The 57,465-nt window shown below is 56.1% G+C and carries 50 protein-coding genes and 3 pseudogenes (2 of these 53 only partly in view); 24 read left to right on the forward strand and 29 right to left on the reverse strand.

Annotated elements, in window-relative coordinates:
• Positions 1-2,265, reverse strand: the 5' portion of a protein-coding gene (fdnG, locus tag SK50_RS13855) for a formate dehydrogenase-N subunit alpha (protein WP_100244796.1). The gene continues 783 nt to the left of window position 1, outside the view; only the first 2,265 of its 3,048 coding nucleotides appear in the window; it begins with the start codon at positions 2,263-2,265; its stop codon lies beyond the left edge, outside the window.
• A gap of 220 nt (positions 2,266-2,485) precedes the next feature.
• On the opposite strand from fdnG, the gene yddG reads away from it, so the two are divergent.
• Together yddG and ompC are read left to right on the forward strand one after the other, a co-directional pair.
• A complete protein-coding gene (gene yddG, locus SK50_RS13865; protein ID WP_032102980.1) occupies positions 2,486-3,364 on the forward strand; it encodes an aromatic amino acid DMT transporter YddG in 879 nt (292 codons plus the stop codon).
• Between the two features lie 626 nt (positions 3,365-3,990).
• Positions 3,991-5,064, forward strand: a complete 1,074-nt coding sequence (gene ompC, locus SK50_RS13870; RefSeq protein ID WP_017382300.1) for a porin OmpC — start codon at positions 3,991-3,993, stop codon at positions 5,062-5,064.
• A gap of 45 nt (positions 5,065-5,109) precedes the next feature.
• Here ompC and SK50_RS13875 read toward each other — a convergent pair.
• Positions 5,110-6,601 (reverse strand): annotated as a pseudogene (locus tag SK50_RS13875) (MFS transporter).
• 116 nt (positions 6,602-6,717) lie between these two features.
• On the opposite strand from SK50_RS13875, the gene SK50_RS13880 reads away from it, so the two are divergent.
• Positions 6,718-7,293 carry a TetR family transcriptional regulator gene (locus SK50_RS13880; RefSeq protein WP_015570471.1) on the forward strand — a complete coding sequence of 192 codons (576 nt, stop codon included), beginning with the start codon at positions 6,718-6,720 and terminating at the stop codon, positions 7,291-7,293.
• A gap of 79 nt (positions 7,294-7,372) precedes the next feature.
• On the opposite strand, the gene SK50_RS24025 is transcribed toward SK50_RS13880, so the two are convergent.
• Positions 7,373-7,600 carry a hypothetical protein gene (locus SK50_RS24025; protein ID WP_162184634.1) on the reverse strand — a complete coding sequence of 76 codons (228 nt, stop codon included), beginning with the start codon at positions 7,598-7,600 and terminating at the stop codon, positions 7,373-7,375.
• Between SK50_RS24025 and SK50_RS13885 the strand changes: the two genes are divergently transcribed.
• From SK50_RS13885 to narI, 5 genes are all read left to right on the forward strand, one after another.
• On the forward strand, positions 7,504-8,889 hold the full coding sequence (locus SK50_RS13885) for a NarK family nitrate/nitrite MFS transporter (protein WP_048229983.1): 1,386 nt from the start codon (positions 7,504-7,506) through the stop codon (positions 8,887-8,889). The genes SK50_RS24025 and SK50_RS13885 overlap by 97 nt on opposite strands.
• A 67-nt stretch (positions 8,890-8,956) precedes the next feature.
• Positions 8,957-12,697 carry a nitrate reductase subunit alpha gene (locus tag SK50_RS13890; protein WP_032634382.1) on the forward strand — a complete coding sequence of 1,247 codons (3,741 nt, stop codon included), beginning with the start codon at positions 8,957-8,959 and terminating at the stop codon, positions 12,695-12,697.
• On the forward strand, positions 12,694-14,238 hold the full coding sequence (narH, locus tag SK50_RS13895; RefSeq protein ID WP_015570469.1) for a nitrate reductase subunit beta: 1,545 nt from the start codon (positions 12,694-12,696) through the stop codon (positions 14,236-14,238). Before SK50_RS13890 ends, narH begins: the two co-directional genes overlap by 4 nt.
• The gene (gene narW, locus SK50_RS13900; protein WP_032102973.1) at positions 14,238-14,933 is read left to right on the forward strand and encodes a nitrate reductase molybdenum cofactor assembly chaperone; all 696 of its coding nucleotides are present in this window, start codon (positions 14,238-14,240) and stop codon (positions 14,931-14,933) included. The genes narH and narW overlap by 1 nt, the downstream gene beginning before the upstream one ends.
• On the forward strand, positions 14,930-15,610 hold the full coding sequence (gene narI, locus SK50_RS13905; RefSeq protein ID WP_015570467.1) for a respiratory nitrate reductase subunit gamma: 681 nt from the start codon (positions 14,930-14,932) through the stop codon (positions 15,608-15,610). Before narW ends, narI begins: the two co-directional genes overlap by 4 nt.
• 80 nt (positions 15,611-15,690) lie before the next feature.
• On the opposite strand, the gene nhoA is transcribed toward narI, so the two are convergent.
• Positions 15,691-16,536, reverse strand: coding sequence for an N-hydroxyarylamine O-acetyltransferase (nhoA, locus tag SK50_RS13910; RefSeq protein ID WP_015570465.1), 846 nt, complete (start codon positions 16,534-16,536; stop codon positions 15,691-15,693).
• Between the two features lie 105 nt (positions 16,537-16,641).
• Between nhoA and SK50_RS13915 the strand changes: the two genes are divergently transcribed.
• The 3 genes and pseudogenes from SK50_RS13915 to SK50_RS13925 all read left to right on the forward strand — a co-directional run bounded on the left by SK50_RS13915 (position 16,642) and on the right by SK50_RS13925 (position 18,127).
• Complete coding sequence (locus SK50_RS13915; protein WP_039270701.1) at positions 16,642-17,214, forward strand: flavin reductase family protein; 573 nt, start codon at positions 16,642-16,644, stop codon at positions 17,212-17,214.
• 125 nt (positions 17,215-17,339) lie between these two features.
• Positions 17,340-17,702: a hypothetical protein gene (locus SK50_RS13920; protein WP_039273782.1), complete on the forward strand. Its 363-nt coding sequence runs from the start codon at positions 17,340-17,342 to the stop codon at positions 17,700-17,702.
• A pseudogene (locus tag SK50_RS13925) lies at positions 17,702-18,127 on the forward strand (DUF3828 domain-containing protein). The gene SK50_RS13920 and the pseudogene SK50_RS13925 overlap by 1 nt, the downstream one beginning before the upstream one ends.
• A gap of 67 nt (positions 18,128-18,194) precedes the next feature.
• Here the strand turns inward: SK50_RS13925 and fusA are convergent.
• A complete protein-coding gene (fusA, locus tag SK50_RS13930) occupies positions 18,195-20,261 on the reverse strand; it encodes an elongation factor G (RefSeq protein WP_255353975.1) in 2,067 nt (688 codons plus the stop codon).
• Positions 20,262-20,458: 197 nt separating this feature from the next.
• Between fusA and SK50_RS13935 the strand changes: the two genes are divergently transcribed.
• Positions 20,459-20,758: an ArsR/SmtB family transcription factor gene (locus SK50_RS13935; protein ID WP_000612740.1), complete on the forward strand. Its 300-nt coding sequence runs from the start codon at positions 20,459-20,461 to the stop codon at positions 20,756-20,758.
• On the opposite strand, the gene SK50_RS13940 is transcribed toward SK50_RS13935, so the two are convergent.
• The 13 genes and pseudogenes from SK50_RS13940 to SK50_RS14005 all read right to left on the reverse strand — a co-directional run bounded on the left by SK50_RS13940 (position 20,751) and on the right by SK50_RS14005 (position 32,226).
• Positions 20,751-21,392, reverse strand: a complete 642-nt coding sequence (locus SK50_RS13940) for an ECs1377 family protein (RefSeq protein ID WP_048229559.1) — start codon at positions 21,390-21,392, stop codon at positions 20,751-20,753. The two genes, SK50_RS13935 and SK50_RS13940, sit on opposite strands and share 8 nt — an antisense overlap.
• Positions 21,393-21,483: 91 nt before the next feature.
• Positions 21,484-22,485, reverse strand: coding sequence for a Kdo(2)-lipid IV(A) acyltransferase (locus SK50_RS13945; RefSeq protein ID WP_045345127.1), 1,002 nt, complete (start codon positions 22,483-22,485; stop codon positions 21,484-21,486).
• Positions 22,486-22,671: 186 nt separating this feature from the next.
• The gene (pptA, locus tag SK50_RS13950) at positions 22,672-22,902 is read right to left on the reverse strand and encodes a tautomerase PptA (RefSeq protein ID WP_003857012.1); all 231 of its coding nucleotides are present in this window, start codon (positions 22,900-22,902) and stop codon (positions 22,672-22,674) included.
• A 37-nt stretch (positions 22,903-22,939) separates the two neighbouring features.
• Positions 22,940-23,557, reverse strand: a complete 618-nt coding sequence (locus SK50_RS13955) for a glutathione S-transferase family protein (RefSeq protein WP_045345126.1) — start codon at positions 23,555-23,557, stop codon at positions 22,940-22,942.
• A 41-nt stretch (positions 23,558-23,598) separates the two neighbouring features.
• Entirely contained in the window at positions 23,599-24,486 is an 888-nt protein-coding gene (locus SK50_RS13960; protein WP_017693376.1) for a transporter substrate-binding domain-containing protein, read from the reverse strand.
• Between the two features lie 9 nt (positions 24,487-24,495).
• Entirely contained in the window at positions 24,496-25,269 is a 774-nt protein-coding gene (locus tag SK50_RS13965) for an amino acid ABC transporter ATP-binding protein (RefSeq protein WP_017693375.1), read from the reverse strand.
• Positions 25,253-26,179, reverse strand: coding sequence for an amino acid ABC transporter permease (locus SK50_RS13970; RefSeq protein WP_045345125.1), 927 nt, complete (start codon positions 26,177-26,179; stop codon positions 25,253-25,255). Before SK50_RS13970 ends, SK50_RS13965 begins: the two co-directional genes overlap by 17 nt.
• Positions 26,180-26,188: 9 nt before the next feature.
• Positions 26,189-26,698: a GNAT family N-acetyltransferase gene (locus SK50_RS13975; RefSeq protein WP_003857004.1), complete on the reverse strand. Its 510-nt coding sequence runs from the start codon at positions 26,696-26,698 to the stop codon at positions 26,189-26,191.
• Between the two features lie 9 nt (positions 26,699-26,707).
• Positions 26,708-28,971 (reverse strand): annotated as a pseudogene (locus SK50_RS24165) (NtaA/DmoA family FMN-dependent monooxygenase).
• A gap of 16 nt (positions 28,972-28,987) precedes the next feature.
• Positions 28,988-30,109 (reverse strand): amidohydrolase, encoded by a 1,122-nt coding sequence (locus tag SK50_RS13990; protein WP_017382285.1) that lies wholly within the window; start codon positions 30,107-30,109, stop codon positions 28,988-28,990.
• Positions 30,106-31,107, reverse strand: coding sequence for an LLM class flavin-dependent oxidoreductase (locus tag SK50_RS13995; protein WP_032653686.1), 1,002 nt, complete (start codon positions 31,105-31,107; stop codon positions 30,106-30,108). The genes SK50_RS13990 and SK50_RS13995 overlap by 4 nt, the downstream gene beginning before the upstream one ends.
• 109 nt (positions 31,108-31,216) lie before the next feature.
• Positions 31,217-31,756, reverse strand: coding sequence for a shikimate kinase (locus SK50_RS14000; protein WP_047642483.1), 540 nt, complete (start codon positions 31,754-31,756; stop codon positions 31,217-31,219).
• A gap of 71 nt (positions 31,757-31,827) precedes the next feature.
• Positions 31,828-32,226, reverse strand: coding sequence for a (R)-mandelonitrile lyase (locus SK50_RS14005; protein WP_015570456.1), 399 nt, complete (start codon positions 32,224-32,226; stop codon positions 31,828-31,830).
• Between the two features lie 112 nt (positions 32,227-32,338).
• Here SK50_RS14005 and SK50_RS14010 point away from each other — a divergent pair, with 112 nt between their 5' ends.
• Positions 32,339-33,229, forward strand: a complete 891-nt coding sequence (locus SK50_RS14010; protein ID WP_048229563.1) for a LysR family transcriptional regulator — start codon at positions 32,339-32,341, stop codon at positions 33,227-33,229.
• Between the two features lie 327 nt (positions 33,230-33,556).
• The gene (ansP, locus tag SK50_RS14015) at positions 33,557-35,053 is read left to right on the forward strand and encodes an L-asparagine permease (RefSeq protein WP_015570454.1); all 1,497 of its coding nucleotides are present in this window, start codon (positions 33,557-33,559) and stop codon (positions 35,051-35,053) included.
• A gap of 92 nt (positions 35,054-35,145) precedes the next feature.
• On the opposite strand, the gene SK50_RS14020 is transcribed toward ansP, so the two are convergent.
• A complete protein-coding gene (locus SK50_RS14020) occupies positions 35,146-36,207 on the reverse strand; it encodes a 7-bladed beta-propeller protein YncE (RefSeq protein ID WP_045345120.1) in 1,062 nt (353 codons plus the stop codon).
• A gap of 246 nt (positions 36,208-36,453) precedes the next feature.
• Between SK50_RS14020 and pqqU the strand changes: the two genes are divergently transcribed.
• Positions 36,454-38,571, forward strand: a complete 2,118-nt coding sequence (gene pqqU / locus SK50_RS14025) for a TonB-dependent receptor PqqU (RefSeq protein WP_017382279.1) — start codon at positions 36,454-36,456, stop codon at positions 38,569-38,571.
• Between the two features lie 121 nt (positions 38,572-38,692).
• Here the strand turns inward: pqqU and SK50_RS14030 are convergent, their stop codons facing one another.
• From SK50_RS14030 to SK50_RS14040, 3 genes are all read right to left on the reverse strand, one after another.
• Entirely contained in the window at positions 38,693-39,361 is a 669-nt protein-coding gene (locus SK50_RS14030; protein ID WP_003856981.1) for a GntR family transcriptional regulator, read from the reverse strand.
• Between the two features lie 259 nt (positions 39,362-39,620).
• Positions 39,621-40,655, reverse strand: coding sequence for an NADP-dependent oxidoreductase (locus tag SK50_RS14035; protein WP_032103593.1), 1,035 nt, complete (start codon positions 40,653-40,655; stop codon positions 39,621-39,623).
• A 66-nt stretch (positions 40,656-40,721) separates the two neighbouring features.
• Positions 40,722-41,297 (reverse strand): helix-turn-helix domain-containing protein, encoded by a 576-nt coding sequence (locus SK50_RS14040; RefSeq protein ID WP_017382277.1) that lies wholly within the window; start codon positions 41,295-41,297, stop codon positions 40,722-40,724.
• A gap of 148 nt (positions 41,298-41,445) precedes the next feature.
• On the opposite strand from SK50_RS14040, the gene SK50_RS14045 reads away from it, so the two are divergent.
• Together SK50_RS14045 and SK50_RS14050 are read left to right on the forward strand one after the other, a co-directional pair.
• Complete coding sequence (locus tag SK50_RS14045) at positions 41,446-41,964, forward strand: GNAT family N-acetyltransferase (RefSeq protein WP_015570449.1); 519 nt, start codon at positions 41,446-41,448, stop codon at positions 41,962-41,964.
• A complete protein-coding gene (locus SK50_RS14050) occupies positions 41,961-42,410 on the forward strand; it encodes a DMT family transporter (RefSeq protein WP_045345119.1) in 450 nt (149 codons plus the stop codon). Before SK50_RS14045 ends, SK50_RS14050 begins: the two co-directional genes overlap by 4 nt.
• A gap of 3 nt (positions 42,411-42,413) precedes the next feature.
• On the opposite strand, the gene SK50_RS14055 is transcribed toward SK50_RS14050, so the two are convergent.
• Positions 42,414-42,647, reverse strand: a complete 234-nt coding sequence (locus SK50_RS14055) for a YdcY family protein (RefSeq protein WP_017382275.1) — start codon at positions 42,645-42,647, stop codon at positions 42,414-42,416.
• A gap of 101 nt (positions 42,648-42,748) precedes the next feature.
• The gene (locus SK50_RS14060; protein WP_017382274.1) at positions 42,749-44,347 is read right to left on the reverse strand and encodes an ABC transporter substrate-binding protein; all 1,599 of its coding nucleotides are present in this window, start codon (positions 44,345-44,347) and stop codon (positions 42,749-42,751) included.
• A 282-nt stretch (positions 44,348-44,629) separates the two neighbouring features.
• Here SK50_RS14060 and SK50_RS14065 point away from each other — a divergent pair, with 282 nt between their 5' ends.
• Genes SK50_RS14065 through SK50_RS14075 form a run of 3 tightly spaced genes read left to right on the forward strand, consistent with a single transcriptional unit; the run spans position 44,630 to position 51,124 of the window.
• Positions 44,630-45,967 (forward strand): SrfA family protein, encoded by a 1,338-nt coding sequence (locus SK50_RS14065; protein ID WP_045345117.1) that lies wholly within the window; start codon positions 44,630-44,632, stop codon positions 45,965-45,967.
• A gap of 4 nt (positions 45,968-45,971) precedes the next feature.
• Positions 45,972-48,953: a virulence factor SrfB gene (locus SK50_RS14070; protein WP_032619621.1), complete on the forward strand. Its 2,982-nt coding sequence runs from the start codon at positions 45,972-45,974 to the stop codon at positions 48,951-48,953.
• A complete protein-coding gene (locus SK50_RS14075) occupies positions 48,950-51,124 on the forward strand; it encodes a virulence factor SrfC family protein (RefSeq protein WP_032648418.1) in 2,175 nt (724 codons plus the stop codon). The genes SK50_RS14070 and SK50_RS14075 overlap by 4 nt, the downstream gene beginning before the upstream one ends.
• A 33-nt stretch (positions 51,125-51,157) precedes the next feature.
• On the opposite strand, the gene SK50_RS14080 is transcribed toward SK50_RS14075, so the two are convergent.
• Positions 51,158-51,916, reverse strand: coding sequence for an alpha/beta fold hydrolase (locus tag SK50_RS14080; protein WP_048229564.1), 759 nt, complete (start codon positions 51,914-51,916; stop codon positions 51,158-51,160).
• Between the two features lie 86 nt (positions 51,917-52,002).
• Positions 52,003-52,176, reverse strand: coding sequence for a GhoT/OrtT family toxin (locus SK50_RS14085; protein WP_003856960.1), 174 nt, complete (start codon positions 52,174-52,176; stop codon positions 52,003-52,005).
• Between the two features lie 243 nt (positions 52,177-52,419).
• Between SK50_RS14085 and SK50_RS14090 the strand changes: the two genes are divergently transcribed.
• The 3 genes from SK50_RS14090 to SK50_RS14100 are packed head-to-tail and all read left to right on the forward strand — an operon-like array spanning position 52,420 to position 53,313.
• A complete protein-coding gene (locus SK50_RS14090; protein ID WP_048229566.1) occupies positions 52,420-52,746 on the forward strand; it encodes a TehB family protein in 327 nt (108 codons plus the stop codon).
• A 27-nt stretch (positions 52,747-52,773) separates the two neighbouring features.
• Positions 52,774-53,127, forward strand: a complete 354-nt coding sequence (locus SK50_RS14095; protein WP_003856958.1) for a TehB family protein — start codon at positions 52,774-52,776, stop codon at positions 53,125-53,127.
• Between the two features lie 3 nt (positions 53,128-53,130).
• Positions 53,131-53,313, forward strand: a complete 183-nt coding sequence (locus SK50_RS14100; RefSeq protein ID WP_003856955.1) for a DUF1869 domain-containing protein — start codon at positions 53,131-53,133, stop codon at positions 53,311-53,313.
• A 35-nt stretch (positions 53,314-53,348) separates the two neighbouring features.
• On the opposite strand, the gene patD is transcribed toward SK50_RS14100, so the two are convergent.
• The 3 genes from patD to SK50_RS14115 form a co-directional block, all read right to left on the reverse strand.
• Positions 53,349-54,773, reverse strand: a complete 1,425-nt coding sequence (gene patD, locus SK50_RS14105) for an aminobutyraldehyde dehydrogenase (protein ID WP_045345114.1) — start codon at positions 54,771-54,773, stop codon at positions 53,349-53,351.
• Between the two features lie 139 nt (positions 54,774-54,912).
• Positions 54,913-56,337, reverse strand: coding sequence for an aminotransferase-like domain-containing protein (locus SK50_RS14110; RefSeq protein WP_048229567.1), 1,425 nt, complete (start codon positions 56,335-56,337; stop codon positions 54,913-54,915).
• A gap of 82 nt (positions 56,338-56,419) precedes the next feature.
• A complete protein-coding gene (locus SK50_RS14115) occupies positions 56,420-56,608 on the reverse strand; it encodes a cold shock small protein YmcF (protein WP_017693360.1) in 189 nt (62 codons plus the stop codon).
• 393 nt (positions 56,609-57,001) lie between these two features.
• Between SK50_RS14115 and SK50_RS14120 the strand changes: the two genes are divergently transcribed.
• Positions 57,002-57,465 carry the 5' portion of a cytochrome ubiquinol oxidase subunit I gene (locus tag SK50_RS14120; protein WP_032671196.1) on the forward strand. Its footprint extends 931 nt past the window's final position, so 464 of the gene's 1,395 nt are visible here — the first part of the coding sequence; the start codon lies at positions 57,002-57,004; its stop codon lies off the right edge, out of view.

The raw sequence follows: 57,465 nt of genomic DNA on the forward strand, positions 1-57,465 counted from the left end.
GTTATCGCGATTGGCCATCTGGTTACCCTGCTCCGTCCAGCTGCCGGTGTAGATCCAGCAGGAAGAGGCCGTGGTACCGTCGTCACGCAACAGCGCGAAGCTATTGAGCAGCTGTCCTTTCTTCGCCACCAGATTACCGTTGGCATCGTACAGGTCGGCCAGCGCCACGCCGTTGTTCTCTTTTGCCACCTCTTCGGACTCAGGATGATCCGGCTGCTTGTAGTTCCAGCTCATCTTCAGCAGCGGCTCAGCGCCTTTGCCGCCTTCGGCGCGGTACATCTCGCGCAGACGATGGTAAATCCCGGCCAGAATTTCGCCGTCATTACGCGCTTCGCCGGGCGCATCCTGACCTTTCCAGTGCCACTGTAGCCAGCGGCCAGAGTTGGCAATTGAACCGTCCTCTTCCGCAAAGCAGGTCGACGGCAGGCGGAACACCTCGGTCTGAATCGCTGCCGGATCGACATCGTTTGATTCACCGTGGTTCTGCCAGAACGTAGACGTTTCGGTGACCAGCGGATCGATAACCACCATGTACTTCAGCTTGCTCAGGCTGCGAACGACTTTGTTTTTATCCGGGAATGACGCTACCGGGTTAAAGCCCTGGCAGATATACCCCGTGACGTCGCCCTTATCCATCATGTTGAAATACTTGATGACATCGTAAGCCTGGTCCCATTTCGGCAACCACTCAAAGCCCCAGTCATTCTCTTTCTGCGCCGCGTCGCCATAGAACGATTTCATCAGACTGACGGCAAACTTCGGATAGTTACTCCAGTAGTTCACCTGGTCCGGACGCGTCGCTTTTGGCGTGTTGGCGTCAAGCCAGCTTTGCCAGTCGGTCTGCTTCTCGGACGGCAGGGTCAGGTAACCCGGCAGGCTGGTCGACAGCAGGCCTAGGTCGGTTAAGCCCTGAATGTTAGAGTGCCCGCGCAGGGCGTTCACGCCGCCACCGGCCATCCCCATGTTGCCGAGCAGCAGCTGGATCATCGCCATGGTACGGATGTTCTGCGCGCCCACGGTATGCTGCGTCCAGCCCAGCGCGTACAGGAATGTAGTGGTTCTGTCGGCGGCACTGGTGGAGGCCAGCACTTCACATACTTTCAGGAAGTCCGCTTTCGGCGTACCGCAGATGTTTTCCACCACGTCCGGCGTATAGCGGGAAACGTGCTGTTTCAGCAAGTTCCACACGCAGCGCGGATCGCTCAGGGTCTCATCGCGTTTCGCGTAGCCGTTTTCGTCGAACTGATAGTTCCAGGACGATTTATCGTACTGACGTTTCCCGGCGTCATAGCCGCTGAAGAGGCCATCTTCGAAGGCGAAATCTTCCCGTACCAGCAGGCCGGCATTGGTGTAATGCTTAACGTATTCCACGTTAATTTTGTTATTTTCGATCAGGTACAACAGCACGCCGGACAGGAACGTGATGTCCGTACCGGAGCGGATCGGCGCATAGATATCAGCCACCGATGCCGTACGCGTAAAGCGTGGATCGACGACAATCAGCGTCGCATCGTTGTTGTTTTTCGCTTCCATCGCCCAGCGGAATCCCACCGGATGGGCTTCAGCGGCGTTACCGCCCATTACCACCACGACGTTAGCGTTTTTGATATCAACCCAGTGGTTGGTCATCGCACCGCGACCAAATGTTGGAGCAAGACTTGCTACCGTTGGTCCGTGTCAGACGCGCGCCTGGTTATCAACCGCCAGCATGCCGAGGGAGCGCACAAATTTTTGCGTCAGCATGCCGGTCTCATTACTTGCCGCAGAGGCACACAGCATCCCGGTGGAGGTCCAGCGGTTTACCGTGATGCCCTGCTCGTTCTTCTCAATAAAGTTGGCGTCGCGATCCGCTTTCATCAGTTTTGCAATTCGGGAGAAGGCTTCGTCCCAGGAGATACGCTGCCATTTGTCAGAGCCCGGCGCACGATATTCCGGGTAGCGCAGACGGTTTTCACTGTGGACGTAGTCCAGCAGCCCCGCCCCTTTCGGGCAAAGCGCCCCGCGGCTCACCGGATGGTCCGGGTCCCCTTCAATATGATAAATCGCTTCTTTGGCGTTCTTTGCGCCATCACCCAGGCTATACATTAATAGCCCACAACCCACGGAGCAGTATGTGCAGGTGTTACGGATCTCTTTCGCGCGCAGCAGTTTATAGTTGCGTGCCTGAGCCAGCGCCATTTTGGGAGCGAATCCCAGCATTGCGGCTGTTGTTCCGGCCATACCGCCCGCGCAGATTTTAAAAAATTGTCTGCGGCTGACGTCCATTGCTGTCCTCGTTATCTGATAAGACTTCGCGCCGCAAGCTAACAGCAAAGCCCCTGTTTTTTTTGCGTCAAATCAAGGTCGCCAGACTTCGCCCCCTTAATAGTCACTGCCGGTACGATTTGCTAATCCTTTCGGGTTAACAGGCTCTTTGAAAATTCGCCAGGTGTAGCAAATAGATGCTATAAGTTTTCCCTTTGATTTTTAGAAGACTGGCAGGGTAATGGACAGAAAAAGAGCAACGCTGACAGGCCTGGCGGCCATATTGCTGTGGAGCACCATGGTGGGTCTCATCCGCAGCGTCAGTGAAGGACTGGGTCCGGTGGGCGGCGCGGCGATGATTTACACCGTCAGCGGGCTGTTGTGTCTGGTGACGGTGGGTTTTCCCGATCTTCGGCGTTTTTCCACGCGCTATCTCATTGCGGGCAGCATCCTGTTTGTCAGCTATGAGATGTGCCTGGCCCTGTCGCTGGGATATGCCGCGACGCGCTCACAGGCGATTGAAGTCGGTATGGTCAATTATCTGTGGCCAAGCCTGACGATTGCGTTCGCGATTTTGTTCAACGGGCAAAAAACCACCCTGTGGGTGATCCCTGGGCTTCTCATCTCGCTGTTGGGTGTGTGCTGGGTTTTAGGTGGCGAAAACGGTCTGCAACTGAATGACATCATGCAGAACGTCGTTTCCAGTCCGCTAAGTTATGGGCTGGCGTTTGCTGGCGCTTTTATCTGGGCCGCCTACTGCACCGTCACCAGCAAGTATGCCAAAGGGCAAAATGGCATTACCCTTTTCGTCCTGCTGACCGCCTTGAGCCTGTGGGTCAAATATGCCGTCAGCGATCAGCCCGAAATGGTGTTCAGCGTCCCGGTTGTGGTGAAGCTATTGATGTGTGGGGTTGCGCTTGGCTTTGGCTACGCCGCCTGGAATATCGGTATTCTTCACGGTAACGTCACGGTGCTTGCGGCTGTCTCTTATTTCACGCCAGTTCTTTCCGCCGCACTGGCGGCTATTCTGCTGAGTTCTCCGCTTTCACTCTCATTCTGGCAAGGGGCATTGATGGTGTGCGCCGGATCGTTACTGTGCTGGTATGCCACCCGCAAATAGCATTTTTATTTTTGCCGGGTACCGAATATGCCCGGCAAAATATTAACAATATTTTAATATGTGATCACACCCTCGAATATAATTCGTAACATTAGAGAGTAATTAAATTTCTGTATAGAGTTCTGTCAGAAAGCCAGAGTTGTTGTGGAAATTGACATAAACTGACAACGCAGGTAATTAATTCAGCGCCAATATTCCCGCGCTATATAGCACAAAATGCAATAGTTTATTTCTGAATATTTCTCTTAAAAAACAGGTTCTGGTTTCCCGAGAAATTTATAATCAACTGTTTTAAAAAAGATTATCCTGCCACATGCTTTGACATTCCCTGCCAAACCCTTTTAATCCCACCAAAAAACTAAAACGTCCGACAACTATTCACAGCCATATTATCTTGATTGGTTAATAATCACTTTATGTCTATATATTAACCTGACTGGCCGATTTAAGGGCAATTTATCCGATCAGGATCACACTAATTGAAATTATCTTTAATATTTTGAAACTTATTATTGAAAGCAGTCTACGGAATTTTAAAAATAGTCTGCCATTGACGATAAGCCTCGTTTAAAAATCGCTCAGGTGGCTTAGGAAATACCTAAATAAAATTATAAGGATTATTTAAGATGAAACTTAAATTAGTTGCAGTGGCAGTGACTTCCATGTTGGCAGCTGGCGTTGTTAACGCGGCTGAAGTTTTTAACAAAGACGGTAACAAACTGGATCTGTACGGCAAAGTTACTGGTCTGCACTATTTTTCTGATGATGCTGGTAGCGACGGCGACAAAACGTATGTTCGTCTGGGCTTCAAAGGTGAAACTCAGATCAACGATCAGCTGACCGGATACGGTCAGTGGGAATATGAGTTCAAGGGCAATCGCTCTGAAGCTCAAGGTTCCGACGGCAACAAAACCCGTCTGGCGTACGCTGGTCTGAAATTCGATGAATTCGGTTCCTTCGACTACGGTCGTAACTACGGTGTGGCTTATGACATCGGCGCGTGGACTGACGTTCTGCCAGAGTTCGGTGGCGATACCTGGACGCAGACTGACGGCTTCATGACCGGCCGTACCACTGGCGTTGCAACCTACCGTAACACCGACTTCTTTGGTCTGGTTGACGGCCTGAACGTGGCTGCTCAGTACCAGGGTAAAAACGACCGTGACGATATCACCGAATCCAACGGTGACGGCTGGGGTCTGTCTTCTACCTATGAATTCGACGGCTTCGGTGTGGGTGCGACCTACGCGAAATCTGACCGTACCGACCGTCAGGTTCGTGCTGCAAGCAACCTGAACGCCGGTGGCGAAAACGCAGAAGTCTGGGCTGCTGGCCTGAAGTACGATGCGAACAACATCTACCTGGCAACCACCTACTCTGAAACCCGCAACATGACGGCGTTCGGTAACGGTCACGTTGCCAACAAAGCGCAGAACTTCGAAGTTGTGGCTCAGTACCAGTTCGACTTCGGTCTGCGTCCGTCCATCGCTTACCTGAAATCCAAAGGTAAAGACATCGGTTCTTATGGCGACCAGGACCTGGTTGAATACGTTGACGTTGGCGCGAGCTACTACTTCAACAAAAACATGTCCACCTATGTTGATTACAAAATCAACCTCGTGGATGACAGCCAGTTCACCAAAGATGCCAAAGTGGCTACCGACAACATCGTAGCTGTAGGTCTGACCTACCAGTTCTAAGATCTGTTAGTTCAAAAGGCCAGCCCTCGCGGCTGGCCTTTTTTATTACTGCTGCCCTCCGACCTTCGCCAGACTAAACCAGATCCCGACCGCCAGAATCAGCAGCATGCCTCCCGCACTGCCCAGGGCCACGCTGTGCGAGGTGATGAACGCGGTTTTCGCCGCCGTCATCACCGGCTCGGCCAGCGACGGCGTCAGCTCCTGCGCCACCTTCATCGCTTCACCGATGGACGACGAGGCTTTATCGGTCAGCGACGCGCTCAGCCCCTGCGGCAGTACAATAGACGCCGAAAAGCTGCGGGTTAACAGCAGACCAAAAATGGCGATCCCCAGACCAGCACCCAGCTCGTAGGACATGGTTTCGATCGCGCCTGCGGCGGCCGCTTTCTCTTTCGGCGCGGCAGCCATGATCGCTGACGTCGATGCCAGCAGTGCGCTGGCGGCACTGAAGCCCAGCAGCACCATCAGGCTCCACGCCTGCCACTGTTGGGTGCTGAAATCGAGCGTCGACAGGCCGATAAAACTGACCGCGCTAAGCCCCATGCCTCCGGCCGCGACAATGCGCAGCCCCAGACGCCCGACCAGCACACCCGCGATCGGCCCGCTAAATCCGCTCGCCACCATCACCGGCAGCATAAATATCCCTGCTTCAAACGGCGTAAAACCATGCACGAACTGCAACTCCTGCGCCATCAACAGTTCAAAGCCCACCAGCGCAATCATGGCGGTCATCGCCATGACCACGCCGCTTAAAATAATGCGATGGCAAAACAGGCGCATGTCGATCATCGGCACGCGCGCGCGCGTAGCTGGATACGGACGAAGATAAACAGCATTACCGCTCCGGTAAGCAGCGTACAGGCCACCATCCACGGCGACAGCCCCCCTTCAGGGCGGTTTTGGCGCTATAGACCAGCAGTAAAATCGCCACAATCAGCATAATGGCATGGCTGATATTGAGCGGCTGCTCGGGCCGCCCCTGCTGAGCAGGCACCAGGCGCGCAGCAAGCGAAACCACGATCAGCACGATCGGCACGTTAATCAGGAACACCGACCCCCAGTAAAAGTGCTCCAGCAGCATGCCGCCAATCAGCGGGCCAAACGCCGCGCCGCCCGACCCAACGGCAGCCCAGACGCCGAGGGCGATATTACGGTGCCGCACGTCAATAAACAGGGTGCGGATCCCTGCAAGCGTAGCCGGAATGATCATCGCCGCGCCAATCGCCAGCGACGCGCGGGCGGCAATCAGCCAGCCCGCGGACGGCGCAAAAGCCGCCGCTAACGATGACAGGCCAAACAGCACGCTGCCGATCATCAGCAGGCGCTTAAAACCTATGCGATCGCCCAGCGCGCCCATCGGCAGCACCATTCCCGCCATCACCAGCGAGTAAATATCAATAATCCACAGCAATTCGTTGCCGCTGGCACCCAGCGTCATGCTCAATGTTGGCGCCGCCACGTGCAGCACCGTCGCGTCAATCGCCACCGGGATATACACCAGCACGATAATCACTAACGCTAACCACTGACGAAACATAAATTTCCTTTTCAGTTAAAAACTGGACACATGTCCAGAATGCGATCCTACGTAAAGTTGAACACTTGTCCAGCTCTTTGTTACACTCGTTTCGTTGCCATTGAGAGTGAGAAATTATGCGTTATCTGAGCAAGGACGAGCGGCGGGAAGAGATCCTCCAGGCCGCGATGCGCGTGGCGCTGACCGAAGGATTCGCGGCAATGACCGTGCGCCGCATCGCCACCGAAGCGGGCGTCGCCACCGGGCAGGTACATCACCACTTTGCGTCGGCGGGCGAGCTAAAATCGCTGGCGTTTGTCCGGCTGATCCGCGATTTGCTGGATGCTGAAATCGTTGGCGAAAACGCTGGCTGGCGCGAGCGCCTGCATGCCATGCTCGGCAGCGATGACGGCGGGTTTGAGCCCTACATTCGACTGTGGCGGGAGGCGCAAATTCTCGCCAGCCGGGATAGCGATATCAAAGGCGCCTACGTTTTGACTATGGAGATGTGGCACCAGGAAACGGTCGCGATTATCCGCGCTGGGGCGGAGGCCAACGCCTTTACGCTTGCTGACCAGCCGGAAAATATCGCCTGGCGTTTAATTGGTCTGGTATGTGGCCTGGATGGCATATACGTATTAAATATGCCTGAAATGGACGACGCGGCATTTAATAAGCATCTGGATAAACTTATCTCCCTCGAATTGTTTTAATACTCCCATCGGGGTATTAATTTCCGCAAATAGTTACAATTAGTAACACATAAAGCGAACCCTGATTCCCATTCCAAACTCAGGGATTCGCTTTTTTATCTATCCTTTCAGATGTATCCCATAACATCCAAAAATTTCTACAAACTGCCGAAAGGTATCTTTCTGTTTTCACTTCTTTTTTCTCTCCATTTGGGTAAGCAAGAGGGTGATATGTCACATCAAAGCGAGAAGAGTAATCAGCATCTGTTGAGTAACTGGAAACCGGAAAACGCGCAATTTTGGGAGAATAAAGGGAAACATATCGCACGTAGAAACCTGTGGATTTCCGTGGCGTGTTTGCTTCTCGCGTTTTGTGTATGGATGTTGTTTAGCGCTATTGCGGTAAATCTTAATAAGGTCGGATTTAATTTCAGCACCGATCAGCTTTTTATGCTAACGGCATTACCTTCTCTTTCCGGCGCGATATTGCGTGTCCCCTACTCTTTTATGGTGCCGATATTTGGCGGACGTTACTGGACCGTGTTAAGTACCGTTATCCTGGTCGTACCCTGTGTCTGGCTTGGGATCGCCATCCAGAATACCGCCACGCCCTATTGGGTCTTCATCATCATCGCACTGCTGTGCGGTTTTGCCGGCGCCAACTTCGCTTCCAGCATGGGAAACATCAGCTTCTTCTTCCCGAAAGCCAGACAGGGCAGCGCGCTGGGCATTAACGGCGGGCTGGGTAACCTGGGCGTGAGCGTGATGCAGCGGGTTGCGCCGCTGGTGATTTTCCTGCCGATGTTTACCTTCCTCGGCGTGCACGGCGTACCGCAGGAGGATGGCTCGACGATGTGGCTGGCGAACGCGGCGTGGATCTGGGCGCCGCTGCTGATTCTTGCCACCCTTGCGGCGTTTTTTGGCATGAACGACATCGCCAGCTCGAAAGCGTCCATTGCCAGCCAGCTTCCGGTGCTTAAGCGCTTTCATCTCTGGCTGCTGAGCCTGCTTTATCTGGCCACCTTCGGCTCGTTTATCGGTTTCTCGGCAGGCTTTGCTATGTTGTCGAAAACCCAGTTTCCGGACGTGAATATCCTGCACCTCGCCTTCTTTGGTCCGCTGATCGGTGCCCTGGCGCGTTCCGCTGGCGGGATGATCTCGGACAGGCTGGGCGGCGTACGGGTGACGCTGATCAACTTCGTTTTTATGGCCATCTTTAGCGCCCTGATTTTCCTGACGCTCCCCGGGTCTGGTTCAGGCAGTTTTATCGCCTTCTATCTGGTCTTTATGGGCCTGTTCCTCACCGCAGGCCTGGGCAGCGGCTCGACCTTCCAGATGATCGCGATTATCTTTCGCCAAATCACCCTCGACCGCGTGAAAAAACAGGGCGGGAGCGACGAACAGGCACAGCATGAAGCGGTGACCGAAACGGCTGCCGCGCTGGGCTTTATCTCTGCCATCGGTGCGGTAGGCGGGTTCTTTATTCCCAAAGCCTTTGGCACATCCCTGGCGATGACCGGTTCCCCGGTGGGCGCCATGAAAGTCTTCCTCGTGTTTTACATCGTCTGCGTGCTCGTCACCTGGCTGGTGTACGGCCGCAAATCCTCACAAAAATAATAACTACCTCTTCGCCGGAGCGTGATGTCTCACCCTCCGGCCATGCTATCGAAGCAGGAGAAATGTCATGAGCAAACTGTTGGACCGCTTCCGTTACTTCAAAACAAAAGGCGACAGTTTCGCCGATGGGCACGGGCAGGTGTACCACACCAACCGCGACTGGGAGGACAGCTACCGTCAGCGCTGGCAGTTCGATAAAATTGTGCGATCCACCCACGGCGTTAACTGCACCGGCTCCTGTAGCTGGAAAATTTATGTCAAAAATGGCCTGGTAACCTGGGAAACCCAGCAGACCGACTACCCGCGCACCCGCCCTGACCTACCTAACCACGAACCTCGCGGCTGCCCGCGTGGCGCAAGCTACTCCTGGTATCTCTACAGCGCCAACCGTCTCAAGTACCCGCTGGTACGCCGCAGGCTGATCGAACTCTGGCGCGAGGCGCTGGCGCAGCATACCGATCCGGTGCTGGCCTGGGATGCCATCCAGAACGATCCGCAGAAAGCGCAGAGCTACAGGAAAGCGCGCGGAAAAGGCGGTTTTATCCGCTCAAACTGGAAAGAGCTTAACCAGCTGATTGCTGCCGCCAACGTCTGGACCATCAAAAACTACGGCCCGGATCGGGTAGCCGGTTTTTCCCCCATCCCGGCCATGTCGATGGTCTCTTATGCCGCCGGTACGCGCTATCTCTCCCTGCTCGGCGGCACCTGCCTGAGCTTCTATGACTGGTACTGCGATCTGCCACCGGCGTCGCCGATGACCTGGGGCGAACAGACCGACGTGCCGGAATCCGCGGACTGGTACAACTCCAGCTATATCATTGCCTGGGGGTCGAACGTGCCGCAGACGCGCACCCCGGACGCCCACTTCTTTACCGAAGTGCGTTACAAGGGCACCAAGACCGTCGCCATTACGCCGGACTTCTCGGAGGTGGCGAAGCTCAGCGACCAGTGGCTGGCCCCCAAACAGGGTACCGACAGCGCCCTTGCCATGGCGATGGGCCATGTGATCCTTAAAGAGTTCCACCTCGATAACCCGAGCGAGTACTTCCTCAACTATTGCCGCCGCTACACCGACATGCCGATGCTGGTCCTGCTGGATGAACAGGCTGACGGTCGCGTGGTGCCGGGCCGCATGCTGCGCGCGTCGGATCTGGCCGACGGGCTGGGTGAAACCAATAATCCGGAGTGGAAAACCATCGCCTTTGACGTGGCCGGAAATCTGGTGGCGCCGAATGGTTCCATCGGCTTCCGCTGGGGTGAAAAAGGCAAATGGAACCTGGAGTCGCTGGCAGCAGGACAGGAAACCGAGCTGACGCTTTCCCTGCTCATCACCCACGACAGCGTGGCAGACGTGGCCTTCCCTTACTTCGGGGGCAACGAGAATCCGCATTTCCGCAGCGTGAAGCAGGAGCCGGTGCTGACGCGCCGAGTACCGAGTAAAACCCTGACGCTGGCCGACGGCAGCCAGAGACGCGTGGTTAGCGTGTACGATCTGGTGCTGGCAAACTACGGCCTCGATCGCGGTCTGGAAGACAGTAACGCGGCGACAAACTACGCCGAGATAAAAGCCTACACCCCGGCCTGGGGCGAACAAATTACCGGCGTCCCCGCTTATCTGATAGAAAAAATCGCCCGTGAATTTGCCGACACGGCGCACAAAACTCACGGTCGTTCGATGATCATCCTCGGGGCCGGTGTGAACCACTGGTACCACATGGACATGAACTACCGCGGGATGATCAACATGCTGGTCTTCTGCGGCTGCGTCGGGCAGAGCGGCGGCGGCTGGTCGCACTATGTCGGCCAGGAGAAGCTGCGCCCGCAAACCGGCTGGCTGCCGCTGGCCTTCGCGCTGGACTGGAACCGCCCGCCACGCCAGATGAACAGCACCTCCTACTTCTACAACCACGCCAGCCAGTGGCGCTATGAGAAGCTGACCGCCCAGGAGTTGCTTTCTCCCCTTGCAGACGCGACGAAATTCACCGGACACCTGATCGATTTCAACGTGCGCGCCGAGCGCATGGGCTGGCTGCCGTCGGCCCCTCAGCTCAACCTTAATCCGCTGCACGTGAAAGCCCGCGCCGACGCCGCCGGGATGTCGCCGCAGGACTATACCGTGCAGGCGTTAAAATCAGGTGATATTCGCTTCGCCTGTGAACAGCCCGACAACGGCAAGAACCACCCGCGCAATCTGTTCGTCTGGCGCTCGAACCTGCTCGGCTCGTCCGGGAAAGGCCATGAGTACATGCTGAAATATCTGCTTGGCACCGAAAGCGGTATTCAGGGTGAGGATTTAGGCTCAACGGACGACGTGAAACCTGAAGAGGTGGAATGGCAAACCGCCGCCATTGAGGGCAAGCTGGATCTGCTGGTGACGCTCGATTTCCGTATGTCCAGCACCTGCCTGTTCTCGGATATCGTCCTGCCCACCGCCACCTGGTATGAAAAAGACGATATGAATACCTCGGACATGCATCCGTTTATTCACCCGCTTTCCGCAGCCGTTGACCCGGCGTGGGAGTCCCGCAGCGACTGGGAGATTTACAAGGGCATCGCCAAAGTCTTCTCTGAAGTGTGCGTCGGACATCTCGGCACCGAAACTGACGTGGTGCTACAGCCGCTTCAGCATGACTCCCCGGGGGAGCTGTCGCAGCCTTTTGATATTCTGGACTGGCGCAAAGGCGAATGCGATCTGATCCCCGGCAAAACGGCACCGAACATCGCCGTGGTCGAGCGTAACTACCCGGAAACCTACGAGCGCTTTACGGCCCTTGGGCCGCTGCTGGACAAGCTCGGTAACGGCGGAAAAGGCATATCGTGGAACACCCAGAACGAGGTCGATTTCCTCGGCAAGCTCAACTACGTCAAGCTCGACGGCCCGGCGAAAGGTCGTCCGCGCATCGAGACCGCCATTGACGCTTCAGAGGTGATCCTCGCCCTTGCGCCGGAAACTAACGGTCAGGTCGCGGTCAAAGCCTGGGAAGCCCTCGGCGAACTGACCGGGCGCGATCACACTCATCTGGCGCTGAACAAAGAAGACGAGAAAATCCGCTTCCGCGATATTCAGGCGCAGCCGCGCAAAATTATCTCCAGCCCGACGTGGTCCGGCCTTGAGAGCGAGCACGTCTCCTATAACGCAGGCTATACCAACGTTCACGAGCTGATCCCGTGGCGCACGATTTCGGGCCGCCAGCAGCTGTATCAGGATCATGCATGGATGCGCGCCTTCGGGGAGAGTCTGGTGGCCTATCGTCCACCGATTGACACCCGCAGCGTTACCCATATGCGCGAAATCCCGCCGAACGGATTCCCGGAAAAAGCGCTTAACTTCCTGACGCCGCACCAGAAATGGGGCATTCACTCCACCTACAGCGAAAACCTGCTGATGCAGACCCTGTCGCGCGGGGGGCCAATCGTCTGGATCAGCGAAACCGATGCGCGCGAGCTGGGCATTGAGGACAACGACTGGATCGAAGCCTTTAACGCCAACGGCGCCCTTACCGCCCGCGCGGTTGTCAGCCAGCGCGTGCCGCCGGGCATGACCATGATGTACCACGCTCAGGAGCGCATTCTGAATATTCCGGGGTCAGAAGTGACCGGACGGCGCGGCGGGATCCACAACTCGGTCACCCGCGTCTGCCCGAAACCAACCCACATGATCGGCGGCTACGCGCAGCTGGCGTACAGCTTCAACTATTACGGCACCGTCGGCTCGAACCGCGACGAGTTCATCATGATCCGTAAAATGAAAAACATTAACTGGCTGGACGGCGAAGGTCGGGATCAGGTACAGGAGGCGAAAAAATGAAAATACGCTCACAGGTTGGCATGGTTCTGAATCTCGATAAATGCATTGGCTGCCACACCTGCTCGGTCACCTGTAAGAACGTCTGGACCGGGCGCGAAGGGATGGAATACGCGTGGTTCAACAACGTCGAAACCAAACCGGGTATCGGCTATCCGAAAAACTGGGAAGATCAGGATGAGTGGCAAGGCGGCTGGATCCGCGGTATTCACGGCAAGCTGACCCCGCGCCTCGGCGGCAAAATGGGTGTGCTGTCGAAGATTTTCGCTAACCCAGTGTTGCCGCAGATTGACGATTACTATGAACCCTTCACCTTCGATTACCAGGATCTGCACCGCGCGCCAGAGGGCGATCACCTCCCTACCGCCCGCCCGCGCTCGCTGATTGACGGCAAGCGAATGGATAAAATCGAATGGGGGCCCAACTGGGAAGAGCTGCTGGGCGGCGAGTTCGAAAAACGCGCCCGCGACCGCAATTTCCAGAAGATCCAGAAGGAGATGTACGGCCAGTTTGAAAACACCTTCATGATGTACCTGCCGCGCCTGTGCGAGCACTGTCTGAACCCCAGTTGCGTTGCCACCTGCCCGAGCGGTGCGATTTACAAGCGTGAAGAGGACGGCATTGTGCTGATTGACCAGGACAAATGCCGCGGCTGGCGTCTGTGCATCAGCGGCTGCCCGTACAAGAAAATCTACTTCAACTGGAAGAGCGGCAAGTCAGAGAAGTGCATCTTCTGCTACCCGCGCATTGAGTCCGGTCAGCCGACCGTCTGCTCGGAAACCTGCGTCGGGCGCATCCGCTACCTTGGCGTGCTGCTGTATGACGCGGACCGTATCGAGGAGGCAGCGAGCACCGAGCATGAAACCGATCTGTACGAGCGCCAGTGCGACGTGTTCCTTAACCCGAACGATCCGGCGGTGATTGAGGAAGCGCTAAAACAGGGTATTCCGCAGAACGTCATCGACGCGGCACAGCGTTCCCCGGTTTACAAAATGGCGATGGACTGGAAGCTTGCCCTGCCGCTGCATCCGGAATACCGCACCCTGCCGATGGTCTGGTATGTGCCGCCGCTGTCACCGATTCAGTCCTACGCGGACGCGGGTGGTTTGCCGCAGAGCGACGGCGTGCTGCCTGCGGTCGAAAGCCTGCGCATTCCGGTGCAGTACCTGGCAAACATGCTCAGCGCGGGCGATACCGGTCCGGTGCTGCGCGCCCTGAAGCGCATGATGGCGATGCGCCACTACAAGCGTTCCCAGACCGTGGAAGGCGTGACCGACACCCGCGCCATCGAAGAGGTCGGCCTGACGGAAGAACAGGTAGAAGAGATGTATCGCTACCTGGCGATTGCCAACTACGAAGACCGCTTCGTGATCCCGACCAGCCACCGCGAAATGGCGCGCGACGCCTTCCCGGAGAAAAACGGCTGCGGCTTCACCTTTGGCGACGGCTGCCACGGTTCCGACACCAAATTCAACCTCTTCAACAGCAGCCGCATCGACGCGATCAACATCACCGAAGTGCGCGAACACGGGGAGGGAGAATAATGCAGATCCTCAAAATCATCGCGCTGCTCATTGAGTATCCCGATGAGTTGCTGTGGGAAAACCGTGACGAAGCGCTTTCCCTGGTGGAACAGGACGCGCCCATGCTGCTGCCGTTTGCGCAGCAGCACCTGAGCGCCCCGCTGCTGGATAAGCAGGCCGAATGGTGCGAAGTGTTTGAACGGGGGCGCGCAACCTCGCTACTGCTGTTCGAACACGTTCACGCCGAGTCCCGCGATCGCGGTCAGGCGATGGTCGACCTGATGAGCCAGTATGAGAAAGCCGGGCTCCAGCTGGACTGCCGCGAGCTGCCGGACTATCTGCCGCTCTATCTGGAATATCTCAGTATCGTCAGCGATGACGAGGCGCGTGAAGGGCTGCAAAACGTCGCGCCGATCCTGGCGCTGATTGGCGGCCGGCTGAAACAGCGCGAGGTGGCGCATTACCAGCTGTTTGATGCCCTGCTGACGATGGCCGGTACACGGCTTTCCAGCGACAGCGTGGCGAAGCAGGTGTCTGGTGAAAAACGGGATGATACCCGTCAGGCGCTGGACGCCGTGTGGGAAGAGGAACAGGTGAAGTTTATCGAAGACAACGCCACATCGTGCGACAGCTCGCCGATGCAGCAATATCAACGACGCTTTAGCCAGGACGTCGCGCCGCAGTACGTGGACGTCAGCGCCGGAGGCCCAAAATGACACATTACCTGAACGTGTTTTTCTATGACATTTATCCGTACATCTGCGCCACCGTGTTTTTCCTTGGCAGCTGGTTGCGCTACGACTACGGGCAGTACACCTGGCGCGCCTCGTCGAGCCAGATGCTCAGCAAGCGCGGTATGAACTGGGGCTCTAATCTGTTTCATATCGGGATTTTGGGGATCTTCTTCGGGCATTTGTTCGGCATGTTAACCCCGCACTGGATGTACGCCTGGTTTTTACCCGTCGCGGTTAAACAGCAGTTAGCCATGATTGCGGGGGGGATTTGCGGGGTGCTGACGCTGATTGGCGGGTCGATGCTGCTGATCCGCCGCCTGTTCAACCAGCGGGTGCGTGCCACGTCCACCACGCCGGATATTATCATCATGAGTATCCTGCTGCTTCAGTGCATCCTTGGGCTGTCGACCATTCCTTTCTCCGCCCAGTATCCTGACGGAAGCGAGATGATGAAGCTGGTCGGCTGGGCGCAGGGGATCGTGACGTTTAAGGGAGGCTCGTCAGAAATGCTGAGCGGCGTCGCACCGATCTTCCGCGTGCATCTGGTGCTGGGGATGACGATCTTCCTTATCTTCCCGTTCACCCGTCTGGTGCACGTTTGGAGTGCGCCGTTTGAGTATTTTACCCGTCGCTATCAGGTGGTGAGATCGCGCCGTTGATTTTGTCGGGTGGCGGCTTCGCCTTACCCGACCTACGTTTCAAGCCGCTGTAGGCCCGGTAAGGCGTAGCCGCCACCGGGCTATTTCCCTGCCTGTGGATGCGTATCAAACCCCGCCATCACGGCCGTCAGCTCGGCCAGGGTAAAGCCGTGCTTCGGGTCATCAACGCCCAGGCCAAACCGCGCCTGCATCAGCTTATACAGCGCCTCCGCATCCGGCAAATGGATCTGCTCCTCCACATGCCCGTTCTGCCAGTGGGTAAAATTAAAGTTGGTCAGCGTCAGCTTGCCCCCGTCCGGCAGGTGGCGACACATCAGCAGGTGATGACGGAAATGGGACTGCGGCCAGTGCGCCGACCAGAAGTTTCCCATCACGTAATCGTTGAAGTACTGGGTCGCCAGGTCGAAGTGGTACATTGACTGCCAGTGCTCGTGATGGCGGAATTGCAGTACCCAGTCGTTACCCTCGCTCAGCAAACGATAACTCCCGTGCGGGGTTTCCTGTTCCTCGTTGGCGATCAAACGAATCGGCGCCGTCAGCGTTTGTCCGCCAAATCCCACATCGGCGATCCAGCGCTCGCCGTTCAGCTCAACCAGCAGCAACCGGTGCGTACGTGGCGGCATCTGCGACGGATTGGCCAGCACAACCCGCCCCAGCACGCTGCGCACCGTAAATCCGACTTCGCGCAACACCCGCTCAAACAGGCCGTTTTGCTCGAAGCAATACCCCCCCCGACGTGCGGTGACCAGTTTATCCACCAGACACCCGTCGTCCAGATGGATTTCCCGCGGCAAAACGACGTCAATATTTTCGAAAGGGATCGCACAGTTATGGTGTAAATGCAGCCCCCGCAGGGTATCGATATCAACCTGTACGGGCTGCTGCCAGCCCGTGCGGGCGAAATAAGCACTCAGAAATGGAGACATGATTTGCTCCAGGATGTGATATCCCCTGTTTATAAACTATTTTCCCTTATGCATATGCGCAAAAGTGCTTTTTCGTCATACTCATCGTGTACATGAGGAGATCCTATGAACCACTTTCGCCCTGTTGAATTACGCCATGCCAGCCGTCTTCTGAATCACGGTCCAACCGTGCTCATCACCAGCCGGGATGAGACCATCGATCGTCGCAACGTCATGGCCGCCGCATGGTCTATGCCGGTGGAATTTGAACCCCCGCGTATCGCGATTGTGGTAGACAAAAGCGCGTGGTCACGGGAGTTGATCGAACGCAGCGGGAAATTCGGCATTGTGATCCCCGGCGTGGCGGCAGCCAACTGGACCTGGGCGGTCGGCAGCGTCAGCGGGCGCGACGAGGATAAATTTAACTGCTACGGGATCCCGGTTATTTATGGCCCTGAGCTTGGCCTGCCGGTTATAGAAGAGAAATGTCTGGCGTGGATGGAGTGCCGGTTATTACCTGTAACCTCTGCGGCAGAGAAATATGACACTCTGTTTGGCGAAGTGGTTTCCGCCGCGGCGGATGAACGCGCATTTGTCGCCGGACGCTGGCAGTTTGACGGGGATAAGCTGAATACGCTGCATCATCTGGGTGCGGGTACGTTTGTCGCGAGCGGGAAAATGGTGAAGGCGCTGGAATGATTTTTTAATTATACCCATCTGAATTATATAAAATTTCTATGGCATTTTATGTTTATCACGACGATGTTAAACGGAGGATATTTCAGAAGCTGTTGCATAAACAATCTTTCGTAAAGGAAATATGCATGTCATGGAACAAAGATGGCGCAATATCATATGCGAAATCACACGCGCAACCCAGCAGCACGGGTTATTGTGCTCGTTACGTAACAGAAGCGATCAGAGCGGGTGGTCGATTAAAAATCCCCAACACGCGTCTGGCAAAAGATATGGGGCGCACATTAGTCAATGCAGGCTTTCACCTGGTATATGATCAACCCCATGCTGGTGACGTCGCAGTTATCCAAAATATAATTGGTCATGATAGCGGTCACGTTTGTATATACGATGGTCAACAGTGGATCAGCGATTTTGTGCAACGCACCATGTATCCTGGGCAGGCTTACCGCAACATACAACCTCATTACGAACTGTTCAGGCATGATTAATGAAACCACTCTACTTTTTACTTTTCGCCCTGTCTCCGCTCGCGGCCGCAGAAAACATTTATGCACCGGGTCAGGCGGCGCTTAAATTCAATCAATAGTATATAGCGCAGTTAGATCAGAACAAACCACCCGTACTCAATCCAGACATTATGAACGAGTACGTAGCCTCAGGGACCATTGCAGCAATTAAAGAAATGTACTCTGGCGACAGTAACGACAAAGATATGCCCGATGCGGATATGTTTATCAAAGCGCAGCACTGGGATGATGACTGGAATCAGATAACCGTCTTACATTCTGATTTTGACGCCGTTTGCACAAACGTCTATGTCGCATTTGGTAAGAAGCAAGATCATGTGATTGCAGATTGTCTCGTTGAAGAGCAAGGAAAATGGAAAGTGCGATCGGCGACGCTAATTAAGTAACAGGCATAAACTCCCTGTCGTAATAATAAAGGCACATGGTAGCCAAATGACTACCATGTGCAATTAATTAACTCTTCACACGCTTCGCAATAATCTCATCCGCCACATTCCGCGGAGCTTCCGCAAAATGATGGAATTCCATCGTATACGTCGCGCGCCCCTGGGACATCGAGCGCAGCGTGGTGGCGTAGCCAAACATCTCAGCCAGCGGGACGTCAGCGCGAATAATCTGGCTGCCATACTGCTCTGCCATACCCTGCACCAGGCCGCGACGGGAGGAGAGATCGCCCATAATGTTCCCGGCGTACTCTTCCGGCGTTTCCACCTCAACGTGCATGACCGGCTCAAGAATAACCGGATCCGCCCGCCGTGCGCCCTCTTTGAAGCCGAGGATCGCCGCCATGCGGAAGGCCATCTCCGAGGAGTCAACGTCATGGTAGGAACCAAACGTCAGGGTCGCTTTCACATCCACCACCGGATAGCCCGCCAGCACTCCCGTATTCATGGCTTCTCGCAAGCCTTTTTCCACCGACGGGATGTACTCCCGCGGCACCACCCCGCCTTTGGTGGCATCTTCAAACACAAAACCACTCCCGGCGGCTAACGGCTCAAGGCTCAGAACCACATGACCGTACTGCCCTTTCCCGCCGGACTGTCGGACAAATTTACCTTCTATATCCTTCACCGCTTTACGCAGGGTTTCACGGTAGGTGACCTGCGGACGACCAATGTTCGCCTCAACGCCAAATTCACGCTTCATGCGGTCAACGATGATCTCCAGATGCAACTCGCCCATCCCGGAGATGATGGTCTGTCCGGACTCTTCGTCCGTGTGCAGGCGAAACGACGGATCCTCCGCAGCCAGGCGCTGTAGGGCGATCCCCATTTTCTCCTGATCGGCCTTGGTTTTCGGCTCAATCGCCAGCGAAATAACCGGATCCGGGAACTCCATCCGTTCAAGGGTGATCACCGCATTCGGATCGGTCAGCGTGTCACCGGTGGTAACGTCTTTCAGCCCGACACAGGCTGCGATATCCCCTGCGCGCAGCTCGTCCACCTCATGGCGATCGTTGGCATGCATCAGCACGATGCGCCCGATACGTTCTTTCTTGCCCTTCACCGGGTTGTACACCGCGTCGCCTTTGCGCAGTATGCCGGAATAGACGCGGATGAAGGTCAGCTGGCCAACGTACGGATCGCTCATCAGCTTGAAGGCCAGCGCCGAGAACGGTTCATCATCGCTTGGGTGGCGCTCGGCGTGCTGTCCGTCTTCGTCAACCCCATCAATAGCGGGCACGTCCAGTGGGGACGGCATCAATTCAATTACCGCGTCGAGCATGCGCTGCACGCCCTTGTTCTTGAAGGCGCTGCCGCACAGCATGGGCTGTATTTCACCGGAGATGGTCCGGACGCGCAGCCCCTGGATGATTTCCGCTTCATCCAGTTCGCCCGTCTCAAGGTACTTATCCATAAGCTCATCGCTGGCTTCTGCCGCAGCCGAAACCATTTTTTCTCGCCACGCCTGGGCGGTACTCAGCAGATCGTCAGGCACTGGCGCATAGCTGAACGCCATGCCCTGCGTCGCATCATCCCAAAGAATAGTGCGCATCCTGATGAGATCCACCACGCCGGTGAAGTGTTCTTCTGCCCCCACGGGGATCACAATCGGGACCGGATTGGCTTTCAGCCGCTCCTGCATCATCTGCACCACGCGGAAGAAATCCGCACCCGGGCGGTCCATTTTGTTGACGAATGCCAGGCGCGGGACGTGATATTTATTCGCCTGACGCCAGACGGTCTCCGACTGCGGCTGCACGCCACCGACGGAGTCATAGACCATCACCGCACCGTCGAGCACACGCATGGAACGTTCCACCTCAATGGTGAAATCCACGTGCCCGGGGGTGTCGATAATATTGATGCGGTGCGGTTCAAAGCCTCTGTCCATACCGGGCCAGAAACAGCTTACCGCCGCCGACGTAATGGTGATCCCGCGCTCCTGCTCCTGCGCCATCCAGTCGGTGGTTGCCGCGCCATCGTGTACTTCACCCAGCTTGTGGCTCATCCCGGTGTAAAACAGGATGCGCTCAGTGGTGGTTGTTTTGCCGGCATCGATATGCGCGGAGATACCGATGTTGCGATAACGTTAGAGTGGAATGGGTCGGGGCATGTTATTTCCTTAAGTCTTCATGACTGGTTTGTGACGACCGGGATGGTCGCATGTTCGTTCGTTTGTTATAATAGTCCTATTGTACGAGTATTATCGAACTATTTTTTAACGGTTGACCTTTTGTTGATATAGCTCAATCTCACGCGAGACGCAGGAAAACGATGATCCCAAACCACCCGGAACCTGAACAAATAGTGTTGGAAAATGTGCTGTTCGCCCTCGGCAACCCGCTGCGATTAGCGATTATCCGCAGGCTGGCCGACGGCAGCGAACTGAGCTGTAACGCGCTGCGCCCGGAAGAGGTGGTGAAATCTACTATGACTCACCACTGGCGCGTGCTGCGCGACAGCGGCGTGATCTGGCAGCGCCCGCAGGGGCGCGAGAATATGATCTCACTGAGAAGAGAGGATCTGGACGCCCGCTTTCCTGGACTGCTGGCGATCCTGCTCCAGGCTAAGTAGCGGCAGCGTCCTCAAGACGATAAACCGGAATGCGCCGTATTGTTCTGGTAAGGGTGTCGAACACCTCCGTATCGGACGTGACTATTCTCATCCCGGTCTTCCTTAACCGCTGCACCTCGGCGGCTATGCGCTGGAGGCCAAACCAGAAAAGCCCGTCAAGCGCGGTGACCGCAAGCCCCTGTTCCAGCGCCAGCTGGAGGCGCTCGCGGGGGGCTTTCACCTGCTGAGCGATTTGCCGGTAAGGCACTTCCGAACCGCCGGACGCATCGATCCGCTGAATACGGGTCTTCAGGTGGTAGGTAAATTCATCCGGAATGCCGTTCAAATCCTGTTTAAGGCTGTAGACGCAGCCAAACCGCTTCCCGTTGAACAGGACATTTTTTTGACTGAGCTGAAACTCATTTCTGATGCTATCAATCAGCTGCGGTGCACGGGTAAGAAGTAACCGGAAGGGAAGCTCAAAGCTGGTCACATAATCCACGTTCAGCAGCGCGAGACGCAGCCGCTCTTCTGCCCCGGATTTCTGGTCATGACACTCGCGCATCACCTCCGCCCACTGGCGCGTCAGACGTTCCGGCTCACCGGCTTCGGTGAGGAGGTATTTTTCCAGATGATAATCGACTCTTCCGGTCATGTTGGGCATCCCGTCAATGTGGATGCGGTAATTCTATCCAGCGCGGCAGGATTTATAAAGGGCGGAGCGCACCGGCATCCGCCCTGCCGGGCTACTGCTGGATACTCGACCGGTCCGAAATATCGCTGGCAGATAAGGTTCTTGCAGAAGATGGGATCTGTTTTTTGCGTTTATACCGGTCCGGCTGGCCTTCAGGGCGGGTTTTGAACCGCCGATGCAGCCACATATATTGCTCAGGCGCCATCATCACGGCGCGCTCAATCGCTCTGTTCATTTGCGTGGCCACCGACGCTTTGTCGCCTCCCTGCAAGGTATCGCTAATATCTTCCAGAATAATCAGCTCATACCCTGTGCCATCTACTTTTCTGCGCGGTACAAACGGGATCACGGCCGGTCTGGCACTTTTCACCAGCATGTAGCTCCCGGCAGTTGTCGCGGCGTCCGGGACGGCAAAAAACGGCACAAACACGCTATTCGTTTTGCCATAATCGTGGTCCGGGGCATACCACAGGATCTCGTTTTGCTTCAGCGCGCGGATCATGCCCTTCAGGTCATAGCGGTCAAGCATGGTTTTATTGGAACGCAGACGACCGCGCGTTTGCAGCCAGTCGAGCAACGCATTATTGTTGGGACGATACACACCAATACCCGCGTTGAGCATGCCAAAGATGCGTGCGCCTAATTCCAGCGTGAGAAAATGCATGCCAATGAGCACCACGCCCCTTCCTTGCGCCCGCGCCTGTTCCATATGTTCGTAGCCGGTCACGCTGAAGTGTTTCCGTACGCGCCAGTCTGGCCAGAACCACGCTATCCCCGTTTCGATGACGCCCATTCCAACCGATTCAAAATTACGCTCAAGTAAACGCTCGCGCTCGTCCTCTTTCATATCAGGAAAGCAAAGCTCAATATTTCGTCTGGCGATCTCCACGCGGCGTGGAAGCAGGCGCATAGCCAGACGCCCAAGCCCGTGACCTGTTTTCAACAGCAGCGGGTACGGAAGCTGAACCGTGCACCAGAGCGCGGCAATGCCTGCCCAGCTGAGCCAGTAACGAGGATGAATAAAGGCGAGTGAAAACTGAGGTAATTTTGTCATGGAAAAATTATCCTTTTACTAATTTGTACTTAATCTGGTGCAGTTGCAGTGCTTACCTGCTGATTTAACGAATATTGTTCGGAGGGATGAATTGTAGCGGAATCGTTATGGTTTTTATTATCGATTTTTGCGAAAGGGAATAAAAGCGAGGAGCGCCGGGTGATATTGCACCACCCGGCAGGCAAGTTACATCGAATAACCGGGCTTCTTAATCAGTTCATCCAGTTTCGGGCCGATCTCGGTATCCCAGACCTGCGCCTTCCAGTCAGCTTCCTGAACCTCCTGAAGCGCCACGGAGATTGAGCGATCTTTGCTGTTCAGATGACGGGCGATCGCTTCGGCGATATCCGCCGCCAGGGCCGTTTTTTGTTCGTCAGTCAGATCGCGTGGAAAACATTTGATATCAACGTGTGGCATGGGCAGGGCTCCTTTTATAGATGAGCGTTCCACGTTATCAGATTATATCGTTAGCTTTTAGCACCTTGTGCAGTTCCGGCAGCGCGCAGACGGCATCCGCGACGGCGGTAATATTAGGCGTGTTAGTGGCAAACCACTCATGACGTGGCCCCCAGGTACGCGCAACGGCAATATAGACGTCAAGCAGCGTCAGCTGTTTGCCAAACGCAAACGGCGAGGCGCTGAGCTGGCTGTCGAACCACAGATAGAGCGATTTTCGGTACTCAATGCAATTTTTCTTCAGCTGTTTCGGGGCATCAGGCACCCAGCGTTCCGGGTAATCTGCATACGTAAAGGTGGGATAGACGTTCGCCACAAACCAGATGAGCAGGCGCTGAAACTGCTGGCGCTCGGCCTGCCCTACGGGCGGCGCGAGGTCGGGACGTCTGTCGAGCACCATCAGGGCGATCGCTGCGGTTTCCGTCACGATCGCCCCATTTTCCAGCTCCAGCGTCGGCACCTGGCACAGCGGGTTCAGTTTCAACAGCAATTCGCACTGCGGGCCGGGCTGGTCAAACCCGTCCACGTTGACGAACTGATACGGGATGTCTGCCAGAGTCAGCATCACTTCACTGATTGCCGATCCCCAGCCGGGTACGCCATAGAGTTTGATCATGTTGCCCCCTCAGGGATGAAAACCCTAAGTGTAGAGCACCATTAGTAGGTTATCCCGGGCGGGTTAACGTCAGAAGACGTCACCGCTTCGCCCGCCTCCCCCCAGCGCGCCAGCACCTTTTGATACTCCCCGCGCTTAATCGCACCGTCCAGCGCAGCCTGCAACGCATACACCAGCCCATTACCTTTTTTGGTTGTGGTGGCGACATAGGCTTTCTTCGGCCCTAATCCCACGACGCGGGTTTTGCCGGTTAACGCGGCTTTATAGGCAGAAACGGACTGCGGTCCAAAGAAAACATCCGCCCTGCCGGACTGAATATAAAGATTGCCTGAGGCGTCGTCGGTCAGATAAACCGGCAACGCAGGCTCGCGCCCGGCCTTTTTATTCTCTTCGTTCCAGCCCAGCAGAATACGTTCCTGATTGGTGCCTGACCCGACAATCACCTTTTTACCGGCCAGATCTTTCGCACGGGTGATCGACTGTACGTTGCTGGTGGATTTCACCGAGAAGGCGAGGGAATCGACGCGATAGGTCGCAAAATCGAACTTCGCCTTACGTTGCTCGGTGACGGCGATATTCACCAACGCCACGTCATAACGCCCGGAAGTGATCCCCAGCGGCCAGTCTTCCCACGCCGTTGGCACCAGCTTCAGCTTCAGCCCCAGACTGCCCGCCAGCAACCGGGCGATATCCGGGTCGCTGCCAATACGGGTGCGGTTATCACTGGCCAGCAGCGCCAGCGGCGGAGAATTCAGGGCTGAAATCGCTACCGTGAGGGTCCCCGGCTCAACAAATTTATAGTTCGCCGGGATTTTCGCCACCGCCTGTTGATCAACCGTCACCGGCAGCGGCTGTTCGTTGGCCTTTAAATCAATGCTGGCGTGGCTCGCCGTCGTGAAGACCAGCCCCGCCAGGAGTCCATATTTCATCTGCGCTCCTTACAGCACTTTTGAGAGGAACTGGCGCGTTCGCGGATGCGACGGTCGGTTTAACACGTCGTCGCTGCTGCCCTGCTCCACAATTTTACCGTCGACCATAAATACCACCTGGTCCGCCACTTCCCGGGCAAAGCCGATCTCATGGGTGACCACCACCAGCGTAGTGCCGGAACGGGCGAGCTTTTTAATCACGTCCAGCACTTCGCCAACCAGTTCCGGATCCAGCGCCGAGGTGGGTTCATCAAACAGCATCACGCGCGGGCGCAGCGCCAGCGCGCGGGCAATGGCGATACGCTGCTGTTGGCCGCCGGAGAGGTGACGCGACCAGGCATCGGCTTTATCGCGCAGACCTACCACATCCAGAAGGCTGTAGGCGTTTTCAACAGCCTCTTTTTTACTGAACTTTTTATGCGCGATGGGTGCTTCAATCAGGTTTTCCAGCACAGTGAGATGCGGAAAAAGATTGAAGTTCTGAAACACGTACCCAACGTTGACGCGCTGTTTGAGGATCTCTTTCTCTTTGAGCTCGTAGAGTTTGTCACCCTGACGGCGATAGCCGATGTAATCCCCGTCAATCTGAATAAAGCCTTCGTCTACGCGCTCAAGATGGTTAATGGTGCGCAGCAGCGTCGATTTTCCCGATCCAGAGGGGCCGAGGATCACCGTCACGGAGCCCGGCGGGATCTCAAGCGTGACGTTATCGAGCGCTTTATGTCGGCCAAAAAACTTACTGACGCCGGTAATGGAAATGTGTCCTTCAGGAGAGGCTTGCATGAACAGGCTCCTGTGCTGGCGAAGTGGTGACGGAGCGCGCGCGACTGGCCGCCCGGTTCTGGTTTACGGCGGAGCGGCGCTCGCTGCGGGCGAGTCCACGCTCAATAACATGCTGGATGGCAGACAGTACGGTGGTGATCACCAGATACCAGACGGCCCCCACCATCAACAGCGGGATCACCTCCTGGGTGCGGTTGTAGATCATCTGGATCGTGTAGAACAGTTCCGGCATCGCCAGCACGTAAACCATCGCCGTCCCTTTGGCGAGGCTGATGATTTCGTTAAACCCGGACGGCAGGATGGTGCGCAGCGCCTGGGGGAGAATTATGCGCACCGTGCGACGCCACGCCGGCAGCCCCAGCGCAGCGGCCGCCTCATACTGACCGTGGTCGACCCCAAGGAAGCCCCCGCGAATGATCTCCGCAGTATAGGCGCTCTGCACCAGCGTCAGCCCCACGATGGCGGTAGAAAACTGCCCGAGAACATTGATGGTTTCAAAGCTGCCCCAGGTAATGCCGGTAAAAGGCACGCCGAGAGAGAGCGTGTCGTAGAGATAGGAGAAGTTATAGAGGATAATCAGCACCACGATCAGCGGCAGGGAACGGAACAGCCAGATGTACCCCCACGCCAGGCTGCTCAACAGCCATGATGACGAGAGCCGCGCCAGCGCCAGCATGCCGCCAATCACCACGCTCAGTACGGTGCTTAACAACGTCAGCAGCAGCGTCTGGCCGACGCCTTCGAGGATCACCGGGTCGAAGAACCAGCGGGCAAATACCGCCCATTCCCAGCGCGGATTAAAGGCCACGGACTGGATCACGACCGCCAGTACAAACAGCGCCACCACGGCGCCAGCAGCGCGCAGCGGATAACGTGCCGGGACCACTTTTATGGTTTCAACGTTGCTCATCGTCGCTCCTTATGCGGTTTTGCTGAGCGCTTCGCGGATCAGCGTCTTGGTGAAACGCAGCCGACCGTCGAACGGCGGCTGGCTATACTCTTCCGGGTCACGGTTAAGATCGAACTGCGGCTGATACCCCTGACTGAGATAGAGCCGCACCGCCTCCGGCTGACGAAACCCCGTGGTCAGGTAGATGTGGCTGTAGCCCGCCAGCACCGCCCGGCGCTCCAGCTCCTGTACCACGCGCGCGGCCAGCCCCTGCTGGCGCAGCGTTTTATTCGTCCAGATGCGTTTGATCTCTGCGGTATGTTCGTCGAAGGGCTTGTACGCACCGGTGGCGATGATCTCGCCATCGCGCTCCAGGACGATAAACAGCCCCTGCGGCGCCAGGTACCACTCTGTCAGCTCGACTTCCGCATCCTTTGAAAAGTAGTCGCCGTAACGAGCGGCGTACTCACCGAAAAGCCCCTCGATAATGGGCTGAAGATCGGCATCTTCCGGTGAAACGTCACGAAATTGTTCGCGCATAGCGCCTCCTTAATCGCCCAGACCCGCCGGGTTAACTTCGGAATTGGGGATACGCTCCACGCCTTCCCCCCAGCGGTTCAGCACTTTGTCGTAATCTCCGTTCTTGATCGCGCCGTTCAGCGCGGTTTGAACCGGTTCGACCAGGCCGCTGCCTTTTTTCAGCGTCACCGCGATATGCGCCGCCTTCGGCCAGCCGCCGTCGACGCTGCCGACCAGTTTGGTTTTACCGTTAAGCGCCGCTTTCCAGGCACCGATCACGTTCGGGCCAAAGTAGGCGTCCGCGCGTCCGGACTGAAGCGCCAGCGTTTGGGCCGCGTCGTCTTTGGTGTAGATCGGCGTAAAGGGTTTAAGCCCTTTTTTGAGGTTCTCTTCGTTCCATGCCAGCAGGATGGCCTCCTGGTTGGTGCCGGAACCCACGATGATGCGCAGCCCGGCGATATCCTCTGCCTTCACAAGCGAGTTGATCGGACTGGTGGATTTCACGTAGAAGCCAAGTGAATCCTTGCGGTAGGTGGCGAAGTCGAACTTCTCTTTGCGCGCTTTAGTGACGGTGATGTTGCTGATAGCCGCGTCGTATTTCCCGGAGGCAACCCCCAGCGGCCAATCCTCCCAGGAGGTGCGCACCACGTTCAGCTCCAGTCCGAGGCTGTCCGCTACCAGACGCGCGATGTCGACCTCACTTCCCAGCAGAGTTTTGTTGTCGTCGGAAAAGACCGTCAGTGGCGGTTGATTCAGTCCCGCCACCGCCACGGTAAATTTCCCCGGCACGGCAAAACGATAGTCTTTCGGCAGTTGCGCGATCGCATCGCTGTTTTTGGCGGTATTGATCGGCGTTTTATTGGCCTCAATGCTCACGCCGGTGCCGTTAATATTGACGTTCTCTGCCCAGACGGCAGGGGTAAAGGCCAGCGCAAGCGCCAGAATAAGCGATGATTTCTGCATAGCATTTTTCTCTTTTATTGTTGTGTGAACTGATTTTTGGGCTCGTCTAAGCCCAGACTTTCGCGCAGCGTGGTGCCGGGATAGTCGGTGCGGAACAGGCCGCGCGCCTGTAAAACGGGCACCACCTGGTCGACAAAGCGCGGGAAGGTGTCCGGCGTGCCGCCCTGAATGATGAAGCCATCCGCCGCCTTCTCTTCGAACCAGGCCTGTAAACCATCGGCCACCTGCTCCGGTGTGCCGGAAAAACGCGGGCGCGGCGATGCGGCTTCCAGCGCGACCTGACGCAGAGTTAAGTTGCGCTCACGGGCGTTACGCTTGATTTCATCGGTGGTGCTGCGGAAGCTGTTTTTGCCCAAATCGCCAATATCCGGGAACGGCGCGTCGAGGGGATACTGGCTGAAGTCGTGATGCTCGAAATAACGTCCGAGGTAATTCAGCGCATCATTAATGGAGACCAGTGCCGCCGTAGTTTGATACTGGTTTTCTACGTCATCGGCGTCGTTTCCAACAATCACGCTGACGCCCTGGAATATATGTAAATCCTCTGCGCGACGGCCGTGACTTTCCAGCTGCTGTTTAACATCGCGGTAAAAAGCCTGGGCTTCTTCCCGCGTGTCATGGTGGGTAAAGATGGCGTCAGCGTGTTTTGCCGCCAGCTTTTTACCGTCGTCGGACGCGCCAGCCTGAAAGACAATCGGACGTCCCTGCGGCGTGCGGCCAATATTCAGCGGGCCGGAAACCTGGAAGAAATCACCGTGGTGATCAAGAGTATGCAGTTTCGACGCATCAAAGAACTGTCCGCTCTCTTTATTGCGGATAAAGGCATCCCCTTCCCAGGAATCCCACAGCCCCTTCACCACGTCGAGATACTCATCGGCAATGCGGTAGCGCAGCGCATGCTCCGGGTGTTTTTCGCGGGAGAAGTTCCTGGCTGACCCTTCCAGCGGTGACGTCACCACGTTCCAGCCCGCGCGTCCGTTGCTCAGGTGATCGAGGCTGGCGAACTGGCGTGCAACGGTGAAAGGCTCGCTGTACGAGGTGGATAACGTGCCGACCAGCCCCAGGCGCGAGGTGATACTCGCCAGCGCGGACAACACCGTCAGCGGCTCAAAGCGGTTTAAAAAATGCGGAATGGATTTCTCGTTAATATAAAGGCCGTCGGCCACAAATATAAAGTCGAGCTTGCCCTCTTCTGCTTTTAAAGCCGTTTCTTTAACGAAATCAAAATTAATGCTGGCATCCGCGACCGCCGCCGGATGGCGCCAGGCAGACATATTTCCGGATGCACCATGCAAAATGGTCCCCAGCCGCAATTGACGATGTGCAGACATATTCACCTCAAATTAATTAAACGTGTTGCAGGGCTTTTTCCGCGAGCTGAGCAAAATAGCGGGCAGCGGGTTCGATTAATGCTTCGTCCGGGTTAAATGCCGGGTGATGTAACCCAAACGGACTGTTGCTGCCAATGCTGACAAACGCGCCGGGTATGTTTTGCAGATAAACCGCGAAATCCTCCCCGCCCATGTGCAGTTCCGCATGCCGGGTTTCATATCCCGCTTCGCGCGCGACCGAGGTGGCAAACCCGGCCCAGTGCTCATCGTTCACCAGCGCGGTGGGCCCGGCGTACCAGGTGATGTTGATTTGCGCGCTAAAGGCGCTGGCAAATCCGGCGGCGATTTCACCGACGCGCGCTTTCACGTTCTGCTGCACTTCCGTGCGGTGCGTGCGCAGCGTGCCCTCCAGCTCAACGCTTTCCGGCAGCACGTTCCAGGTATTCCCCCCGGCGATGCGCGTCACGCTCAGAACAACCGAATCCAGCGTGTTGACGTTACGGCTGGCTACGCTTTGCAGCGCGGTTACCAGCTGGCTTGCCAGCACGATGGCGTCGTTGCCTTCATGGGGACGTGCGGCATGCGCGCCTTTGCCGGTCACGTGAATAACGAAGCGATCAACGTTGGCATAGAACGGGCCGCCGCGCGTGGCAAACTCGCCGACCGGCAGTGACGGCTCGTTATGCATCCCGAAAATCGCGCGTACGTCGCGTAACGCCCCGGCCCGCACCATGCTTTTCGCTCCGCCGAAATTCTCTTCCGCTGGCTGGAACAGGATCCGCACGCGACCGTTGAGCGAGGCTTCCCGCTCTTTCAGCTTTAACGCGGCGCCGAGGATCACGCTGGTGTGGATGTCGTGCCCACAGGCATGCATCACCCCGGCACGCCGGGAGCTAAACGGCACCCCGCTACGCTCGTCGATGGGTAACGCGTCGATATCGGCGCGCAGCGCAACCAGTGCGTTGCCCGTGCCGATCTCCGCAACCAGCCCGGTCTGGAGATCGTAAGGCAGCGGGGCAATCCCGGCTGCCGTCAGCCACTCGCGCAGGCGCGCCGTTGTTTCGACCTCCTGACCAGAGAGTTCAGGGTTCTGGTGCAGCTCACGGCGCCAGGCAATCAGTTGTTCGCTAAAGCTCATACGGTAACCTCCCTGTTAAGACGCGCCTCGGCCAGCAGTCGCAGGGACTGCACGCGCGTTGCGCCATCAGCGACCGGCGTGTCGATGATAAATTCGTCAATCCCCCACTGCTGATGCAGCGCGTTGAGCTGTTCAAGCACCGACGCCGCCGTTCCGGCCAGCAGAGACTGCGCCCGACGCGCGATGCGCACCGGTTCACTCCCCGCCTGCCGCGCAAAGGCGTAGGCCTGTTCTTCGCTGGCGACGGTGACGCGCTGTCCGTTTGCCAGCTCCACGCCCCACACTTCAACCTTCTGCGCCAGCGCATCGGCCTCAGCCTGGGTTGGGGCAACAATGGCCTGCACGGCCACAATCACCTCCCGGACGCTGTGTTGACGCCAGGCTGTGACGACCTCGCGCAGCAGTTCAGGATCGCCGTTTAGATGGGCGGCAAAAACAAAATGCCAGTCGAGGGAGGCCGCCAGCAGCGCGCTTTCGGTGCTGGCGCCCAGCAGAAATCCCCGGGCAGGCACCGGCGGCAGCGGCGTGGCGCGAACGTCCTCCTCCGCTGACTGATTTTCAGGGCGGATCCAGCGATCGAGCTGCGTCAGTTGTTCAGCAAAGCTGCCTTTTTCCTGCGGATTAAGGCCATGCTGCAAGGCGCGGGTAGAGAGCGGCAGACCGCCGGGCGCTTTGCCAACGCCCAGATCAACCCGGCCCGGCGCAATGGCGGCCAGTACGTTAAAATTTTCGGCGACTTTATAGGGGCTGTAATGTTGCAGCATGACGCCGCCTGAGCCCACGCGAATACGTTTTGTTTGCCCGAGGATCCAGGCAATCAGCAGCTCCGGCGAGGGGCTGGCAAGCTGCGGGGTATTGTGGTGTTCGGCAATCCAGAAGCGGTGATAACCCAGCGTTTCTGCCTGTTGCGCCAGTGCTAAGGTTCGCGCCAGCGCATCGGCGGCTGTTTCGTGTTCTGCGACGGGGCTTTTATCCAGAATGCTGATTCGCCATGACATGTTGCGTTCTCGTTTGACTTAACATGTCGTCATTATTAAAGGTGGATTTCACATCTGAGAAACAATTAATTTACATTTGGATTGCCGGAAAACGGCAATAGAGAGTCTGTCATCGGCGTGATTTGAGCGATGTAATGAGTCTTTCCGCATCCTGCCGTCGGGTAATGCGGAGAAAGCGAATGTGTGCGTACTGCGGGTTTTGCATATCCGCCTCATATCGTTTGCGGTTGCTGCGCCAGGTTTTGATCGTCCAGATGATAATAGAGTCCTTGCTAAGGAACGACCGACGAAAGCTTTCGCGGTTCCCCGTGCCGGGCCAGAGCTCCTGTTTGTGCCAGGCGCGTCTGGAGGCCCGCGTCACCGCCTGCCAGAGCGTGCGGATAAACCCACGATCTATCCACACCACCAGATCGACGTCGCGCCACTTAACGTCGCGTGTGCGGTTGTAATTCCCGTCCAGGACCCAGTCAGGCGAGGCGGCGAGCGCTTTTTCCAGGGTTGCAAGAAACTCATTATCCGGTGTTCCCTGCCAGTTCGCTCGCCAGTAAAGCCTGTCCATCTCAATGTAAGGGATAGCCAGCGCCTCCGCGATTCGCCTGCCAAACGTGCTTTTCCCACTTCCGCTGGTGCCTATGATATTGATTTTCACCGTTCCGCCTGCACATGCTGAAGAAAACGGATCGAATCATAACGTTAATAATTTGTTTACGAAACGCCAGACTACTCGTTCGGATACTGCTCGTCGGTGACCTTCTCCAGCCATGCCACCGGGCTCCCGTCGACAGCTTCTGCGATGGCGATATGGGTCATGGCCGTCTGCGCGCTTGCGCCGTGCCAGTGCTTCACGCCGGGTGGGATCCAGGCAATATCACCCTGATTCAGCGGTTCCGCCTCTTTCCCCCACTCCTGTAACCAGCCGCGCCCCTGCGTCACGATCAGCGTTTGTCCAAGAGGATGCGTATGCCAGGCGGTACGTGCGCCGGGTTCAAAGGTGACGGTCGCGCCGCCGACTTTTGCCGGTTCAGTCGCCTGAAAAGGCGCGTCAATGCGCACGCAGCCGGTAAACCAGGCCTCTGGCCCCTGAACGGAAGGTAACGAACCGCTACGGATAATTTTCATGATTAACTCCTCGTTTGCTGTTGCGTTAACAGTAGCGTAAAGCCATGGGGAGCATTAGAGTGCATAATCAGAAAAGAACCATGAATTCAATTCATAAATCGAGTAAACCGCCATGTTAAAAGACAACTTCAACGATCTGCTTTCCTTTATGGTCGTCGCCCGCGAGCGCAGCTTTACCCGCGCCGCGGCGCAGCTTGGGGTATCTCAGTCGGCGCTCAGCCACGCAATGCGCAATCTGGAAACGAGGCTGGAAGTCCGTCTGTTAACCAGCACCACCCGTAGCGTGGCCCCTACCGAGGCCGGCGAGCAACTCTTCATGCGCTTAAGCCCCCATCTGCTGGAGATCGAGCAGGAACTCACCGCGCTGCGTGATACCCGCGACAGACCTGCCGGGAATATTCGCCTTACCGCCGGGGAGCACGCCATGTCTGCGGTGCTGTGGCCTGTGCTTAAACCCTTTATGGCGCAGTATCCTGATATCAACGTTGAAGTCACGGTGGACAATGGGCTGACTGATATTGTCGATGGCCGCTTTGACGCGGGGGTGCGTCTGGGTGAGCAGGTGGCGAAAGATATGATTGCCGTTCGTATTGCGCCGGACATGCGCATGGCGGTCGTCGGGTCGGCAGAGTATTTGCAACGTTTCGGCGTACCGGAAACGCCGGAGCAGCTTGATCAGCACCGCTGCATTAATATGCGCCTGCCCACACGCGGCGGATTATATGCCTGGGAATTTGAACGGGATGGACGTGAGCTGCGCGTGCGGGTTGACGGCCAGCTGATCCTCAACAGCCTGCCGCAACGCATCGATGCCGCCGAAAACGGTCTGGGGCTGGTGTACGTCCCGGAAGATGCGGTTCAGGACGCCCTTGCTGAGAGCCGGTTAGTGCGTGTGCTTGAAGCCTGGTGCCCGGCTTTTACGGGATACCATCTGTACTATCCGAGCCGCCGCCAGCACACTACCGCGTTTGCATTACTTATTGCAGCCCTGCGGCATTCATAAGCTCTACCTATAAGTAACTATTAAGTAAACCTGATGATTAAATCAGCATTCACAGACCTTTTTGCCTAAAAAAACGGCACGATTCAGCGCGTTGTGATCGCCGTCTGCTCTGACCACACGATTTCCTTCGACGAGCATCACTTTCGACACGGTTATATTTTGCGTCACTTAACAATTGCGGGTAGGATGCCTCGCCATGTTTTGCCTTATCCATACACAGAATGACTGGAAAGGCGGCATGTGTCTGCGCAGAAGCAATCGTTTGTTTCGGCTTCTGCCAGGCAGGACTATCACGTTAATGGTTCAGACAGGCAAACAGGTAACTCAATGAAAACAAGCAACAAAAGCGCAGCCGATCATCATGCTGCGAAACGTCGCTGGTTGAACTCTCATGAAGAGGGCTATCACAAGGCGATGGGCAACCGTCAGGTGCAGATGATTGCCATCGGCGGCGCTATCGGTACAGGTCTGTTTTTAGGTGCAGGCGCACGTCTGCAAATGGCTGGCCCCGCTCTCGCCCTGGTCTATCTGGTGTGCGGGATCTTCTCTTTCTTCATCCTTCGCGCCCTCGGCGAACTGGTACTCCACCGCCCTTCCAGCGGCAGCTTTGTCTCTTACGCCCGCGAGTTTCTTGGTGAAAAAGCCGCGTATGTCGCGGGCTGGATGTACTTCGTTAACTGGGCGATGACCGGTATCGTCGATATCACCGCCGTTGCGCTGTACATGCACTACTGGGGCGCGTTTGGCGATGTGCCGCAGTGGGTGTTCGCCCTTGGGGCGCTGGCAATTGTCGGGACCATGAACATGATCGGCGTGAAATGGTTCGCCGAGATGGAGTTCTGGTTCGCACTGGTGAAGGTGCTGGCCATTGTGATCTTCCTGGTGGTCGGAACCGTATTCCTCGGTACCGGTAAACCACTGGACGGTAACGCAACCGGCTTCCACCTGATTACCGATAACGGTGGTTTCTTCCCGCACGGCCTGCTGCCTGCGTTGGTGCTGGTGCAGGGGGTGGTGTTCGCATTTGCTTCCATCGAACTGGTCGGTACGGCGGCAGGCGAATGTAAAGATCCGCAGACGATGGTGCCAAAAGCCATCAACAGCGTGATCTGGCGTATCGGTCTGTTCTATGTGGGTTCCGTGGTGCTGCTGGTGCTGCTGCTGCCGTGGAATGCATACCAGGCGGGGCAAAGCCCGTTTGTAACCTTCTTCTCTAAGCTGGGCGTGCCGTACGTGGGCAGCATCATGAACATCGTGGTACTGACCGCCGCGCTCTCCAGCCTGAACTCCGGGCTCTATTCGACGGGCCGTATCCTGCGCTCCATGTCGATGGGAGGCTCTGCGCCGAAGTTTATGTCGAAGATGAGCAGGCAGCAGGTTCCTTATGCGGGGATTCTGGCCACGCTGGTGGTTTACGTCTTTGGCGTGTTCCTGAACTATCTGGTGCCGTCCCGCGTATTTGAGATCGTTCTGAACGTGGCTGCACTGGGGATTATCGCCTCCTGGGCCTTTATTGTGGTCTGCCAGATGCGTCTGCGCAAAGCGATCAAAGAAGGCAAAGCGGCTGATGTGTGCTTCAAGATGCCGGGCGCACCGGTGACCTCCTGGCTCACCCTGCTGTTCCTGTTCAGCGTGCTGGTACTGATGGCGTTTGACTACCCGAACGGTACTTACACCATCGCGACGATCCCACTGCTGGCGGTTCTGCTGATTGCTGGCTGGTTCGGCGTGCGTAAGCGCGTTCACGAGATCCACAGCACCGCGCCGCTTCATCACGACGATGAAAAGCACGACGCACCGCTGGTAGAAGAAACCTCGCGTTAATAAAAAAGCCGGGTGGCGGCTTCGCCTTACCCGGCCTACATCTCATGGTTTTGTAGGCCCGGTAAGCGCAGCGCCACCGGGCAATTCCACCATCACAGCGCGATACGAATCACATCGTCAGGCTGGGTCGCTTCCTGCTGACGGGTTGATTTCTGTTTCACCGTTACGTACAGCGTTTTACCGTCCGCAGACAGCGCCAGGCTGTTCGGGTAAACCGGGGTATCGTAGGTCCTGGTCACTTTGTAGGTTTTGGCTTCAATCACGCTCACCTTACCCGCCTCGCGGTGCGTCACATAGGCTTCGTTACGCGCCGGGTTAAACAGTACGGCCAGCGATGCTGGCGCGGCGATTTTCTGCATCACGCTGCCATCTTTCAGATTCACCACCAGCACTTCTGGCTGTTTTGAATCCGTCACAAACGCACGCTGGCCGGCAGTGTCCAGACTCAGGTTCAGGTAGAAATGCTCTTTTCCGTCATCCTGCACTTTTTTACGGCTGAGGATTTTGTTGGTTGCCGTATCAATGGTCACCAGCTCGCCGTCCGCATTGGTGGTATACAGGCGTTTTGCCTTCGCATCCAGCGCCAGCCCGGTGCTGAACGTGCCGGTGTTTGTGATGGTGTCCTTCAGCTTCAGCGTTGCGCCATCAACAACCCAGATCACGCTCTCCTTGCCGATACCGGTAATGTACACCGTATTGGTCGTGTCATCGGCCACCAGCTGGCGCGGCTGAAGCGGCTTCACCGTGTCGCTACGCTTGCGATCGTCCAGCACCAGGCGCCCTTTCACCTCGCTCGTTTTGGCATCAATCGCCGTCACGGCGCTGTTGACGGTGTTACCGAACCACAGCGTCTGGGTGGCGTTATCGATCGTGGCGCCAAACGGCTTGAGATCGTTATGAATCGCCTGCGTCACTTCCAGCGTGACCGGATCCAGACGATAGACCACGCCGCCCTTATCGGTTTTGCGGCTTTGTGACGTCGCAACCCACAGCGCGTTTTCCTGCTGGCTGACGGCCATTTCATACGCGCCCTTGCCGACCGCTTTGCGCAGCATCTCTTCAGCGGCATGAACCTGGAACGTACCGGCAAACAGTAAAGAGCCCAACAGCAGAGACCCACGCAGGCGCGGCGAGCACAGATGACGTAAAGACATAACAATTCCTTTTTAAATGAGGAGATTTACCGCTGACATCACTTCCGGTGGGCAAAGTCATCGCTTTGCCGTTATTTTAATGAGAATAGTAATCATTAATCAGTTGAATGTGGAGTATTTCTTTCCTTCAAAACCTTACATTCACGAAATGTGCGGTTATAGTTTTCATAACATTTACAAAGGATTTAACATATATACACAGGTTCCAGTTGATTTGGTTCGAATTTTTCTTAACCGGTTTACTCCATGAAAATTATTACTGCCCGTAAGGCATCACTACCACTGCTCTTCGTTCCCGTCATTTTTGGCCCGCTGAGTGCGATGGCCGCGGATGAACAGACCCTGATCGTCAGCGCCACGCCGCAAACCGTCTCCGAACTGGACACCCCGGCCGCAGTCAGCGTGGTGAGCGGCGAGGATATGCGACATGCCACACCGCGCATCAACCTTTCTGAATCCCTTGGGAGCGTACCAGGCCTGCAAATCCAGAACCGCCAGAACTATGCTCAGGATCTGCAACTTTCCGTTCGCGGATTCGGCGCGCGTTCGACCTTCGGCGTACGCGGGATCCGCATGTACGTGGACGGCATTCCGGCAACCATGCCCGACGGCCAGGGGCAGACGTCAAACATTGACCTCAACAGCATTGAGAGCGTCGACGTGCTGCGCGGCCCCTTCTCTGCCCTGTACGGCAATGCCTCCGGCGGCGTGATTAACATCAACACCCAGACCGGACAACAGCCAGCCACAATTGAAGCCAGCAGCTATTACGGCAGCTACGGCACCTGGCGTTACGGCATGAAGGCCACCGGTGCGGTGGGCGACGGGACTCAGGCGGGGGATGTGGACTATGCGGTATCCACCACCCGTTTCACCACACATGGCTATCGTGACCACAGCGGCGCACGGAAAAACCTCGCCAACGCGAAACTGGGCGTGCGCATTGATGATGTCAGCAAGCTAACGCTGATTTTTAACAGCGTGGACATGAAAGCCAACGATCCGGGCGGACTGAGTTATCAGGAGTGGCAGAACAACCCGCGCCAGTCACCCCGTGGCGATCAGTACAATACGCGTAAAACCATTAAGCAGACCCAGGCTGGGATCCGCTACGACCGTCAGCTGAGCGAACAGGACGACCTCAGCGTGATGATGTACGCCGGTGAGCGTGAAATGACCCAGTACCAGTCCATTCCGGATACCACGCAGACTGAAAATCCAGCGCATTCGGGCGGCGTAATTGATATGCAGCGCCATTATCAGGGTATTGATACCCGCTGGACCCACCGCGGCGAGCTGCTGGTGCCGGTAACGTTTACCACCGGCCTTAACTACGAAAATATGAGTGAAAATCGCCGCGGGTATGAAAACTTCGTGATGAACAACGGCGTGCCGGATTTTGGCGTGAAGGGTAACAAACGCCGTGACGAACGTAACCTGATGTGGAACCTTGATCCCTACCTGCAAACCCAGTGGCAGCTCACGCAAAAGCTGTCCGTTGAGGCGGGCGTGCGTTACAGCTCCGTCTGGTTTGACTCCAACGATCATTACATTACCCCGCAAAACGGCGATGACAGCGGTGACGCCAGCTACCATAAATGGCTCCCGGCTGGTGCGGTGAAATACGCCGTGACCGACGCCTGGAACCTTTATGCCGCGGCGGGACGTGGATTTGAGACCCCGACCATCAACGAACTCTCCTACCGTTCTGATGGCAAAGGCGGCCTCAATATTAATCTGCAACCGTCAACCAACAACACCTATGAGATTGGCAGCAAAACCCGCATCGGCAATGGCATCCTGACGGCGGCGCTGTTCCGCACGGATACCGACAACGAGATCGTGGTGGACGAAAACAAAGATGGTCGCACTACCTACAAAAATGCGGGGAAAACGCGCCGTCAGGGTGTGGAAATTGCGCTCGACCAGCAGTTTGCCGAAAACTGGAAGCTGAAAATGGCGTGGACCTATCTCGATGCGACCTACCGTACCAACGTCTGTAGCAATGCAGACTGTAGCGGCAACCGGATGCCGGGGATTGCCCGTAACATGGGGTATGCGTCGTTTGGCTGGGAGCCTGAGGAAGGCTGGTACGCGGGGGCAGATGCCCGCTACATGAGCGACGTGATGGCAAACGACACCAATACCGCCAAAGCGCCCTCTTATACCGTGGTCGGTCTGAATACCGGGTATAAACTCAATTACGGCAAATGGGGAATGGACATCTTTGGTCGCGTCGATAACCTGTTTGATAAAGAGTACGTCGGTTCAGAGATTGTAAACGCCGGCTACAATCGCTATTACGAACCCGCCCCTGGCCGTAACTATGGCGTGGGCCTGTCGGTCTCTTATCGCTTTGAGTAAAACATTTTCCGGCAGCGCACGTTGCCGGTAAAAAATAACATCATTCCCGGTAGCCTTAAGCGCCGGGAATATACTCAGGGAAGTTTAAAACGAATAAAAAATAAGTGCGCCAGTGCGATCCTTAACTGTAGTATTGCCGTTGCAGGAGGATATTAGCTTCATCAATGGCTCGGTCGATCGCTTCCCGACTGGCCGTCACGTCCCTTTGCTCAAGCGCAGAAAGCAGATCGGCATAATGGTAAGTCGTTGCAGGGATATCTTTCATCTCTTCGTGCAGGTAGTTGATACACGGACCAATCCGTACCCAGAGCTGCTCAATCAGCGAGTTCAGGGTCGGCATTTCGGCATACTGATAAAGCGTAAACCGGAACACGCGGTTGGCATGGATCGCCTTCTGCACGTCGCCCTGATGCATGGCGGTGCTGAAGTTATCTGACAGCGCGCGTAATGCATCCAGTTTGGTCTCGGTCATATTCTGACACGCCGCCGCAACGGCCATCGGCTCAAGCTGTTTTCGAATGGCGTTAATTTCGTTATAACGCTCCAGCGTAACCTCTGGCACCAAAAACGCCTGAGCAGGCGTGGCCTGTAATGCGCCTGCCGACACCAGGCGCAGCAGGGCTTCGCGCACCGGTGTGATGCTGGTGCCTAATTTATCCGCAATCTCTTTCGTGATGAGTCGAGCCCCAGGTTTTAATGAGCCCGTAATTAACGCTCCCTTTAAACTGTTCTCAACTTGCATCGTCAGACTGATTCTTTGTGCTTTTTCCAGGTTTTCCAAATCAAGCATGTTTAATTCCCGTAGCCAAAACAAAATGCCATTTTCAGCGACTGTTTAAAAAAACATCGCCGGTTTGATATATCCTGTATCGTCATGCCTGGTATGAAGGGCGCGCGTTAAAATAAAAATTGTTCAATTAATATTACGTTTACCACTTCTGGCTCAGCTGGGCCGATGGCGCGCAATGCTTATGGATTAATTAAAGACAATATATCGTATCTTCACAAATAATTATGGCGGACTTTGCCCGCCATAACCGATGCTCTGTTTAGTCCGCCGCCACGCGGATCACGACCTTGCCGAAGTTTTTCCCTTCCAGCAGCCCAATCAGCGCCTCCGGCGCCGCGTCCAGCCCTTCGGTGACCTGCTCGCGATAGTGAATTTTGCCTTCCTTCACCCAGCGTCCCATTTCCTGCTGGAACTCGTCGATACGATGACCATAGTCCTGAGCGATGATAAAGCCCTGCATGCGGATGCGTTTTTTGAGGATGGTCCCCATCAGCAGCGGCAAGCGATCCGGACCATCCGGCAGGTTGGTCGCGTTGTAGCCGCTGACCAGTCCGCAAACAGGTACGCGCGCGGAGGTATTCAGGAGCGGCAGTACGGCGTCAAAGACTTTACCGCCGACGTTTTCATAATACACGTCAATGCCCTGCGGGCAGGCTTTCGCCAGCTGTTCGGAAAAATCATCCGCATGGTGATCCAGACAGGCGTCGAAACCGAGCACGTCGACCGCATGGCGGCATTTCTCCTCCCCGCCGGCCACGCCGATAACCCGGCACCCCTTGATTTTACCGATCTGCCCCACCGTTGCGCCGACCGGCCCCGTGGCTGCCGCCACGACAAGCGTTTCCCCCGCCTGAGGCTGGCCGATATCAAGCAGCCCCATATACGCGGTGAAGCCCGGCATTCCCAGCACGCCGAGTGCCCATGAAGGGTGCGACGGGTTTTCGCCCAGCCTGACCAGTCCTTTCCCGTCGGAAAGTTCATACTCCTGCCAGCCGCTGTAGCCCAGAACCCACTCGCCCTCTTTATAATCCGGATGGCGGGAGGTTTCGACGCGGCTTACCGTGCCGCCCACCATCACCGCACCAATCTCGACAGGAGGTGAATAGGATGGCGCATCGCTCATACGGCCCCGCATGTACGGATCAAGCGAGAGCCATACGGTGCGTAATAACACCTGCCCCTCTGCGGGCGTGGGGATCGGCTGTTCTTCCAGGCGGAAATTTTCGGCAACCGGTGCGCCGTGTGGACGGGAAGCCAGTACCCAGCGTCGGTTTTGCGTAGTTGATTGACTCATTCATCGCTCCTTACAGCTGAAAATGTCATTCAAGTCTGGCACGTTATCCTGCGGATCGCCTTTGCATTATGAGCCGGACTGATTAAGCCGCACGACCAGATAAAGGCACGATTCATCCGTTTCGTTAATAAACCGGCAATCGTTCGGCGGCCCGAGTTCCAGACAATCTCCGGCCTTCATTTCATGGCGGGTGTCCCCCTCCAGAAAGACCAGTTCACCTGCCTGCAACCAAATCAGCTGTCGCGCCAGCGCATAAGAGGAGGCGGGCATCGGCACATCGCTGCCCGCGGGCAGTTCCACCTGGACGAGGTCAATAGGCATATCGCTGCGCGGCGACACATGACGACGTAAATAGTGGGTTTGCGGATCGCGCCAGACGGGCTGGTTCGCCAGACGTAACAGTTTGCCCTCCTGCATTTCCGCGCGCGCAATGAGCGTAGACATGCTAATACCGAAGGCACCGGATAACCGGGCAAGCAGCGTCGCCGTTGGGCTACTGTCCCCCCGTTCAATCTTATGGATCATGGCGCGTGAAATACCTGCCCGTTCGGCCAGTTCGCTTAATGACCAGCCCCGCGACTCGCGTTCAAGGCGTATGCGGGCGCTAATGCGTTGATTCATATTGTCTGTCATTGTGTTCATGACGTCATACTATAGTGTACGGATGGTTTTTCGGGGCAGTTTGGTGACAAAAAAATAGGGATTTTGTCGTAGCGATGCAACACAAGAACTGTGTAATATTGTGAGTGAATCGTACTACTATAGTAAACAACACAGCCAGAGGTTAACCATGATCGTTCGTCATGCCTGCAAAGAAGATTGTGCCGCTATCGGTGAAATTTATAACCATGCGGTGCTGCACACCGCCGCCATCTGGAACGATACAACTGTCGACACCGATAACCGTATTGCATGGTTTGAGGCGCGCACGCTGTTGGGTTATCCGGTGCTGGTCAGTGAAGAAGAAGGTGTTGTGACGGGATACGCCTCATTTGGCGACTGGCGAGCGTTCGACGGTTTTCGCCATACGGTGGAGCACTCGGTTTACGTTCATCCCGATCATCAGGGCAAAGGCATCGGTCGGCTGCTGATGACGGAATTAATCAAGGAAGCCCGCCAGATTGGTAAACATGTGATGGTTGCCGGTATCGAGGCGCAGAATCAGGCGTCGATTCATCTGCACGAAACCCTGGGCTTTGTTACCACCGGCAATATGCCGCAGGTGGGAACCAAATTCGGTCGCTGGCTGGATTTAACCTTTATGCAACTCCAGCTCGATGAGCGCAGCGATCCGGATGCTCTGCCATGAATCAATCGTTGACGTTAGCGTTTCTGGTGGCCGCCGGGATTGGGCTGGTGGTACAAAACACCATGATGGTGCGCATTACGCAATCCTCTTCCACTATTCTTATCGCCATGCTGCTGAACTCGCTGGTGGGGATTGTGCTGTTTGTCAGCATTTTGCTGGTGAAAAATGGCCTGTCGGGGTTTAGCGAACTGGCGTCGACAGTGCGCTGGTGGACGTTGATCCCCGGCCTGCTGGGGTCATTTTTTGTCTTTGCCAGTATTAGCGGGTATCAGAATGTGGGCGCGGCAACGACCATTGCCGTGCTGGTAGCAAGCCAGCTGATTGGCGGCCTGGTGATGGACATCCTCAAGAGCAACGGCGTTCCCCTGCGCGCGCTGGTAGGCCCGGTCTGCGGCGCAGCGATGCTGGTGGTCGGCGCCTGGCTGGTGGCACGGCGCCAGTTTTAACCCTTACAGGATAGTCCCACCCTGCGTGAGGTGGGCATGGCGCGCCTCCGCCTCTTCTTTATGCTGCTTACCATGATGCGCAATCGCGGTGCGCAGGCGCTGCTGCTGGGTATAGCGATCTTCACGGCTGAGCTCTGCATCGTCGCTTAATTCGATCAGCAGTTCGTTCATGTGGGTAATTATGCTCTCTTCGATGGCGGCATCGACGCGGGCGATAACATCGTTTAAATGTGACATTGTCACTCCTTTCCAAATGCCCGGTGGCGCTACGCTTACCGGGCCTACGGGTGGTAACTGTAGGCCCGGTAAGGCATAGCCGCCATCCGGCAAGAATACGATCAGTTCAGCTTCGCTTTCGAGAAGTCACTGCCCATCAGACTCACGCTGTACCCGGTCACGTTGCTGCGGGTCGCGTAGAACGTTTTGCCGTTAGCTAACGCAATCCACGGTGCCTGCTGGTAGAAAATCTCCTGTGCCTGGCCATACAGCTTCGCACGTTCGTCCGGGTTGCTGGTCAGTTTGGCCTTTTGCACCAGCTCATCATACCCCTTATCACACCAGCGCGCGGCGTTAGATCCGGTTTTGATGCTGTTACAACCCAGCAGCACATCGGCGAAGTTGTCCGGATCGCCGTTATCAGACATCCAGCCGAACAGCGCGGAATCATGCTCGCCTTTACGCATGCCGGAGAGATATTCCCCCCACTCGTATGAGACGATTTTCGCCTTCACGCCCACTTTCGCCCAGTCAGCCTGGATCATCTCCGCAATGCGTCGCGAGTTCGGGTTGTACGGACGCTGAACCGGCATGGACCAGAGGGTCACTTCCGCGCCCTTATCCAGACCCGCCTGCTTCAGCAGCGCTTTCGCTTTTTCCGGATCGTAGCCGTAATCCTTCAGGTCTTTGTTAAAGCCGAGCATGTTCGGCGGGATCGGCGATTTAGCGACCGTACCAGACCCCATAAAGACCGCATTAACAATGGCCTTTTTGTCCGTTGCGTAATTCAGAGCCTGGCGCACCAGCACGTTATCAAACGGTTTTTTCTCCGTGTTGAACGCCAGGTACCCCACGTTCAGCGCATCCACCGAGTGCAGGGTCAGGTCTTTGTTTTTCTTGATCGCTTCAAACTGCACCGGCGACGGCGCAGGAATGATCTGACACTCGTTCGTTTGCAGCTTAGCCAGACGCGTCTCAACATTTGGCGTGATGGAGAAGATCAGGTGTTTGGTCGGCACCTCTCCCTCCCAGTAGTTCGGATTGGCGACGTAGCGGATCAGCGAATCCACCTTGTACTGCTGAAGCACATACGGGCCGGTGCCGATTGGCCAGGTATCCACATTTTCAGGCGTACCCTTTTTCAGCATCGCGTCCGCGTACTCGGCAGAGAGGATCGAGGCGAAGTCCATTCCCCAGTCGGCCAGGAACGCCGCGTTGGGTTCACTCAGCGTGAACTGAACGTGATAATCGTCGATCTTTTTCACATCCTGAATGAGCTTGTCGAGGCCCACGTCATTAAAGTATTCGTAATTACCCTGGGAAACATTGTGATAGGGATGCTTAGGGTCTTTCTGACGCATAACGGAGAAAATAACGTCATCAGCGTTAAAATCACGGGTCGGTTTGAAGTATTTATTGCTGTTGAACTTTACCCCTTTACGCAGGGTAAACGTGTATGTTTTGCCGTCTGGCGAAATGGTCCACGACTCGGCCAGAGAAGGCACCGGCGTGTTTTTTACCGGGTCGAAGTTAATCAGACGGTTATACAGCGTTTGCGAGCTGGCGACAAATGAGGGCCCAGAGCTGGCGATCTGCGGGTTAAACGACTCCGGCGACGCCTCGGAGCAGTAGATAATGGTGTCTTTGTTTGCCGCCCATGCGGCGCTTGCCGGTAGCAGCGCGCTCAGCGCGAGGGCCAGCACGGTTTTCCCTGTAGACATGGTTATTACCCTTTCGGTTTTATTATAGTGAACAGTAATAACAGCACAGACGTTTTGGCCTGACAAATAACGAATCACTATCAGGTTATTCTAAAGCCGTACATTTCGCTGGTTTTAGCATCAGCCCGCAGAAACCGATTTGCCTTAAGGTCCATTATTCGTCAAGCACAACCGTCACGATCAATGCCGCAAGAAATCGTCCCTTTTGCCGTCTCCTCAGCCGTTTGCTTGCTTACCTGATTCGCTAAAGTAATGGCGTGAAAAAGTCTACAGGACCAAATCGTGGCAAAAACACTTTTACGCAGCGGTAATCTGGATGATTTTCAGGCCGTTGGCGGCGGCGGACAGGCCGTTTTTGAATCAGCGCTGCAAATCCGCGAAGCGCTTCGGTTGCGCAAACAACAGGCTATCGTTGATTGCCTGGCCATCCCCCAGGTCAACGACGGCGGCGATCGCGTTGACTGGTACTCCCCGGTTGAGGGAACCGTCTCCAGCTGGAAGGCGGCGGATGAAGATGATCGTTATCGCGCCCTGCGCTATCTGGAAAACACGCTCACCAGCGTGGAGTCGCTGAGTAAAAAATGCCTTCAGTCACCGAAAACGGCGCAGCAACTGTTTGGCTCTCTGCTCTCAAAAGCCTTTCAGTTTCCCGGTGAAAACTTTGTTTTCCTGGTGGATGGCAAACCGGTGATCTGCTTCTGGGGTTTCGTCAACCTTAACGAAAACGCGCGCGACGACGTGCTGGACTGCCTGCGCGAATCGTTGGTCCCTGAACCTGAGCCAGTGGTGATTAACGAGCCTGAACCTGAACCGGAGCCAGAACCGGCCCCGGTGGTGACCTTTGAGCAGGCCGACGCGCCGCTTATCACGCCTGTGACTACAGTCCGTATCACCGACGATGAACTGTATACGCCAGAGCCGGTGCGCATGAACGCCGCGCCGCCAGAGCCCGCACCGGCGGCCATACAGAAAAAACGTCGCTCCCCCCTGTGGTTGCTGCCGGTTGCCGCCGTCATTATTGCAGCCATCGCCACCCCGCTGCTCTGGCCAAAACAGGCCCCGATCGCAGCGCCTGTTGCCACACCAGCGCCAGTACCCGTCGCCATTGCTCCGGCCCCCTTAAAGACGGTTGAGCCGCTTGAACTGAAACTCCCGCTGCACCAGGCCGAAGTGGTAGAGCCGAAGGTGAAAACGCCTGCCCCGGCAGCCGAACCGGTGGTCATTACCGCGATACCGAAAGATGCGATGGTGATGGAGGCAAACCAGGTCAAAGCGGGGTTAACGCGCTTCCTGAACGGCACCTGGCGCGCGTTTCTCGATGTGCAGGATCCGCTCACCGGCAAACCGCCGTCGCTGCGCTACCAGATCCAGAACAATAAAGGTTTCGCCCGGGTCGTGCATGGCGACAACATTGTCTGCCGGGTAGACGTCTTTTCCGGATTACACAGCAACGGCGAGCTGTTGATCAAAACGCGCGGAAACGCGCGTTGCACCGACGGTTCACGCTATCCGATGCCGGAAGTGACCTGTAAGGCAGGTGCCAGCGATGTGGCGGAATGCACCGCACGTTACGATGCCAACACCGTCGTTCCTCTGACGTTCAAGAAAGCAGGTGTCTGATCCTATGCTGGTTAATCTTTGCGACTATAAACAGAGCGTGACGCTGATTGCTAACAGCGGCGTGCAGTTTCTCGATTTTGGCCTGACTCCGCAGGACACCGCCAGCAACGGGCGTTTCGTGCGTAAAACAGCAAATGGCCCGCTGCTGCGTCTGGATTTTGACCTGGTTAACGGCCGGTACACGCTCCCTGCCACCGATGGCGGGCAGCCGGAAGTGGTCAAGCCTGAAAGCACCATTCCACTGCATGACTCCCTGACCGTGCTGGACGGCGTCTGGCTGCCGATCCCTTTCCTGCGCTTTAACCCGCCGCGGACGTTTGTTGAAGGCCCGGATAACTGGGCGCGCGTCCAGGTACGAAAGCTTTCCACGCCCGACGCAGCTGGCAATACGCACCGGGTCACCGTCGCGCTCGACAGCCAGATTGCAGAGCATGCGACGTCTGCCCTGTCGCCGGTTGAAAACGATATCCTGAACGGCACGCGTTTCGCGCTCGCCTGGCGCGACAGTGAGGTTGAGAGTTTCCTCGACCAGACCTGGATTGACGGCTGGCTGCGCGAAGCCTTCACGCAGTTTGCCGACGGGGTTGAAAAACGCTCCGAGCGCGAGCTGCATCAGGCCATGCGCAGCTTTGAATATCAGGCGCACTGGCTCAACCTGCTCTCCATGCTCGGTGAACAACTCACCGTGCCGGAAGTGAAGTTTGTCACCCATACCCTGAGCACCCCTGCTATTCCTGTCGATCTGATCCTTGACGTAGGCAACACCCATACCTGCGGCGTGATTATTGAAGATCATGGTGATGCCAACGACGGCCTGCGCCAGACGGCTGAACTTCAGGTACGATCGCTGAGTGAGCCGCAGTTCCTGAATGAACCGCTGTTTACCAGCCGTCTTGAATTTTCCGAAGCGCGTTTTGGCAAGCAGCACTTCTCGGTGGAAAGCGGCCGGGAGGATGCGTTCGTCTGGCCGTCGATTGTCCGCGTGGGTGATGAAGCGCGTAAGCTGGCGATGCAGCGTCTGGGCACGGAAGGCAACAGCGGCATCTCCAGCCCGCGTCGCTATCTGTGGGACGAGACGCCGGTGGTGCAGGACTGGCGCTTTAGCCAGATGAATAGCAAAACCCAGCGCGAACCGCTGGCAACTGCGTTTCCGCTGATGAACCTGATGAACGACGACGGGGAACCGCTCTTTACGCTGCCGCAGGATGAGCGCCTGCCGGTGTTCTCTCCGCAGTACAGCCGCAGCACCCTGATGACGCATATGCTCTGCGAGCTGCTGGCTCAGGCGCTTGGCCAGATTAACAGCGTGGCCACCCGCCTGCGGCTCGGCTTCCCGGCCTCTCCCCGCCAGCTGCGGACGCTGATCCTCACCCTGCCGTCGGCAATGCCGAAACAGGAGCGCGAGATTTTCCGTCGCCGCATGTTCGAAGCCATCGCCATCGTCTGGAAAGCGATGGGCTGGCACCCGCAGGATGAAGATTTTGCCAGCCGCAAGCAGCAGGAAAAAAGCGTGGTGCCGGTCCCTGAGATCCAGATGGAGTGGGACGAGGCCAGCTGCGGCCAGCTGGTGTGGCTGTATAACGAAGCCATTTCCCATTTTGGTGGCCAGACCGAGGCCTTTTTCGCCTCCCTCGCCCGTCCGGATCGCGCGCCTGAGCCTGGCGTCCAGCCGGGGCGTGCGCTGCGCGTGGCCTCGATTGATATCGGCGGCGGCACGACGGATATGGCCATCACGCACTATCAGTTAGATGATGGTTCCGGGAATAACGTCAAAATCACCCCGCAGCTGCTGTTCCGCGAAGGGTTTAAGGTAGCCGGTGACGACACGCTGCTGGACGTGATCCAGCGCTACGTTCTGCCCGCCCTGCAAACCCAGCTTCAGAAATCCGGCATAGCCGATGCCTCCCAGCTGATGGCATCCCTGTTCGGTGACTCCGGGCGGATCGATACCCAGGCGGTCCTGCGCCAGCAGACGGCGCTTCAGCTCTTTATGCCGATCGGTCACGCGATCCTGGCGGCGTGGGAATCGAGCGATGTTGACGATCCGCTGGCCGGGCTGCATGCCACCTTTGGCGATCTGCTTGCGCAAAAACCGACGCGCAACGTGATGAATTATCTCCAGCAGGCGATCGACCATGCGTTGCCTGCCGGCTCAGAACACTTTGATCTGTTCAGCGTACCGCTGCACGTCAGCTTCCGGGAGATGCGGGACGCCATGCTGGCGGGTCAGTTCACGCTTGCCGCCCCGCTTCATGCGGTATGTGAGGCGATCTCTCATTACAGCTGCGATATCCTGCTTATCACGGGACGGCCGGGCTGTCTGCCGGGCGTTCAGGCCTTGATTCGCCACCTGCAACCGGTGCCCGTCAACCGCATCGTCTGGCTGGATAAATACCAGGTTCATGAATGGTATCCGTTCAGCCAGCAGGGACGGATCGGCAACCCGAAATCCACCGCTGCGGTGGGAGCGATGCTCTGTAGCCTGGCGCTGGATCTTCGTCTGCCGCGATTTAACTTTAAAGCAGCGGATATCGGCGCGTACTCTACGGTGCGCTATCTGGGCGTGCTGGATAACACGATCAATACCCTGCGGGACGAGAACGTCTGGTATCACGATATCGACCTCGATAAACCCGGCGCGAAACTGGACGCCCGTCTGCACTTCCCGCTGCGCGGCAACGTTACGCTCGGCTTCCGGCAGTTGGCCAATGCCCGCTGGCCCGCTACGCCGCTCTATACCCTGAGCATCAACTCAGCCGAGCTGGCGAAAGCCATTGCGGGCGACGGCGTACTGAACGTGCGCCTGAAGCTGCGTGGCGGCACTAAGCAGGAAGGCCCGGAATCTTTCGAGCTGAGTGATGCCTGGCTACAGGACGGCACGCCAGTGCCGCCGGATGCCCTGACCTTTAAACTGAATACTCTGGCCGATCGCCGACACAGCGGCAGCCACTACTGGATCGACAGCGGGAGCGTATACCTCAAATGACTGCGACGACTGCCACCACTCAGGCCTTAATCGGGTGGATCAACGAGACGCGACAGCACGCCCCGATGCTGGATAACGAAGCCGACGCCCTGCTTGCCCGCCTTAACGCAGTAAGTGCGCGTGAAGAGGCGCTCGATCGCGCCCTTGTCAGCCAGGGCAGTATCGGCTTATATGGCCACTCGCAGGCCGCGAAAGCGCACCTGCTGGCTGCTCTTTGCGGCAGCGGGGACGAACGGCTGAACGTTACGCCGGGTCAACGCACGTTTGATTACTTCTCGCATATTAACCCCGGGCATGCACCGACCAACATGGCCGTGCGTTTCAGCAGAGCGTCCCGCGAGGTCGCAGACGACGCGTTTCCCTTACGCCTGCGCCTGGTAACGGAGGCCGAGCTGGTGCAGCTGTTCATCGCGCGCACCACGCTGGATCCGCAGATCCGCGCGGTGGATAAATTGGTGATTGAAGCCCGGCTTGAGAAGTGGCGGGCACTGCGTCAACCGCAGAGCGTGCCGGGAATGACGGCACGGGAAGTCGCGACCATTGCCCGGTTCTGGCAAAGCGTAGTACCCGGCGCTAAGCAGCATATTGATGATGCCCTGTGGCACCAGTTTGCCCTGCTGGTTCCGTCACTTGATCTCAGCACCCGCGCCAGCGTCTGGTCTCTGCTGTGGGGTGAGCAGCAGGAGTTAACCCAGCAGTGGCTTAAATTCGCCCAGGTGCTGCATCAAACCAGCCATGCCAGCGCGCTTGCGGCGCCGTTGAGTCTGCTGGTTGACAGCTTTGGTCTGCCCTGCGAAGGCTTCCTTACTCACGGGGCGTTTACCGTGCCGGAAGCACAGGAAACACTGCTTCATCCGGTAAAAAACGGCGAGCTGCTTAACGCCATTAGCCTGCCGGTCGATGTACTGGCATCTCTGACCCGCGAAGTGGTGCTGCCCGTTGAGAACTGCGTGCTGGATAACGTTGACGTCATTGATATTCCTGCCATTTCTGAGGAAAACACGCCGCTGATGATGCAGGCAAAATGTCTGTGGTTGCTGGAGCATTATCGGCAGCACATTCAGCCGGATGTCCTGGTTATCTGTAATGCGACGGCGCACCACCAGCAGACCGCAAAAACGGCCAGGCTCCTGCAAAACTGGATCAAAGAGACTCAGCCGGTTGAAGAATCCGCATTGCCGGGGCTGGTCTGGGCCATTACCCCTCATGATGCGCGGTTTACCACAAAGCAGAATCTGGACGAAGCGGTGCAGCAATTGCTGGGCCAGCCGGGTCTGCGCTGGGGCACGCTTCAGGCGCTCGATACCCACAGCATGCAGCGGGTGATTGAGTGGCTGTCGCAGGCTACCCTGCCGGCACAGCGCCAGAAGCGTCTTCGCGCGCTGAAAAGGCTGTTACAAGAGTCACTGTCGACGCTGATGCGCCCATATGTCGCCCCTCTCACCCAGGAACCAGGCGCAGGGCGGGCACAGGCCGAAAAAATGGTCCGAACGCTGCAAGGCAGTGCCGCTCGTCATGGTGAATTGCTTGAGGGGCTTCTGCCGCCGTTAAACGCGTTTGAGACGCTGCTGACCGTTCACCAGCCTCGTGAGGAACAGGTCAACGGCCTGTTTAACGATGTTATCGATCTGTTTGCGGAAGAGACGCAGGAAAATCCAGGCGCGTTGCAGACCAAGGATAAGGCGCGGCTGGCCCATAACGTGTGGGTTAACCATCTTCGTCAGTGGAGTCGCAACGACGCGGCGGCTGCCCGTCTGGGCCTGGACGCAGAGGTATTACAGCAGATTGCGGATGTGCTGATCGTTACCAGCTACCGGCTGGATCTGCCGCTGCAACTGCAACGCATTGCAGAAAAAGATAAAAGCAGCGCCGCGCAGCTGCATGCCGCGACAGGCAATTTCATTAGCTGGCTTGGCTATGAAATGACGCCCGTTTCTGAACGGCCTGCAAGCCGGATCCGCAAAGGTCAGCCAATTTTTGTGACGCCAGTTGTGAGCAGCGCTTCACTCCGTCTTACCCGACTTGGCGAGCAGCCTGTCCATGCGGCGACAGCCTATGTTTATGACTGGCTGGTTGCGCTCTACACCCGCGCGATTGAAAACGTGGATTATCAGTGCCCGTATGACGTTCAGCCTGCTGCGCGGAAAGCCTTGTCTGCCCTGCTGTCTTAATCATTGCAGCCCGCAGCAATGCGGGCTACCCCTTCATGAGCCGTTTATGAAGCCAGATAAAGCCTGAGCCAACGCTGACGGGTTTTCCCAAGACATTAAATGGCCCGCATCAGGGATAATTTTTACAGCAACACCGTTTTGTTGCAGGCGATTAAAATCGTCATCAGGCAGGGATCGCTCACCAAAAACTAACATTACCGGGCAGCTCAATGACAAGAACAGGTGTGCCCAGTCAGGTTTAACGCCCTCGACCATGCTTGTTGCGCCGCGCCAGATGGCCCAGGGGGCATTGCTTTGAAGGCTTCCAGCCCACGGCGACGTTTCCGCCCGCAGCATGTCATCATAGCCCTGTTCCAGAAAATGTTGTTCCGTTTGGGCCGCAATTGCTCGGCTGAACATCCCGCCACCCGCATGAAAATTGGGTTCAGATACTATCAGGCCCTTAACGCTCGACGTTAACAGTGCTGCCGTTTCGATCGCGATACTCCCCCCCATGCTATGACCATACAGCCATAGACTATCCAGGCCGAGATGGTTTAACAGTTCAACCACCACCTGCGCCTGTTCGCTCGTGCGATAACGGTAGTTGTCAGGTTTGTCACTGTAACCGCTACCGGGAAGATCGATCAGAATGGCTCTGCGCCCCCCGAAACGGGTATCACAGACAATACGAGGATATTCATACGACGATGCACAGCCCAACCCGTGGATAAACACAACCGGGTCACCGAAACCGGGAAGATCCTGCCAGCGCACAGTGCAGCCTGCTTGCTGCGAATAGAAACTGTTCATAAGCACTCCATGTATGACGGACTGTATATTTATACAGCCTAAATGTACGGAATGCTATGGCTGGATGCCGATTCTGGAAGCGTGCTTCAGAAAAGAGAGATCAACAGGGCAACAGGAAAGCTCATCGGCCAGGTGGAACCCACCAGGAATGCGCTCAACAGGCGAATACGTTTACGATCTTTAGAAAGGAACCAGGTGATTAATGCGCAGATGGAGGCCATGATTGCGTAGAACACCAACATCTTTTGATACAACGTCATTCTGTTTACCTGAGCCGAAAAATAACCGCACGCAATATGCGTCATATGTTGACACAGATCAAGTTTTTTCGTTACATCATAACCACTTAAATAATAAGGATAATAACAACTGAGTACCTTGTGTAACAACGCCGGGTAAAGCAAAACGGTTATTATTGATAAGATGCATATTAAATGCACTTATTGATAAATTCATCCCCGCAGAAAGCAGTTTAATAACAGCAGGCTTTTAAGGGAGGAAACATGCTACGCATTCCGCAGAGTTGCATTCACACCCGTTCCACGCCTTTCTGGAACAAAGAAACGGCCCCCGCCGGCATTTTTAAACGTCACCTTGATACGGGCACGCGCCCGGGCGTTTACCCTCGCCTGACGGTGATGCGTGGCGCAGTGCGTTATCTGGGCTATGCTGATGAATTTACACCTGAGCCTGACAGCGAGCTCGTCATTGAAGCGGGTCGTTTCGGCGTTTTCCCGCCAGAGAGATGGCACCACATTGAGGTGATGACCGACGACACCCTGTTCAATATTGAATTCTTTGTTGAACCTGAGGTGCTTAAGTCCCTTTAAGCGCCCGCCAACATGAAGGAAACTATGATGTTACGTATTCCTGAAAACTTTGTTCATACCCGCTCGACGCCGTTCTGGAATAAAGAGACCGCCCCAAAAGCGCTTTTTACCCATCACAACACCAAAGCCGGCGTGTACGGTCGGTTATCCGTCATGCAGGGTGCAGTGCGTTACTTTGGCTTTGCCGATGGCGACGCCACCGAACCCGATCTGGAAGTGGTCATTGAGGCCGGTTCTTTTGGCATCTCCCCACCCCAAAAATGGCACCGCATTGAGCTACTGACCGACGACACCTATTTTAATATCGACTTTTTCGCGGATCCTGCCGTCACGCTCAGCGGTGCGGGCATCGGTAAAGTGGTCAACACGCATAAGGAGTAAATAATGGGTAAGGCTACCTATACCGTGACCGTCACCAACAACAGCAACGGCGTGTCGGTGGATTATGAAACAGAAGCGCCAATGGAGCTGTTGATCCCGGACGTCGCGGCAGATGTCGTGAAGGATCTGGTGAACACCGTTCGCGCCTACGATACGGAAAATGAACACGAGGTCTGTGGCTGGTAAGCTGAATCGCCCGGCACTGCGCCGGGCATGAGGGTTTAGTGTTTGATCATTACATGCCGGACTACCGTGTAATCCTCAAGTCCGTAGACCGACATATCTTTGCCATAACCGGATAACTTCATCCCGCCGTGCGGCATTTCGCTCACCAGCATAAAATGGGTATTGACCCAGGTGCAGCCATACTGCAACCGTGCGCTGAGGCGATGGGCGCGTCCGACGTCTTTTGTCCAGACGGACGAGGCCAGGCCGTATTGCGAATCGTTGGCCCAGTTCAGCACCTGCGCTTCATCCTCAAATTCTGTCACACTGACCACCGGGCCAAACACTTCTCGCTGGACGATCGCATCTTCCTGCTTCGCCCCGGCCAGCAGCGTTGGCTGGAAGTAATATCCTGCCCCCTCTCTTTTACTGCCACCGGTGACGACGCGGATATGTCCAAGGGTTTTGGCTTCGTCCACGGCAGCACAAACGCGGGAAAGATGCGCTGCGGAGCTGAGCGGTCCCAGCTCGGTTGACGCATCGTCCGGCGCGCCCATTTTCAGGCTGGCAACGGCTGCGCCCAGCTTTTCGACCAGCGCGGGGTAAATCCCCCTCTGGGCATAGATACGACAGGCTGCGGTACAATCCTGACCAGCATTGTAGAAACCAAACGTACGCACGCCTTCAACCACGGCATCCAAATCTGCATCGTCAAAGACAATGACCGGGGCTTTTCCGCCCAATTCCATATGGGTACGTTTAACTGAAGATGCGGTATGCCCGATAATATGTTCTCCGGTAGCAATAGAGCCGGTGAGAGAAACCATACGGACTTTTTCGTGGCCGGTCAGCGGATCTCCTACGGTTTTTCCGCGACCAAACAGCACGTTCAGCACGCCTGGCGGGAAGATATCTTTCGCCAGTTCCGCCAGCTTCAGCGCCGTCAACGGGGTAATTTCAGACGGCTTGATGACGACACAGTTTCCCGCCGCCAGCGCGGGCGCCAGCTTCCACGCCGCCATCATCAGAGGGTAGTTCCAGGGCGCAATCGAGGCGACAACGCCAACCGGGTCGCGGCGGATCATTGAGGTATGTCCTTCGAGGTATTCTCCGGCAGCCAGCCCGTTCAGGCAGCGGGCGGCCCCGGCAAAGAAGCGAAACACATCGACCACGGCCGGGATCTCATCTCCCTGAACACAGTGCAGCGGTTTCCCGCAGTTAAGGGACTCCACTTTTGCGAACGCGTCAGCGTTGGCTTCTATCACATCAGCCAGTTTCAACAGACATTCGGCGCGCGTTTTCGGCGTCGTTTGTCCCCACTCTGTGAACGCGCGATCGGCAGCCTGGACGGCAGCGTCCACCTGTGCTGCCGACGCTTCAGCAATCTCCAGCAGCACTTCACCCGTGGCAGGATTATAAACCGCCTGCTTCTCACCTTCGCCGGTCACCAGTTCACCATTAATCAGCAATAGATTTTGCATAGCATCGTCCTGTTGAAATCGACATTGTTTTCGCTGTCAGCACACGTTCTGGCGGGCAGAAACGTGACAACGTCACGTTACCAATCCGCGCTCCCTTACTAAAGGTAGACCGCGCGTCATGTCGCTTCAGGAATTTTCATCAAGGTGTGACTGGGTGCAGCATCATTTCGCGGATTAACCCCGCCAGCTGGACGACCGCCTGCTCCTCCCGCTCGCCCCAGCCCCATGAGGTATTGAAACGGAAAAACGGTGTCCAGATATTGGAGGTGGAAAACATCTTGCCGGGCGCAATGCTGATTTGATGGGTTAACGCCTTCTCACTCAACCGCCCCGCATCCAGCTGTTCAGGCAGTTCCAGCCATAAAAAGTAGCCGCTGTCGTTATGATGGATTTTGACGCCGGCAGGCATATGACGCAAAAGCGATTGCCAGGCCTGCTGTTTGCGTTCAGCAAGCGTGCGTCGCAGGCGACGAAGGTGGGCGTCGTAACGTTTGGTCGCCAGGTAATCCACCAGCGCCAGCTGCATGGGAGAGCTGGTGGATAACGTACTCATCAGCTGCAACTGCTGAATACGGCGCGCATGTTTTCCCGCCGCCACCCAGCCAATACGGAAACCGGCCACCAGACACTTGGAGAATGAGGAGCAGTGCAACGTCATATCCTGCTTATCCCAGGCCTTTGCCGGAAGCGGCTTTTCACGGCCAAAGTAGAGTTCGCTGTAAACATCGTCTTCAATCAGCGTGACGTTATGCCGGGTGAGTAAGGCAACCAGCTGAGCTTTCTTCTCTGCACTCAGCGTGAAGCCGAGCGGGTTCTGACTGTTGGTCATCAGCCAGCAGGCTTTCACCGGATAATCATTTAACGCCTGCTCAAGGGCACTGAGATCGATGCCCTCACGCACATCAGTGGCAACCGACAGCGCTTTCAGTTTCAGACGTTCAAGCGCCTGGAGTGCGCCATAAAAACAGGGGTTTTCAACGATAACCCAGTCCCCTGGTTCAGTCACAGCCTGCAAACTGAGGTTAAGCGCCTCAAGCGCGCCCGCGGTGATCACAATTTCATCCGGGGAGATATTCATTCCCTGCTGAGCGTAGCGACGGGCAATGGCATGACGTAAGTCGACGTTACCCGGCGGCAGGTTTTCGATCACGCTCATGGCGGTAGCCGTTTTGCTGACGTTAGCCAGCGATCGGTTGAGTTGCTGAAGCGGGAAAAGGCGCGGATCGGGAAACGCCGAGGCAAAAGGGACAACGGAGGGGTCGCGGCTGGCCTGTAGCACGTCGAAAATATAGGTGTTGATGTCGACCACTTCATCGCGCATCACCTGCGCGGGCGGTGCAGGCTGGTGTGTGATCGGGCGGGCGGCAACGTAATAGCCTGACTGCGGTCTGGCAACAATGCGCCCCTGACTTTCCAGCATCTGATACGCGTGGCCCACGGTCATAAAACTCATGCCGCTGCTTGCCACCTGCTCTCGCAGAGAAGGCAGCTTATCGCCCGGCAACCATACGCCAAGCTCAATCTGCCAGATAATTTGTTGCGCCAGACGCTGGTATTTTTTCATCAGATTCTCCTTATTGCTGACAGTGTATATCAGCAGGAGAAAAAGAGAAGATTTTGCTAACTGTTATAGGAAACGCGGCAGATTACTTGCGGTACTCTGTAATGTGATTCTGAGCAGAACGCGCTGCGGCCAGGTGGTCGAGCGTGATCATCGACGATTTGCAGAAAATGCATTTCGCGCCGAACGGATTTTTGTCAGACACATCAAAAGCTGAGGTGCGGTACTGCGAGCCATGACAGCATGGGCAGCGGAAATGGATATAAGAAGTCATAGGATTCTCCTTTGAACGTAAAAACGTAAATTACTCATGAGCCGATCAGGCAAAAAATGGTTCGATACAAAACTAATCGGAATGTAGATAAAGACCCAAGAGAGGCTGCGGAGAGGCACAACGTGATGAGAACTGCTTTATAAAACTACGTCAGATATTTATTTGGATTCAAAACCAGAAATCCATTAACGCATGTTGCTGGCGACAAAGCAAGCTGTTTAATGCGTAAAAATCATAAAAAGAAATTTTTTATTCTTCCTTGTTAACTATATCAGCCAGATAAAATTCAGCTTTTCCCACAACTGTTATAGAAAATTTATCAAATTCTGCTTCTGATATCTCATTTGCCGCCTCTCTATCATAACAGTACACCGTTTAACATTGAGGCAGTGCATGTTTGGTTTAGATGCGTTTCATCTTGCGCGAATACAGTTCGCCTTTACCGTATCCTTTCATATTATTTTTCCGGCGATAACCATTGGCCTGGCGAGCTATCTCGCCGTGCTGGAAGGGCTGTGGCTGAAAACAAAAAATCCCGTCTGGCGCTCGCTGTACCATTTCTGGTCGAAGATCTTCGCCGTCAACTTTGGGATGGGCGTGGTCTCTGGCCTGGTGATGGCTTATCAGTTTGGCACTAACTGGAGTGGGTTTTCCCAGTTCGCGGGCAGTATTACCGGCCCCCTGTTGACCTATGAAGTGCTTACCGCGTTCTTCCTTGAGGCGGGGTTTCTCGGAGTAATGTTGTTTGGCTGGAATAAGGTCGGGCCGGGGCTGCACTTCTTTTCGACCTGCATGGTCGCACTGGGGACCCTCATGTCTACGTTCTGGATCCTCTCGTCAAACAGCTGGATGCAGAC

This window comes from Enterobacter sp. BWH64 (genome assembly GCF_001037645.1).
Taxonomy (GTDB): domain Bacteria; phylum Pseudomonadota; class Gammaproteobacteria; order Enterobacterales; family Enterobacteriaceae; genus Enterobacter; species Enterobacter hormaechei_C.

Excerpts from the sequence above, each read along its gene's own strand:
- yddG (WP_032102980.1), top strand. The coding sequence starts at position 2,486 with ATGGACAGAAAAAGAGCAACGCTGACAGGCCTGGCGGCCATATTGCTG.
- ompC (WP_017382300.1), top strand. The coding sequence starts at position 3,991 with ATGAAACTTAAATTAGTTGCAGTGGCAGTGACTTCCATGTTGGCAGCT.
- SK50_RS13880 (WP_015570471.1), top strand. The coding sequence starts at position 6,718 with ATGCGTTATCTGAGCAAGGACGAGCGGCGGGAAGAGATCCTCCAGGCC.
- SK50_RS13885 (WP_048229983.1), top strand. The coding sequence starts at position 7,504 with ATGTCACATCAAAGCGAGAAGAGTAATCAGCATCTGTTGAGTAACTGG.
- SK50_RS13890 (WP_032634382.1), top strand. The coding sequence starts at position 8,957 with ATGAGCAAACTGTTGGACCGCTTCCGTTACTTCAAAACAAAAGGCGAC.
- narH (WP_015570469.1), top strand. The coding sequence starts at position 12,694 with ATGAAAATACGCTCACAGGTTGGCATGGTTCTGAATCTCGATAAATGC.
- narW (WP_032102973.1), top strand. The coding sequence starts at position 14,238 with ATGCAGATCCTCAAAATCATCGCGCTGCTCATTGAGTATCCCGATGAG.
- narI (WP_015570467.1), top strand. The coding sequence starts at position 14,930 with ATGACACATTACCTGAACGTGTTTTTCTATGACATTTATCCGTACATC.
- nhoA (WP_015570465.1), bottom strand. The coding sequence starts at position 16,536 with ATGTCTCCATTTCTGAGTGCTTATTTCGCCCGCACGGGCTGGCAGCAG.
- SK50_RS13915 (WP_039270701.1), top strand. The coding sequence starts at position 16,642 with ATGAACCACTTTCGCCCTGTTGAATTACGCCATGCCAGCCGTCTTCTG.
- SK50_RS13920 (WP_039273782.1), top strand. The coding sequence starts at position 17,340 with ATGTCATGGAACAAAGATGGCGCAATATCATATGCGAAATCACACGCG.
- SK50_RS13935 (WP_000612740.1), top strand. The coding sequence starts at position 20,459 with ATGATCCCAAACCACCCGGAACCTGAACAAATAGTGTTGGAAAATGTG.
- SK50_RS13940 (WP_048229559.1), bottom strand. The coding sequence starts at position 21,392 with ATGACCGGAAGAGTCGATTATCATCTGGAAAAATACCTCCTCACCGAA.
- SK50_RS13945 (WP_045345127.1), bottom strand. The coding sequence starts at position 22,485 with ATGACAAAATTACCTCAGTTTTCACTCGCCTTTATTCATCCTCGTTAC.
- pptA (WP_003857012.1), bottom strand. The coding sequence starts at position 22,902 with ATGCCACACGTTGATATCAAATGTTTTCCACGCGATCTGACTGACGAA.
- SK50_RS13955 (WP_045345126.1), bottom strand. The coding sequence starts at position 23,557 with ATGATCAAACTCTATGGCGTACCCGGCTGGGGATCGGCAATCAGTGAA.
- SK50_RS13960 (WP_017693376.1), bottom strand. The coding sequence starts at position 24,486 with ATGAAATATGGACTCCTGGCGGGGCTGGTCTTCACGACGGCGAGCCAC.
- SK50_RS13965 (WP_017693375.1), bottom strand. The coding sequence starts at position 25,269 with ATGCAAGCCTCTCCTGAAGGACACATTTCCATTACCGGCGTCAGTAAG.
- SK50_RS13970 (WP_045345125.1), bottom strand. The coding sequence starts at position 26,179 with ATGAGCAACGTTGAAACCATAAAAGTGGTCCCGGCACGTTATCCGCTG.
- SK50_RS13975 (WP_003857004.1), bottom strand. The coding sequence starts at position 26,698 with ATGCGCGAACAATTTCGTGACGTTTCACCGGAAGATGCCGATCTTCAG.
- SK50_RS13990 (WP_017382285.1), bottom strand. The coding sequence starts at position 30,109 with ATGAGCTTTAGCGAACAACTGATTGCCTGGCGCCGTGAGCTGCACCAG.
- SK50_RS13995 (WP_032653686.1), bottom strand. The coding sequence starts at position 31,107 with ATGTCATGGCGAATCAGCATTCTGGATAAAAGCCCCGTCGCAGAACAC.
- SK50_RS14005 (WP_015570456.1), bottom strand. The coding sequence starts at position 32,226 with ATGAAAATTATCCGTAGCGGTTCGTTACCTTCCGTTCAGGGGCCAGAG.
- SK50_RS14010 (WP_048229563.1), top strand. The coding sequence starts at position 32,339 with ATGTTAAAAGACAACTTCAACGATCTGCTTTCCTTTATGGTCGTCGCC.
- ansP (WP_015570454.1), top strand. The coding sequence starts at position 33,557 with ATGAAAACAAGCAACAAAAGCGCAGCCGATCATCATGCTGCGAAACGT.
- SK50_RS14020 (WP_045345120.1), bottom strand. The coding sequence starts at position 36,207 with ATGTCTTTACGTCATCTGTGCTCGCCGCGCCTGCGTGGGTCTCTGCTG.
- pqqU (WP_017382279.1), top strand. The coding sequence starts at position 36,454 with ATGAAAATTATTACTGCCCGTAAGGCATCACTACCACTGCTCTTCGTT.
- SK50_RS14030 (WP_003856981.1), bottom strand. The coding sequence starts at position 39,361 with ATGCTTGATTTGGAAAACCTGGAAAAAGCACAAAGAATCAGTCTGACG.
- SK50_RS14035 (WP_032103593.1), bottom strand. The coding sequence starts at position 40,655 with ATGAGTCAATCAACTACGCAAAACCGACGCTGGGTACTGGCTTCCCGT.
- SK50_RS14040 (WP_017382277.1), bottom strand. The coding sequence starts at position 41,297 with ATGAACACAATGACAGACAATATGAATCAACGCATTAGCGCCCGCATA.
- SK50_RS14045 (WP_015570449.1), top strand. The coding sequence starts at position 41,446 with ATGATCGTTCGTCATGCCTGCAAAGAAGATTGTGCCGCTATCGGTGAA.
- SK50_RS14050 (WP_045345119.1), top strand. The coding sequence starts at position 41,961 with ATGAATCAATCGTTGACGTTAGCGTTTCTGGTGGCCGCCGGGATTGGG.
- SK50_RS14055 (WP_017382275.1), bottom strand. The coding sequence starts at position 42,647 with ATGTCACATTTAAACGATGTTATCGCCCGCGTCGATGCCGCCATCGAA.
- SK50_RS14060 (WP_017382274.1), bottom strand. The coding sequence starts at position 44,347 with ATGTCTACAGGGAAAACCGTGCTGGCCCTCGCGCTGAGCGCGCTGCTA.
- SK50_RS14070 (WP_032619621.1), top strand. The coding sequence starts at position 45,972 with ATGCTGGTTAATCTTTGCGACTATAAACAGAGCGTGACGCTGATTGCT.
- SK50_RS14075 (WP_032648418.1), top strand. The coding sequence starts at position 48,950 with ATGACTGCGACGACTGCCACCACTCAGGCCTTAATCGGGTGGATCAAC.
- SK50_RS14080 (WP_048229564.1), bottom strand. The coding sequence starts at position 51,916 with ATGAACAGTTTCTATTCGCAGCAAGCAGGCTGCACTGTGCGCTGGCAG.
- SK50_RS14085 (WP_003856960.1), bottom strand. The coding sequence starts at position 52,176 with ATGACGTTGTATCAAAAGATGTTGGTGTTCTACGCAATCATGGCCTCC.
- SK50_RS14090 (WP_048229566.1), top strand. The coding sequence starts at position 52,420 with ATGCTACGCATTCCGCAGAGTTGCATTCACACCCGTTCCACGCCTTTC.
- SK50_RS14095 (WP_003856958.1), top strand. The coding sequence starts at position 52,774 with ATGTTACGTATTCCTGAAAACTTTGTTCATACCCGCTCGACGCCGTTC.
- SK50_RS14100 (WP_003856955.1), top strand. The coding sequence starts at position 53,131 with ATGGGTAAGGCTACCTATACCGTGACCGTCACCAACAACAGCAACGGC.
- patD (WP_045345114.1), bottom strand. The coding sequence starts at position 54,773 with ATGCAAAATCTATTGCTGATTAATGGTGAACTGGTGACCGGCGAAGGT.
- SK50_RS14110 (WP_048229567.1), bottom strand. The coding sequence starts at position 56,337 with ATGAAAAAATACCAGCGTCTGGCGCAACAAATTATCTGGCAGATTGAG.
- SK50_RS14115 (WP_017693360.1), bottom strand. The coding sequence starts at position 56,608 with ATGACTTCTTATATCCATTTCCGCTGCCCATGCTGTCATGGCTCGCAG.